Here is a 57,671-nt window from a genome sequence, read left to right as displayed (position 1 = left end):
TCAAGAGAGATGGCACCTTGTAAATACGTTGGCGATACCACCAGGTTGTGCGCCCACACAGTGCGATGGGTAGCATCGGGCAGATCCCACCAGAACGGGGCATCCATGCAGTTAAAAGCAATGTTGTGCGTCATGGTAATACCATGGCTCACATGCGGCACGTAGGCATGGTTGTTTATATCGCGCATTACACAACCATCAACAACCGATCCGTCGCTGCCCTCCTCACAATGATGAAAATGGAGACCATAGCGGCCCTGTACCTGGTCTTTTGCATACGAGCCACCCTGGTCTTTACGCGGACCTAAATACCGAAAGGCCACCTGTTGCACCGATTGCGCCACGGTGGAGCGGATGAAGATATGCGACTTGCCTGCAGCGGTACCCTCGATGCGAACGTTACGCGTAAGGTTACCCACTTCGGCGGTCCATAAATTATTAATTATCGGATGGGCGGTGGCAGCAGCATTCAAAAAGATGGTATTGCCTTTTATGGCGGTGATGGTACGCACGTCTACATTGCGCGCATTGGCCGCAGTGGGCGTAATGATGAGCTCATCGCCGACCTGCCAACCGCTGGCGTTTTTGACGTTTATAACGGTAGCACCGGCAGCTATGGAAGTAGTGGCATTCGTCCAGGCAGTTTTGGTTTGCCCCTGTAAATGCAACTGCCCCGACTCCATCACCCACAGACCAATATCGGTCTTGAGCATATCCATGCCACCGCCAACAAAATTGTCCTCATCAATCCCCGTAAAACGAAGGGTATGTATAACAGCGCTCCGGGCAGGATGCATCTGCAATTGCCCCGTTACTAATATGTTTTGGGAAGAATGGAAAGCAACGGAGTGTGTGGGATCAACGATCAATTTACCCGCGACGTGCATACCGGCAATGGTAGCATCTCTATCAAGGACCACTGTATTACCCTTTGCAATTACGGGCGCATCATTCGCACCCGGTACCCGTCCGCCCCAGGTAGCGGGGTCGCTCCAGTTACCGCTACGCACGCTGGTAATGGTACCGCTGAAGGGTGCTACAGCCGGACCGCAGCTAATAACAGACTGTGGTGCCCGGTAGCTACCGAGGAACATCAAGACCAGGTAAAAGGCTAGTTGTATAGGGGAATGCATGGGGATTTGTCTATTTCAAAATTAAGCAAAAGACATCTGGTAAAGAAGTTAATAAGTTCGTAAGTTATTAAGTTGAGAACCTAATAACCAAGCTCCTTAAAGGTCGTTTCAGCAGCTATTCTTACAGCTTCACCTCTTTTTAGCAAAACTACCGCCCTACCCTCCTCCACCTTTACTCAAAAAATATGCAGAAACAAATTATTCTGTACATGATGCTTTTGTTTAGTTTAACAAATTGCAAAAAGCACTACAACAATCCCCCCAATACCAATTTTCACTTTTATGACTCCCTGCAAACAGCCGGGTATGTACGTTCGTATTTATTGAACCTGCCACCCAATTACAACGATAGCAGTAATTTTCCACTAGTGATTGCCATGCATGGATTGGCAGGCAGTGCCAGTCAGATGGAGCAGGACTATGGGCTGACCACCAAATCGAACAACGCCCATTTTATACTCGTGTATCCGGAAGGCGTGCCAAGTGATGGCATCCTGGGCATCCGAACATGGAATGCCGGTACCTGTTGTGATTTTGCGATGGAGCACAATATCGATGATGTACAATTTATCAGGCAGCTTATACAAAAGCTAACAAGTACCTATAAGATCAATTCTAAAAGGATCTACGTTACAGGCATGAGCAATGGCGCCATGATGACATACCGGCTGGCTTGTGAGTTATCGACCCAGTTGGCAGCCATAGCACCCGTGAGCGGCACTTTATTGACGAAGCAGCCCTGTACACCGGCAAGAGCGGTGCCGGTGCTGCACATCCATTCTGCCATTGACAACAAAGTGCCTTATGCCGGAGGTTACGGATTAGCCAATTATTATTTCCCGCCGGTTGACAGCGCCTTGCGGGTATGGGCCAGCATTGATGGCTGTACTACCGCCCCACCCGTTATTACTGCGGCGAGTCTGTATACACAAACGCAGTACATGAATTGCCATCCAAACACAAGCGTACAATTATACCTTACCAAAGATGGAGGCCATTCCTGGCCGGGCGGTTTGGCGGCAAGAGCTAATGCAGATCAACCGTCTGCAGCTTTTAATGCAACTGATCTGATCTGGAGTTTTTTTAGTCAATTTCAATTGCCTTAGCAGGGTGAAGGAGGAGAGTTGAAGGTTGAAAGTTGAAAGTTGAAAAGTTAAAGATTGAAATGCAGGTTTCCGGGCTGTCCGGAGCCCTGCATTTCTCTCAAACTCACGTCAGACGTGGTATCCAATCAGTGCCCATTGACGTGAGTTTAGTCATTTTGGCAAAATCCTCAAATACACCTGGTTAATTTACAAGAAAATACATAGAGCCAATATAAATATTAAAACCAAGTATTGTAGAAGGGCTACATTTACAACACGAAAAAGCTGATACTTCTATACAACAGCACCACTAACGGTTACATTTAGTTATTACTCTATAAGCGATCAAGGGCACAAGAATACCACATCTGTCTTTACAAACCTTAACCTATATTATGAAAAAACAAACACGTGCGGCTATAGATGAGAAAAAGATAATAAAGGCCAGGGATATCCTTGATAATGAATGTCACAAACCGATAACGTTAGATTACCTCAGCAGGCGCGTAGGAATGACCCCGAAAAAACTAGCCACAGGCTTTAAGCGAAAGTATTATCAAAGCATACAGAAATACCTGATCATGGCGCGTGCGATAACCGGCATGCAATTATTACTGGAAACCGAACTACACATATATGAAATAGCCTGGGAAACCGGCTATGATGTTACCCGTCCGTTCTCCCAAATGTTTAAAAAGGTGACCGGGCGGGCCCCTTCTAAATGGCGAAAGGCGCAGCTCAACAATCCCCCTGGAACAGTGCCTTATATAATGCTCAACCGCTAGCCACTTCCCGAACCAGCTCTAAACAAATTACCTACATACAGTCCCTACCCTACATTGGACAGGAGATTGTATGCATTATCATCATTAAACCTACTTCCAAATGCGTAACAGAAAGAAGTTAAAGAAGCATGTAGTTATTGCCATTACGGCCGCCAAACAAATTTTCGATAACAACCTGGGAGACGAGTACACTGCCTACAGAATGGCACTAACGTACGGCGTAAGCCGCAATGTGCTGCAGAAAGCATTTAAAGATGAATACGGAGCGGGCATCAGGGATTACCGGTTAAGAATACGAATGGAGAAATCGAAAGACCTGTTGGCGTTAGGAAAAGACGCAAAGGAAGTGTCCATTACGTTGCACTATAGTAACCCCAGTGCTTTCAATAATGCGTTCAAGAAGTATTATAAGGTAACACCAAAAGAGATGTTTGACTTTACTGACGGCGACAGTTTATCTGCATAATGTTTTAACAAATTCTCTAATGAACAAACAATCAATGAACAATAATAAAACGTGTGCAAAGTATAAATAACTTGTGCCAAGTATAAACAGAAAACACTTGACTTTTGGTATTGATCAACCGTATATTTGAAATGTAAAACGAATGATCGCTCCGGACATAGTCCACCGGAAGAAACCAACAGCCTGAACTAATCACCATTACATAGTACGACGTTTTTAACCATTAGCCTGGACAGCCATTTATTTATCTAAACAATAAATAACTCATGGAAACCTTATTCAACATTCCGGTTACGCCGGGAGCCAGTCAATTTATGCCTGAGCATGAAGCGAATGACAATTATCCCATCAAGCGATTATCTATTATTATACCCGCATACAACGAAGAGAACACGATTGCCTTAATACTCGATCGCATCAATGAAGTTAAGTTACTACGAAGTATAGAGAAGGAAGTGATCATTATAAATGATTGCAGCAAAGACAATACCGAGGCGGTGCTAAAGAACTATCTCACCAACACCCCTAATCTCTCTATCAATTATCTCAAATATATCAGGCACGATGTAAACCAGGGAAAGGGTGCGGCGATCCACACGGGTATTGCCCAGGCAACTGGTGAATACCTCCTGGTGCAGGATGCTGACCTTGAATATGACCCGGGCGAGTATAATACATTGCTAAAACCCATAGTACTCGGCTCGGCAGATGTGGTATACGGCTCAAGATTTATAGGCGGCAATCCACACCGCATCCTGTTCTTCTGGCACTCTATAGGAAATCGCGTGCTTACCTTTCTTTCAAACATGTTCAGCAATTTGAATCTGACCGACATGGAAACCGGCTACAAGTTATTCCGTACCTCCATCATACAACGTATCTATTTACACGAGAAACGCTTTGGGTTTGAACCCGAGGTAACTCAAAAAGTATCTATGGTCCCCGGAATCCGGATCTATGAGGTAGGAATAAGTTATTACGGTCGAACCTTTGCCGAAGGCAAAAAGATCGGCTGGAGGGACGGATTCCGGGCGATCTATTGTATACTGAAATATGGGTTGTTCAATAACCAACTACTCGTTAAAAAAGAAAAAGAAGCCCCCGTATTATCCGGGCGATAATCTACACACTAGCGTCAACATCTAAGAAAGATCACCATTTTAAACTTGTTCATATGATCAAGCGCACCACGCTCATTGAGATCATTACTGTGCTTAATATTATTCTGTTCCTATACACCGGCATTGCCAAGATAATGGACTATAGTGTTTTCAAAGAGCAACTGGCTATGTCCCCTATTCTTTCATGGGCAGCTACACCAATTGCAGTGCTGTTACCTGTGGTTGAGTTTGCGATAGTACTGATGCTGGTTATTCCCCGGTGGCGCCTGAAAGGATTGTACGCATCGTTCATAATCATGACACTATTCACTGCTTATATTATCACCATGTTTATAGTTGCCCCGGAGATGCCTTGTAGCTGCGGCGGGATCATTGAGCTGTTGTCGTGGAAGGGCCATGTAGTATTTAACAGTGTATTTGTCTTACTCAATGCGTTGGCCATCTATCTGCAAAGAAAGGAAAAAAAAGAATCAGGCAAGGAATGGAATAGCATAATTGAATACAAGGTATTTCACTCCTAACTGCAGCTGAAGGAAGATTTATAGACCTGGAAAATTAATTACTGAATATTAATTCATTCGAAGATGAATCAGGAGACAACTATGCCATCAACAGAGGTTTCGTTTAAGGATTTCCTTTTTAAGAATAAGCGGAACCGGACTATATTAATACTTGCTGCAGTGGCCATAGTAATACAGTTTGCTGTGTTTAAATATTTTTATCCGTTTGCCAGCTTTATCCATGGGGATTCGTTTTCGTATTTGGATGCAGCCAATGATAATCTATCAATCAATACTTACATGATAGGTTACTCAAATTTCCTTAGATTGTTCAGTGTTTTCTCTAAATCTGACACAATACTGGTTGCATTTCAATTCATCTTGGCACAATCAAGTTCTCTATTCTTACTCTTTACGATATTTTATTTTCATACTTCATCGAAATTGTTCCAAGCGATTGTTACAACAATATTCGTGTTGAATCCATTACTTCTACATCTCGCAAATTTAGTTTCTAGCGATTGTTTGTTTCTGGCCCTAAGCCTTGATTGGTTCGCTCTGCTTTTATGGATACTTTGCAGACCATCTTTGCGAGTAATTATCTGGCACACATTGGCATTATCAATCACCTTTACAATACGGTATAACGCCATTATATATCCATTTATATCGACAGCTGTCATATTGTTATCGAAATTTAATTTGAAAACGAAGTTAACAGCCGTAACAACAGGAATATTATTGTGTGGATGGTTTATAGGCTTTACTACATATAAATTTAAAGACCTTACGGGTTACTGGCAGTATTCTCCATTCAGTGGTTGGCAGTGGGCAAATAATGCCATGTATGCGTACCGTTATGTGAATATTTCTGAACGCAAGCCCGTGCCACCGAGATATGCAGCATTAGACAAAATGATCTGTCAATATTTTGACAGCACTAGGGACACAAAAAAATTCCCAGTTGAATCAGCAATGGCAAGCACTTTTTATATGTGGTCAGCTGGAATGCCTTTGATGAAATATAGAGATAGCCTTTTTAAAAACGACACAAGCGCTAGTGAACTTAAAAAGTGGGCAAGCATGGGACCACTATATAACGATTATGGAGTATACATCATAAAACAGTATCCATTACATTTTGCCCGTTATTTTCTATGGCCAAATGCAAATAAATACTATGCACCACCTATTGAATTTTTAGAAACATATAATTCAGGACAGAACACAGTTACAAAACAAGCAAAAAACTGGTTTGCCTACAAAAGTACAAAGGTAAAAACACGGTTCAAGGACAAATATGTTACAGTATTAAACTTTTATCCAATCCTTTCAGGCATTATAAACTTGGTCATGTTAATATTGCTTCTTTATTACTTTACATTAAAAGGGTGGAAACACAATCCAAAGTTCAATAAAATAATACTCCTTTCTGCTACTCTTTGGTTATTGAACGCAGGATTCACAATTGGAGCCTCCTCTCCTGCACTAAGATTTCAAAGTTTTCCAATATTGACAACTACCATATCGACCCTGTTACTTATAGATTGGTTATGGGCAGTAGCTATGAAAGACAGGAAGTATAATATCACGCAAACCAATTTAACAAACGAACTATTCATCTAAGAAACTCATTTCTCCTAAATCGATCTTTTACTTTCAAAAAATTATGATGAAAGGAATCTGCTCTATTATTTTTCTGGCTTTATTAATGGGATGTCATGGAATGACACCCGAGAAAACCCGTCACCAAGGAAAATTATTGCCTGCATTTAAACTTTTGTTATCCGATAGTCTTTCATATAACACCGGGAATATTCAAGAAGGTAAGCCATCAGTCCTTTTTTACTTTAGACCTAATTGCCCCTATTCCAAGGCTCAAATGGCCGAGATCATTGATAACATAGATCGTGTGAAGGATATTCAATTTTACATATTCACATCCATGCCATTTGCAGATATGATCCAGTTCTCAAAACAGTACAATCTTAATAAATACAAAAATATAACTGTTGGTGTCGATGAGTCAAATTATTTTCCGCATTATTTCGAAGTTCCTGGGGTTCCCACTATCGCTATATACAGTAAAGAAAAAAAGCTGAACGCTTTATTTGTCGGACAAACGCCACTGGAACAGATAAAAAGACTAGCTAAATAAAAATAAAATAATTGCGCAATAATGGTCTCGCTTTAGCAGCAGACCACCTGTTTCGAAATGTGCTATTCCTTACTGCTAAAAGGATGTCTGCACAAGTGGGGAAGCCGAAAACCACAAGACCTTTAGAGTAGGCAAATTAACCATTTAGACTTTAGCTTTTTGATTGTAAAAAGCATTTTATTATGAAAAGTGCAAAAATCATGTTGATGTCAGTTGCAATTTTTGCAGCAGTAGGTGGAGCATTAGCCTTCAAAGCAGCAAAATTCAATCAAAAATTTTGTGTTGGTACTGCTAATGGCGTTAATACATTAGTCCCCACATTTTCAGGACAACACGTATCCGCACCAAGTGGAACACCAATTTTACTGTACCGTACCACCAAAGCTAATGGTACTCCAATTAGCGCAGCCGCTGATTGCGTTAACCTGACAACTACCACACAAAATTCTACAACAATTGTAGAAGAATAAGATACCCTACAGAAGGCAATATCTTATACTATTAATTTTATGAGGCTGTATCAAAAGTATGATACAGCCTCTTTAGAAGGTACCTTATGGAGCAAAGTAGTCTTTTAAGTGATTCTCATCCCTTTCGTTTACTTACATACACAATGCTTTTTTCTTACCCATCTCGGTAAGTTACAAACTTTAATCCTTTGATTGTAAAAGTACATTTTTATGAAAATAGCAAAAGTCATGTTGTTATCAGTTGCAATTTTCTCTATTGGTGGCGGACTATTGGCTTCAAAAGCCAAAAGGTTTGGAAAACTTTGTGCAGGAACTGCCAATGGCGCCAATACTTTAGTACCCATTTTCGCCGGAGCGCACATGTCTTCTGTTTTTGGAACACCCGTTCTATTATATCGTACAACTAAGGATGACGGTGCTCCAATAACGGCAGCGTCCGACTGCATTAACCTGACAACTACAACTCAAAATTCCACAACAATTGTAGAAGAATAAGTTAGATATAGACTATAATGAAATAGCTCCGATATGATCTGACAGTTTGGGATTAACTTTAAAGTAACTACACAATTAAGTAATCCCAAAAGCTGTCAAATCATGAACACGCAAGTTAAATTAATTAAGGGTAAAGTAGGCCTGTTAAAGCTGGCCGAAGAGTTAGGCAATGTATCTCAAGCCTGTAAGTTATTCGGCTACTCCAGGGATACATTCTATCGTTACCAGGAACTTTATGAGCAAGGAGGTGAAGCGGCCTTACAGGAAGTAAGCCGTCGTAAACCTAATTTAAAAAATCGAATAGAAGTGCCTGTTGAAGAAGCCGTTCTGGCTATGGCGATAGACAAGCCTGCGTATGGGCAACTCAGAGCGAGCAATGAATTGAAAAAGAAGGGAATATTTATCTCCCCGGCTGGTGTCAGATGTGTCTGGTTACGCCACGACCTGGAAACCTTCCGTAAGCGCCTGAAGGCATTAGAGGTCAAATCAGCCCAGGAAGGCCTGGTGCTGACCGAAGATCAGGTTGTAGCTCTTGAAAGGGCTAAAGACGAAAAACAGGCCCATGGCGAAATAGAAACTCACCACCCAGGATATCTTGGCGCCCAGGACACATACTATGTTGGCACTATTAAAGGCGTTGGACGCATCTATCAGCAGACATTTATTGACACCTATAGTAAAGTAGCCACAGCCAAACTGTACGATCGTAAGAATGCTCTAATTGCAGCGGACACACTCAATGATCGGGTTCTTCCTTTCTTTGAACAGCACGGTATTAACCTGTTACGGGTACTCACTGACAGAGGTACTGAATATTGTGGCGCCAGAGAACACCACGAATATGAACTCTATCTTGCTCTTGAAGATATAGATCACTCCAAAACAAAAGCTAAATCGCCACAAACCAATGGCATTTGCGAAAGACTGCATCGCACCATGCAGGAAGAGTTCTATGCAATTACCTTCCGTAAGAAAATCTACAACACGCTTGATGAACTGCAGGCTGACCTGGATCTGTGGTTAGACGAGTATAACAACCAGCGTACACATTCAGGTAAATACTGCTTCGGCAGAACTCCAATGCAGACATTTTTAGAAACCTTACCTTTAGCTAAACAAAAAATGCTGCAGGATACTCCTCCCATAGCATAAAACAATTAATCCGTTTCCCTAGAATTACTAAAAAAAGAATCCTAACTGTCGGATCATATACTAGCTACTACAACTATAATGTCTTTTTCTACAAATTTACATGTGGGTTTCAACTTTGAAGTCCGCATTTTTTTATAAAATTTAGATTATTAAGTTTGATAAACAAATTGTAATGCTTTATTCTTTTAATTCTCGTATGAGGCATAATAAATTCAGATCTGCTTTTTTACTTATTTTTCCTTCTTGAAAAAGAATTACACACTTTACAATCTGTTCCACATTTACCGTTATAATCTAATTCATAACCGTAATCAATGCCCCTGTGAGAAGCCCTAATACCACTGGTCATCCATCGAGGCGCAGGTTTATCCTTAAGATAATGATCAAAAAATTGATTAACTCTAATAGTAAAATCTTCGGCATCTTTTCCGAAAGCAACATGGCCCGCATCATCATATTGCAACAACCACGTTTTTTTGCTATTTCTACGCAAACTTATAAACATTTCGATGGATTGTTCCCAAGGCAGGCCATCAGTCATACTATGAAACAACAATAACGGCGTCGTTACCATTTGGGCTTTCAAAACAGGGGATTCTGCAATATACAAACTCGGACGTTGCCATAAACTAGCCCCCATCCTGGTTTCAGCATTACTTAAGCGGCTAATTGTTTTCTTTAACCCATATCCACTTAATTGTAACGATGAGCTAATTTCATCACTGGTCCCTGATCCGGCAAGCGCTGCAGCAAAAAAATGGGAATTGGCTACTATATAATTAACCATTAATCCTGAGAAACTATGTCCAACTACCGCCATTTTCGAGGTATCTATATACGAAAGTTTAGCTAACACCTGCGCTCCCGATAAACAAGTAGTCAGGGCGTTTGCTCCTCTTCTTCCTTTTGTAAAATGAATATCCGGTGTAAAGACCAAGTACCCCTGGCTCACAAACCATGGAATATTTATTGGACCTCCTGAATAGTCAGGCAAAGGAAATTCATTTAACCGTTGTGAAAGTTGCATGTAAATAACAAACAATACCGGATACTTTTTTCGCGGATCAAAATTTTCAGGCTTGTATAATATAGCCTGTGTATTATATCCGTCTGGCTGTTTCCAATTCACAAGCTCCGATCTTATCCAATTATATGAAGCCTCTGGCTCCAGATCTGTTAGCGGTTGAAATGTTTGAAAATCCTCTGTTAAGAAAAGATTCGGAGATTGCGTTGAACTTTCCCTTTTCACAATCCATTTATTTGCATAACGTGCTTTTAATGGTATCAAGGCCTGCGAAAGTTCTGGCCCGCCTAAGGTACTGATATTTGAATGATAAAAAGTGTATGGCCCCATTACCAACAATTGAGGGTTGCCATGCCGTTCCCTGTCAATTCTATAAAAACCGTTTTCTTTGTTATCAATATTAAAAGCGGTAATCACCCAATCCTGCTTTTTTCCCAGTTCCATTGCCATTAACCGGAATTTAATATGATGCTTGCGACCGTAGCCATTCGTTATATTTTCCGGATTGCTTTTTCCGTCAACATCCAATGCCCAGATATCATAATCATCGTATACCAACACCTTTTTACCCGAGTCTAACCATCCGGCTATTCCTACCGCATTATGAACTTTGTCAGCATGATCATATCTATCTGTTTCTTCCATGAACATCCTTGGCAAGGAAGCGGTCAGATTTATCTTAGTACTCATTTGTATATCATAGGAAAAATAATTATGACTATCATTATCATAATAGATTAACTTCCGCCCATCAGAGGAGAATAAAAATCTGTTCCCGCCTTTAAAGGGCAGTATTTTTCGTGTACCGTCATTTAATGAAACAAGCCAATTAATATCCTGTTGGTTCAACCAGAAGCGGTCACCCTGAGTATTATTTCCCACAATAAAATATTCTCCCTCCAACACGGGGACCTTTATAAAATCACCGATATCAACACATAATCTTATGACTTTGTCATTGTTAACTGCAATCACAGCCTGGTATTCACCAGGATCAATCATCATACCCTGATTCTTTTGGGAAGATTGAAGAATTGTATCTTTATAATTCCATACGTCCAACTTTCCAGCGATCAAGTTTGGTTTAGGATCGGGCACTTTCTTTAAAAAGGTATAAATGTGCTTGCCATCATTGCTAAATCTAATACTATTTGTCAAAGTTAAGAAAGAGTCCACACCGGCAGACTGGTTGCATACTTTCATTACTGCCTTATCCATTCTCAGGTTGTAATACCATATTTCGTTTGATTCTGACTGCTGAGAAGAAATGTATCGTACCACAAAAGCAAGTTGAGAGCCTTGCCTGTCAAAAGTGAAGTTATTTGCAGAGCCCCCCGTTTTACCCATATCAGTGGCTGACCAAATAGTTTTTGATATTTCTAGTTCTAAATCCACCCATATCAGGCTGTTTGAAACCGTATATAGCAGCAACTTTTTTCCCTGTTCATCAAAACTATATTCTTTAACGTCCTTATAAACACGCCTAGTTTGACGGTTAAAATTTTCCAATATGAGCTCTGTTGGATTATGGCTTAATTGCCATCCCATCCAACCCATGTCATTAAATTTTGGCTGTTTCCATGATTTTATGTCAGAAACATACTTCTGAGCTTCGTTTATTCCTAATGAAATAAACGAAATTGTGTCTCCAATTTGACAAACAAATGTTTTACTATCGCCGGAAAATCCAATAGGTGTAGCGTTTACCATTTCCTTTTTCCACTTATTCTGTGTCGATTGAATAGTAAGTGTGTACCCGTCTTTAGGCTTATTATAAACAATATAAGAAGTATAGTTTCCGTCATTGGAAATTGAAGGTTCATTACCCAAACGTGGCCAATTGTTAACCGCAGCACTATCAATGATAGGTTTAGAAGGTTTTGAAACACCCTGATACAATGTTCCGGCATTTTGAGACACCGGCTGTTGAGAAAAAAGGAAAGGCGAACTTAAAATATAGATCAATAAAAAGAAGTACTTCATATTAGCATATTTCAACATTACATTCTTTATATCATTACCACTAAGCAAAGACATAAGTTACCACATGGACAATTCCTATATAAGGGTAAAACCTATTTAGAAAAATGAACGTTGCATGTTTTTTTATAATACAGCACTATTATTTTGTGGGAATTGTGGTTAGGCCTGTTTATTGTATAATTTTAAAATCCCATTTAATATACGGAAAATAATTGACTTTAACACTAATAGACTTATATTTTAATCGTGTATCCCTGTTCGATACTTGAAAGCCTAATTCACTTGAACATTATCAGATTTCTTCTCATAAACCGATCTACTTTCCCAAATCTCACCATTCAATAAATTTTCATTTTTTCGTATAAAAATAAGATCACCTTCATTGTTCAACGACCAAGTATCGGTAACCTTAATATCAAACTTATTGTTATCAATAGGGTTTTTAAAGAGTACCGTTACAACAAATCCGGTCGAATTATTGAGCCACTTCATGGTGATTACCTTTTTCTTTTTAGAAGGAGATACTGCATTAAAAGGCTTACCATTATAGTAAAGTGTTTCTACAACAGCTTGGTTATAATTGTCGCCTTGTCCAAATGTAGTCTTTTCAACATCCATCTTTTCAGTTTCTTGCCTTACATGTATTTTCTTTGGAACTCCATTCTGATACAGGTTACCTGAAATACTTTTCTGATCACTTAACATCCAAGTTCCTGAAAAATTTTTTCTTTGGGCAAAGCACATGGACGTGACAGATAATAGGATAATTGTAATTATGTATTTAAAGTTTGACATTTCAACATGGAGTTTATTAAATAATCACTTTCAATTTCAATAAATTATTTACTTCGCCAAGTAGGTTCATTCTTTTTCATATTCGCGATCTTGTCCGTAAATTCCTTAACATCTTCTTGCTCATTTAAAGACTTTACAATGTTTAACGCTTTATTTTCCCAAGCGATGGCTTCTTCCTTTCTCCCTCTTTTATAAAGCAACATGGCATAAGTATCAATCGCCATTGCTTGCCATCCCAATGAGTAGTTAGCAGATCTGCGCACGGTCGATTTCATCCAATTTATCGCATTATCAACAATTTCCGTATCATCGATGCCTGCTTCAACAAAAGGATGTCCACCAAAAATGTTATTATAGGCAAAATAGTTTAACCAAGCGTCACTAAAATCCAGGCTAGAAGTATCGAGACCATTAATTTTAACTAAATCAACAAAGCATTTAGTAGATTGAGATATATTGCCCTGATTTTCATACCAGCGCACTTTATTCCATAGAATATTTCGTTCAGCGTATGATGCATCAAAATGAGCTTTTATAATGTCCGATAATGATTGCCAGTCAGGTTCCTGATTTATTTGTTTCACGTTAATTATAGGATTAATATATTGCCTTGCAATTACGCTGTCAGTGATGCGCCTAGCAAAGCCATTTTGCCTCATAACACGATCGACTTTTTCTCCATTGGGATAGAAAAGTTTAAAAAAGATTGAAGAAGTACCCTGCAAAGCTTCAGCTATAACATCAATTTTATCACTTGAATAAAGATCCTTTTCTTTAAGCGTAGACAAGTAACTTAGATAATCGTTTCGAAGACGTTGCTCCAACCCCTTATTGTTTGTTCTTTCTGCTACTTTTATTAAATATGGGATAGCATTATAGTCCACCTTACCTTTTTCATATTCGGCTAATAAAGAGTAATATTGTTCTTTTTGATTCATTGCCTTATTAACGATAGCCAAAAACTCCGCTGGAGGATTGAAGCTACCTGCCCGATGTACTATTTGACCTTCCGGAGAAAAAAATAAGAACGTTGGATAATAGGTCACTTCATACTGCTTTGCAATCTGATCAGCATCCGAATACCAACTTTTGATTTTATCGTAATCGCTTTTTGTTCTATCCATTTGCAACTTAATGCAAACAAAGTGTTGATTCATGTAGTCGCCCACACTGTCAATTTCAAATACTTCCCTGTCCATCTTTTTGCAAGGCCCACACCACGTCGTGAAGCAATCAATAAATATATATTTATTCTCAATCTTCGCTTTAGCTTTGACTGCCTCCCATGAAACTTCATTGCTCCATTGGATTCCTGATACTGATTTTATTTCTGAAGTAGACTGCGCGTGTAAGTACATGGGAACGCTTAATAAGACTAGAAATAGTATACGCATCATCAAATGTTTAAATTATGCTTAAGTAGTTTGCCAACATCTCAACCGTTTAGAACCAGTAATAATTACCAAAAACCTGAATCACTTCCATCTTGCATTCATTCTCGCTTATTAGTAAGCCATCCCTTTCGTATATGTGTAAATTTGCAAGATTACTTTATACATTTACTTTAGGAATTGATCTAGTAGTTCTCTCGTGACCTTGTTTCTTATTAAGGAAACTCAATAGCCATAATTTTGAATGAGATTTTTGTTTTTTTGAATATCAGTGAGCGGCAAGGGATATAATTCTTGAAATTCCTTCCATGTTCCACCTTTCTGGGATGTTATAATTGTCATCACTTTATCAACCTCATTGGTTCTTTTAATATCTAACCAGCGATGGCCCCACTCACTAAAAAATTCGATTCTTCTTTCCTGTAGAATTGCAGCCAAGAGAGAATTTTTATCGCCTGCCGTTGTACTTATTAAACCCGCTCTCGCTCTGATTATATTCAAATCCTCCAGTGCGCCCGAAAAATTATTTTCTTGTGCCCTCGCCTCTGCTCTTATCAAATATTGCTCAGCCAAACGTAGCACCATCAAGTATTCGGTAACAGGCTCATTAAAAGTAGCATTCCTGTATTTGTAAGGGTAATAATAATTAACGTTATTAATTATAGTATCGTGTATCCATTCATTCTTACGAGCGTCACCGTTTTCAAAGGCATCTAGTAATCCCTGGTTCAAATAAACAGGCTTGTCATTGCCTTGATTATTATTAATAACAAATACCTGGGCGTCGCCAGTATTCCAGCCTGAAACACTCGGTTGCAATTGCCAAATCGCTTCTATACTATTTTTTAGAAAGGTATTATCCAATGTGGGTAAACTAAACAAGGTTGAATTATTGATCACTTGCGTTGCATAGGTCTCGGCATTAGCATAATCATTAGTATACAAATAGACCCTGGCCAGCAATGCTGTAGCAGCAGCTTTGTTTGGTCTAACTCTTTCAATTGCTCCTTTGTAAGGCTGCAACTTGCCATCTAAATAATTATCATCGAGCTTTGCTCGAGCATCTAACAAATCATTGAGCACTTGCTGGTAAACCATCTTTTTGGAGGCCCGCCCCATACTTGCGTTAACTTTGTAATCGGACGTTACTGCCAATGGAACGTCACCAAACAAGTTCACTAAGTAGAAGTAACAAAAAGCACGAATGAATTTTGCCTCTCCTGTTAATTGCTGTTTAACTTGGGTTGTAAGCGCAGTTGATGAGCTTAATCCTTCTATTGCTGAGTTACAGAAAAAAATGTTTTTGTAGAGTGGCTCCCACATTTCAGCACCAAGTGATAAATCGTCTGACAAGGAGTTTTGGTAATAGGCTATCAACTTCGTATCCGTTACTTCATTCGATAGTGTAAATTCATCCGCAGATAAACCAGATCGCAAGGATATGCTTTCTTTCCCTGTAAATACTGAAAAAACATCTCCCATGGATATATAAATCCCGGTTAAAGCTGCAGTTGCCGTCGCATCATTTGCATATACATTAGCCTGATTAACGGTTGATACTGGGGCATCAATTTCCACCAACTTATTACAACTAACTGCAGATGTAATTATCGTGAAAGCAAGTCCCCATAAGATTGCGTTCCACTTGTTATATAAAGAGTTCATAATTATTTTCTATTTTATTTACTTAATAGTTATAATCCAACATTAATACCGACAGTAAATATTTTTAGTGGGGGTAAAGATGAAAAGCTCTGATTTTCCGGATCACCTCCTTTATAATTGGTTATTGTTAGAATATTCTGCCCTTGGGCGAATAATCTACAATACTGCAAGTGAGCCTTCCCGGTCCACGAAGTAGGTATTCTCCAAGATAGTGATATGTTTTTTAACCGGATATAAGAAGCGTCTGAAATTAAAACATTACTACCTTGTGCGATTGCGAGCTGGTCAGAAGCATCACCAACTAAAAGAGCTGAATATTTTTGAATCGGTTTATTATCACCTGCTTTTTGCCAACGATCCAATACAGTGACGGGCTGATTACTGCTGCCTCTTACAAATACGCCAGGGGCCACTGAAGTACCATTATTAATCATATTATTGATCCCTTTTTGCTTTACAAATTGGAAGATAAAATCAAGCTCAACCCCTCTATAACTTACCTTGTTTTGCAACCCACCATAATATATGGGCAATGTGTTGAGTATAGCAGTCTTATCTGCGATATAATCAGGAGTACTAGTAGGTTTACCACCCTTATCATACACTCGATAAAGACCAGAACTTGGATCCACGCCAGCAAATGTATATGCCATAATAGGGAATAAGGGTTGGCCAATTATTAGTTGATTAATGTAACTCGAGTTTTCGAGATCAGGGAATGATACAAGTTTGTTTCTTGGTATTGTAAGGTTAATATTACTTGACCACCCAATTTTTTTATTTTTTACGTTAATCGTGTTAATTGAAAACTCCCAACTCATATTTTGAACTGTGGCAGGAAAATTATTTGTAATGCCATTGTTCCCCGTAACAGTCGGAAGTACATAAAAAATTAACTGGTTGGAAGAACGATTTCGTGCAAAGTTGGCAGTTAATAATACCCTATCCTGAATAAACCCAAGATCAACCCCTACTTGTAACTTTTTTGTTTCTTCCCATTGAAGATATGGGTTGGAAAGACCAGCAGGCAAGAGTCCTGAAGTTCCTTGGTAGGGCGTACCATTGTTTATTGGATAATATAAGTTAAGGAATTGGTAATCCCCAATTTGATCATTACCAGAGGTACCATAGCTTCCTCTGACTTTTCCAAAACTTAATAAATCCTTTATTCCATGCAAGAACTTTTCGTTGGTAAATAGCCAAGCGGCTCCTGCGCTTCCAAAATTATGGAACCTGTTATTAGCTCCAAACCTACTACTCCCATCTCTTCGCGCGCTTATATTAATAATATATTTGCTACCCAAATTATAATTAATCCGCCCAAAGATTGCATTGTACTTATAAGCAGAAATAGTTGAGGAACGGGCTGTGACTAAAGTCGCAGCTGTAATACTTTCTAAAACTTGATCACTACTATACCCTTCACCTTTTATTGAACCCGAGTTGCTTTTACTTTGTTGAATGCTGCTTCCGATCAATACTTCGAGGTTTCCCTTTCCAATTAATTTATTATATACAATATGGGGCTCAATTATCCATGACCGCATTAACCTATTTCCATAAATCGCTTCTCTCGACGAAAATGGCCTATCGGCTGGTTTGATTGCAGTCATTGGAAGCGAAATAAAATCAGTACTATAAAGGTTTGTATAGCCAAAATTAGTTTTAACCTGAAATCCTTTGAACAGATTGTAATTAATTTGAAGACTGCTAACCAGGTTATTCGTCTTGTTGTTGTACTTTCTAAATATAATATTAGTCAATGGATGTGTTTGCCATGTAGAAGTTCCATTTGGTGCAAGAGCCCAATTTACACTTCCATCTGGATTATAAAGAGGTGGAGCAACTGGTTCTAAAAAATTTGCATCTTGAGTAAGATCAACTCCGGGTAGACGATTATCTGATGCTAAATAACTTCCCGAAAATTGAAGAGAAACTTTTTGATTGACAGAAACACTATTTAAATTAAAGTGCATGGACGCATTCTGATTTGAAAAATTACCAGGAAATACCGTGGTTTCGCGATGATAAGTTCCTCCAACCCGGTATTGTAGCGTCGGGACTCCTCCGGAAAGGCTAGCATTTACATTGGTATAATGAGCAATCCCTCCAATAAGCTCCTTTTGCCAATCTGTAGAACGCGTGGTATCCCATACTGTTAAGTCGTAGGTCCTAGATCCCGGAGTTAATGTAGACAAATCCTTATTATCATTTTTATAGGCCTCATAACGCATGTCTAAATATTGACGTCTGTTCATCACCTTTAACATTCTTGTTACTTTTCCAGAACCTTGTAGCAAATTAACATCTAGCTTAGCCTTACCCGCTCTGCCTCTCTTTGTGGTAATTAGAATAGCCCCATTGGCCGCCCTGGAGCCATAAATCGAGGTTGCATCCGCATCTTTTAAAATGTCTATACTTTCTATATCCATTGGATTTATATAATTCAGCGGATTTCCCTGACCACTTGAGCCTGTGCCACCTGAGGAACCCAAAACCGCGTCATGATTTCCTACGGTTTGCAGTTGAGAGGCAAAGGGCACTCCATCAATCACATAAAGAGGATCATTTCCATTATTAATGCTATTTTGCCCCTGAATACGTACTGTAACGCCACCACCTGGCACGCCAGTGTTTTGTGTAATAACTAAGCCAGGCACACGTCCTTGTAGCGCTAAAAGAGGATTATTCACCGGCTGTTTCTCAATATCACTAGCTTTGACACTAGCAACATTCCCAGTCGCAAACCTCTTTGTAGTCGTCCCATATGCGATTACAACCGTTTCATCTAAAGAGCCAATCTTTTGCCCTAAAGCGACTGTCAAAAAACCTTTCCCCTTCACCGCCAGCAACTGCGCCTCACGGCCCACATATGAAATCTCTAACATACCATCTCCATCTACGTTAGTGAGGGTAAACTGGCCTTCGTTATCAGTAGTGACTCCCTTATCGGCACCTTTCACTTTCACGGTGGCACCAACCAATGGATTACCCTGCTCATCAGTCACCCGCCCTCTTACCGTCACCGGGTCCCCACTGGGGGGAGCGGCCTGACTACTCTTATCTTCTACGGGTTTCTTCATAACAAATATCGTTCGCCCCTTTATAGCAAAGGTTAAAGACTGGTCCTTTAGCGCCAGGTTCATCACCTGCTCTATAGGCGCATTCTTAACCTCTATGGTTATTTTTGATGCGTTTTGAATAATTGAAGTATTAAAAAAGAAGCGGTAGCTTGTTTGCTTCTTGATAGCAGTGAAAACACTTTCCAGATTTACGTCCTTACCGGAAAATGTGATCGTGTTTTGGGCCAGGCCGTTTGCGCTTGTTTGCAAACAGGCAGCCAATATTATGATAGTAGTCAACTTCATAACGCGCACTAGTTTTACCCCAGGGCTTCCAACCCACACATGGAAATGCCCTAAAGCTGATTTAGCAGTTAATTTCATACCTTTGGTCTGTTGTTGGTTAATAAAAGAATGTTTCGCGCATTTAACAGTTAACCTTCACTACAACCGGGTTCTGCCGCAAACAGAATCCGGTTATTTTGTAAGTGTCAAAGCCTTCACCTGGCTCGCTCCTTAACAATAAATTAAGCTGGTTAACCTTGAATCAGGCTGCTGTACGTTAGTGATTAATGTGGGTTTAATGGTCCAATGGCTGATTGGTAGTGCAAGCAAAAGTGTTGCGCTCCGGTAAGGAGGCATAGATAAGATTCATGTTTTTCATGGCTAGCTCTATTGTACCTTGATGGTCTTTCCTTCTATTTTAAATTTTGTCGTTCCATATTGTTGTAACAATTCCAGCAATTCGTTCAGCGGGATGCTCCTGTCGATATTGCCTTCAAACGTCTGTTCAGGCATCGCTTTGGTGTACTCCACATCTACATTATACCAGCGACTCACCTGTTTCATTACCGTTTTTATTCCGGCATTGTGAAAATCAAAGAACCCTTTCATCCAGGCAACGGCCGATTCTGTATCTATTCCTTTTCGTACAACGATATCCGCTTTATTGTTTATCTGGGCCTCTTCTCCGGGATTAATTACCCTATATGCCCTGGCCGATACAGCCGGATGATTTGGGATTGTAGCTTTGCTGACCACGTCTACTGGTGTGATCTTGATCTTTCCTTCCAATAGGGTCGTAACTATGGTTTGTTCGTCTCCATAGGCATTTATATTAAAATGCGTTCCTAATACTTCCACTTCTCCCCCACGGCCGGTTCCACCGTCTGCCGGGTAGATCATAACTTTAAAGGGCTTTACTGCATTATGAGCTATCTCAAAATATGCTTCGCCGGTGATCTCAACGCGCCGCTCACCTCCACTAAACGCCGTCGGATATTTAATGGAGCTGGCGGCATTTAACCAAACTTTGCTTCCATCGGGTAGTAATAATTGGTACTGTCCGCCGCGCGGGGTTGTTAACAAATTGAACGTTACTTCCGTTGCGTTACTTCCTGTTACCGATTTATATTCCAGTTGTCCGTCCTCTTTCTTATTTACTGTTGTTTTGCCCTCTGTGGCGATGGTGCCGTTTCCGGCCTTATCCAAGTCTATTACCGTGCCGTCGGCTAATGTTAAGGTGGCTTTGTTTCCACCTGCCGGTATCACGGTAGCTACCGGCGTTTGCTGTTGTTCAGCTACAATTGCAGGTTTTGTTTTGCCCTGCCATATAAACCAGCCGATCGATACAACTACCAATACGGCTGCAGCTACTGACATCCATTGCACCCAGCCTCTTTTGGGTGATATTTTTAACGTGGCTTGCATTTCGGGTAATTCATTATATACCCTTTCCTGGATCCGTCTGTCGCTTTCTGCGTGCGCGATCAGCTTTTGTTGCAATGCCTCACTATTAATAAACTGATCAAATAGAAGGCGGTTCTTTTCATTGGCATCAATCCATTGCTGCAGCGCATAAGCTTCCTCTGCAGTGATGGTCTCCTGCAAATGTTTTATGATCAATTCTTCTATATGGCTATTGTGAGGCATCGGCTTGAATGGTATTAATTAGTGGTATAAACTGTTCCATAGACATTTTTTGCTTTCCGGCCTTACTTATTGCCTGCCGGCCAGTGTTTTGTTGATGTGTCAGCTTATACATATATTAAAACGAACGGGTTAAACTTTTATACTAGTGGATTTAAAGAAAAAATCATATTGCGTTAATATTTTTTTCTTATTACGCTTTCAACCGCCCAAAAAAGCAGCATAAAAAACAGGCCGGGCCTGTTCAGCACTTTCATCCGTAATAATTTGAGTGCAGTGGACTTTTGATTGGCTACCGTCTGAATACTGATCTGCATCAGGTTGGCAATATCACTTACCGACTTGCCTTCTAGGTAGAAAAGTTTGAAAACAAGCCTGCTTTTAGGGGGCAGTTTTTCTATTTCGCCATATATATATTGTAGTACGTTAGCTTCAATATCTGTTTCCGCAAAGAGCGGCAGTACGCCTTCCTGTCCCAGTTCTTCATGCGCTTTCAACTCCGCCTTATGCTGTCGTTCCCTTTCGCGCCGTCTTAGATAATCGAGTGAGGCATTGCGCGCGGTAATAAATAAAAAGGCCTGAATATTATTGAAAGTATTGAATTTATCGTGTATGCGATGCAGTTTTACGAATGTGTCTGACGTAATTTCTTCTGCGGAAAGACTATCATCTATTAGGTTCTTTACAAAATAAAAAATTCTCATGCGGAAACTATCAAATACAGCCTGAAAGGCATGGGGTTTGCCCAGGCTAAATTCAATAAGTATCTCGTCAGACAGTTGCTTCATCGGGAACGCCGTTGTACTTTGAGTGTATACTAATCAGTTATTCACGGACGTTGGTGGGTACACAAAAGGGCACCTGTCAACGATCCTGGCGTAAGCCAAGACGTTGCCATAACCAGGTAAGTTGCAGTTTGGTCGGGAATCTCGGTGGTCGTACAACTTACTTATGGCCCCGACATGCGGGAACCAGAGCCTTTTTTCGGGCTTTACCCTATACGTTTTCCGTCCTGCACAGTTGTGCTGGCAAGCAGGATCCCGCATCGGGAAAAGATATATTGATAAACGAAATCTATAGAAAATTGGTGGACAAGGGCGATAAGGTACCAGTTTAACCAAGTGGAGGTGAGTAAGCACTACTCATACCAGCACTCAAATTAATCGAATGTTGTTGAAAATGCAAAATTTAGCTGTCATTTGCTGACAGGTTACATAAAAGGCGCTTTTGGGTGGGATGTAGCGTTAGGTGTACAGAGTAGCAATCTTCACCTATTTAAACAAATAAACCCTGGAAATAACTAAACTTTTGGGGAAAATGATGGGTTTAGGTTCAGCTACGGTCGTCCATACAAGATAAATGCGGATACTCAAAAAAAGGAATAAAAAAAGGTGCTATAGAAGCACCTTCCAATTTATTGTTCTATTTTTTTTACAAAGCGCATGCGCTCGATGATCCTTTTTGCTTCAGCCGTTCTTTTGGGAAACAAATCTCTTCCCATTATTTGTCTAGCCACAAGGGCCAGAAGACCGGCTTTCGAAACTCTTACTAATTCGGTTGATTTGTTACTGTCAGGTCTCATATATTATTCAGTTTTCTATTTTTTTACAAAACGTGCACGCTCGAGAATCCTTTTTGCTTCTTCAACTTTTTTGGGAAAAAGGCTTCTCCCTTTAATATCTCTGGCAATAAGAGCAATAAAACTTGACTTTGAAATTGTCACCAGCTCCTCCGGCTTTTCTTCATTTTCTGTAAACTCTTTTGGCAAAGGATGCTTTTTCAAAAAAGCAGCTGCTCTTTCGTCTGCTTTTACAAAAGCAGGTTCTTTACTATAATCCCTCATGTTCTTATCTATCAAAATATGAGGTTGTTTTGTAGACGATATTTTTTTCGGCATATGCTTCTTTTTAGATTAATCAAGTTTCCGCCAAATATCACATTTCAACTTTAACAATTGGAGGTTTATTATTGTACCATCTTCAGTACACTCTTTTCCCCACTTTCCAAAAATGATCCTATCGTAAAAGTTTGAATCTTCTGCATCAGATACAACTGATACGCCGCTTCTACCAGGCACAGGACATCGTTATAGGTCATCCAGGCCTGCCAGGGCGTAAAGCCATCAGGATATTTGCCATCATGACCAATACCAGCCTCTAGAAAATCGGCCAGCTCGCGCCGGATATACTCGATAGAGAACTGCTGAAAAAAGCCAGTCACCACTGTAGTAAGCTTATCAAAGGAGGCATTTCCTGCCATTCCATGTAGCGCCTCTATAAACGGTAACAATTGCTCATAAAACTCGTATAGCACCTCCCGGCCATTTCCATCATTATACCGGCACTCCGCATTGATAAGCGCCACCCGCAGCCAGGTAGGCAGCAGGTATTCCAGCAGGTCTTTTAAAAGCACCTGCGAGAATACCTCCTTGATTACTTCTGCTGCGCTTGTAGCAACCTTTTCAATCAACCGCTCAGGTTTTGAATAGCGGCCGTTCTCTTTATTGGTTGAACCACTTGCTTTACTGGAAACCGGCGGATTTTGCGTGGGAATAGCCGGGTTACCGCGGCTCATTATCCAGGCAGCCTCTACCAGCACCTCCATTTTTTCATAAAAGAAAAGATGATTATTCCTTTCATGTGGGTCATTTGAAATACTACCAGGACTGGAAATAACTTCCGTTACCCATTGCCATAGTATTTGGCGCACTTCATGCAAATGGTACCACTCAAAGAAATTATCAAGGGCCAGATCAGGATTATTCAATTCATCTTCCGTCAACCGCAGCGGTTGATTATACCATTGAGGGTGTTTATTATAGGTTTTCATAAAAATGATTTGTGGTGAGGTAACAATACCGCTTCAAAGGTGCCTGAGAATTTTGAAATACCCATTATGCGATCACACAAAAACTGAAAATAAATTTGTAAACTAAATGCACAAACGAATTGTTTCAAATATTTGACCCCGATCAAGAACTCTAACAAGTCATATAATTATTTTATCAATTCGTTTCTATTGTGTAACTTAGTACTACAACGCTATTGAATAACCGCATAGAGGCGATTTCGATTCGTTGGAAATACCATTTCACCATTATAACCTTATAATATGAATTTTTACACGAGACTGCTAACGGCTGCTATAAGCCATGTAAGGGTTATGTTTATAAATTCCTTTCCCTCCGGGATCTCCCAAAGAGAAACTACCCCGGGTTATTCAAACAATGGAAAATCTTCTTCGCGCCCAGGCCTTATTAAAGCACCTAAGTGATTCTTTATGTGATCATTCAGGAATGCCGAGCAATTAGAAGTAAAAACAACAAGAACTTATACTCAAGTAATCTAAATCTATTAATAAAAGTTTACGCCAAATGGCTAATTCGGTGGTTCCTTGTATTCTGTTTATTATGTTGTTCATTTAAAAATTTACGTTTTGTTCAATTATGGATAATGGCAAAATTGCCCACCCCCACTCATCGGCTAATAGTCGATGTAAAAGCCGTATCACGACTCACTCATCTGTCGATACGTGCTTCCCGCGACTTCCTAACGGATATTCGTAAGAAGTTAGGTAAAGCCAAACGTGAGTGGGTTACATTGCGGGAGTTCTGCGAGATGACACCTTTCAAAATGGAAGATGTTATCCCGTACTTAGAGTGCTAAAGGAGGTCGTAACGACCTCCTTTTTTGTTTCCAATATTGAAAAAGAAAGACTCAATAGTTCCCCCCATTAATCCTTTTACAATCCAACCTCGCTCCAGTCTTGCGCCGGTATTACAGTCGACTTTGTTCGGACTCTCTTCGCATTTCCCCTGAGTACACCCGAACATTCCCCCGTAAAGTCCGAACAACATCCAAACAACGTCCGGCAAAATCCTCCGTTTGCCCCGGCACAACCCCAAACAATACCACGTTTTTCCCCATGACCATTCAAGACACCTATAGACCATTGTAGACATACTCATGGCACTGTAGACGTACATAGGACAATCTGGAACATCATAGAACAATATAAAACACTCTAGTATAGTGTAGTCATGTCAGTTACTTTTTCAATATAAAACCATCTTACCTTTGTATCGCACAAGGCAATTGAACAAATACCGGTTATGTACATGCGTCTGGTGCTGGTCATTATTTTCATTAACACTTAAAATCGATTAATTATGGGTAAAATGAAGAACGGTATCCTGGATGCATTTTCAGGTACCATCGGAAGAGTGGTTGGCACATCCTGGCGTGGCCTTGCAGTAATGCGCAGCAAAGCGCACTCCCGCAGAAATGCCAACACCCCAAAACAGGAAGAGCAAAAAGCAAAATTTAAAGTGGCGTCTTCCTTTGTACAAAGCATGCACGATCTGTTGGTGCTCGGTTTTAGGGATCAGGCGGTTCGAATGACGGGTGCCAATTATGCGTTGTCACTGATCATTAAAGAAGCCCTTGACGGCGCCAATCCCGATTTCAAAATTGCCTACGATCGGGTTAAGATCAGTAAAGGATTATTATTTAACGTAGAAGGGTTAGCAGTGGCATCCACCAAACCCGGTGCCATCCAGTTTACCTGGACTGGCTCTGATAGTAATACAAAGGAAAAGCCAACTGACGTAGCCATCCTCGTTGCTCACTGCCCAGATCTGAACAGAACAGTGTTTAAATCGATCGGCAGTCGGGATTCGCTGTCTGGTGAACTGGCTGTACCCAAATTCGCAGGTAAAGTGGCGCACACCTGGATCACTTTTGTGTCGGCCAATGGCAAGTTCATTGCCAACAGCGAGTACATCGGTACTGTAAACGTCAGCTAACGCGAAACGTTCCCGTATCACCATGAAATCCAATAGCTGGCTGACACCCGGCAATTAAGCCCGATTCGTATCGGGAAGGGCAACAGCCCACCTACCTTAAAATGCTACCCCCAGGGCCCGGGGGCGCATTTTAAAAAGCAATCAATGAATCAATTAACCTTTAATCATTAATACCTTTTTTATGACACTCACTATTAAAAATTCATCATCAGATATAACAACATGCAATAAAGAGAATATCCACCTGGCGTACACTCAAAACATGGCTACAGCAAGCGGCAACTTATCTGCGCTCCATTTTGTACAGTGGGAGATACTTGAAAGGCTGGCATACATCCTGCAATCCTTTATTCCCTTTTTCATTGAGAGCAATCGAAATATTAAAAACATCACCGATGTGAACTATGCTATATCGCGCAACCTAAATTCCGCTCTTTCCATTATCGACAGGGAATTTAAAATAGATTATAGCAAACTATTATTAACCCATGGAAGGTTGCAAACGGGAATGGTTGCCCTGACAAAAGCCGTCTCTGGTGGTATAGAATTCAGCTGGGCAAGATATGGTTGTACAGGCGAACTAAAAACCCATAAAGCAATCCTGGTAGTTTATTGTGAAACATTGAATGAATGTGTATACAACATTGGCAGTGCAAGACGCTGTGATTTTAAAGCCACGCTGGAAATCCCTCAACTATCCGGGCATGAAGTACATACCTGGTTGAGTTTTCTTTCGGATGACGAATGTGAAATTGCAACCAGTGTTTATACAGGGACCTGTATTATTCCATAAACCGTTAGATCCTGCTTTTCCGCCGCTTTGATGTTTGTTTTTGATTATTATCAAGGGACTGCGTTCGTGCAGTCCCTTCAATTTATTAGATTTCCTCTGGCATATCAGGCACAAGCGGACGCTTGCGCCATCAGAGAAAAACTTTATTTGCTTTTTTTTGATTCGGGTGGCCAGGGCCAGTCATCTGGCCAAAATAGCGGCTTGGGTACTACTTGGGTATACTTTTTTTCCAACTGATCAAAGCCATCAAATATTTCAACATTTTGCTCAAGCAATCTACTTATCAAAAGCTCGACAACATCGTCATCATCAATTAAAAAAGCAGATTGTCTAAACTTATTGGTGACTGTATAGGAGCTCTCATTATCTCCTCTAAACTTCTCTTTCACCAACACCAGGTTGCCCTGGTTTTCTCTTATTATTTCCTCCACTTCTTTTATTACTGATTCTGAATAGGATTTCATTGACTTTTCCCTCAAATTTTCTCAATTATTAATTCAGTTGAACCTTCTTGCAAAGAATTGGATACATCAAAATGTAAATGATATCTTGCAGGAATGATATCCTGCGCAAGATTTAATAAATGATTTGCTAAGGAAGTCAAGCCCTCCTTATTTGCAGTTATTATTATAGCCCCATTATCAGACACCGCTTTTATTTCAAAGCCGTCCTCCCATTTATATTCGACACCTCTTTCCGGTTTATAATCAGGTATTTCAATGGTTATTTTCATAATTATAACAATTACTTTTTACCTTTTTTCTTTGCTCTCTCTTATAGGGAGGTATAAGAATTGTTTTAAAAACCACCGGTATATTCAATACTTATTTAACAACTCTATTAATGGAATATGCTTTATCTGATTTAAAAAATCTAACGGGCTTCTACCTGCATTATTTTTATGATTTTTATTTCCACCATGGATTAGAAATAGCTCAACTAATGGCAACCGTTCAATTTTACCCCTTACATTAAATACGGCTGTCCATAAAGGCTCATTACCATAATCATCGTGAATATCAAGCCGGCCACCATTGGCTACAATCAAATTTGCAATTTCAAAATGATTATAAACCGCACAATAGTGAAGAGCTGTAGCTCCAGTTTGTTTATCTTTTAAGTTGACATCTATTCTATTTTCAATTAAAAAAGCAGCCGCTTCACTAGCATTTGTAACGCAAGTGGCATGCAAGGCACTTTTATCATATGCTAATTCATTAATATTCATTCCTGCACCTAATAACTCACGTAATTTTTCCACATTATTTTTTTCTGCATAATCTATAAACATACTCTTATTCATTATAGGGTCCCCTGGCAATTCAAAAATATATTTATTTGTCACTTTATCATAATTAACTTCAATTGGCTCAATTTTCAGATCATAATACTTAACTACCCATTCCCTAACAGCGCAAAAAAGGCCTTCTATTTGAAAATCCGTATAGCTAAAATCTAAAAGTTTTAAGTCGTAACACACGACACCATTGACCTTGTCATATATTTCAACAGCCAGACCTTTTAAAGCTGCTCCCACCCATAAAGTAATTTCATCACTGGATAATTTCCGGGTATCACTTATTCGTAAATAGATCCTGTCGGTTATTTTTATATCAGGTTTGGAGATATCAGGATCTAACATTTCCTCTATATCTAAAAAAATTGCAACTCCCCAACTTGTTTTCAATACAGAATATTTATGCAGCATATTATTTTAAGTCCTTCATTATTCTTCCAAAACTCATTCATTTTAAATTAATGCGCAAATCATACACATGAATAAACAAATTAATACTTCTGGATCCCACAATTTTGCAGCAGGCTGCTGCAAAATTGATTACTGCTTATTTGTCAACCCATTATAATTCCGCAAGAGGCTCTTGCGTAAATGGAGTCTTATCACGCTGACCTGCCATGTCCAATTCCGCAATCGTTGATTGCGGAATTGACCAGCATCAATTTGTCCTTCTTTTGAAATTCCGCAGTCAGTGACTGCGGAATTACGATCCCGTCTTAGATAAGCCAGTATGCCCTGCGTTAGTCCCTATTTTTACTAAACGAATTCCCTACATTTACCCAACCCTCCTCTCATGAAAACAAAAACCCTCAAAAACACCTGTCTGATCCTGGGCATACTATGCGGCCTCCTTAATTTAATAATGCTCGGTGGCTTCCTGATTGAGTATACACTGTCGCCCTTTGCAAGAGGTAGCAAAATTGTATATATGATCCCCTATCTACTACCGGCTCCCCTGTTTCTGATGGCTGCCTACCGGCTGCATAAAAAGATCAAGCATACAAACAGCGACGCAGTGGCAAATTCAATTAACTGATCCATCACCACCAATAAAAAAATCCGCCAATTGGCGGATCGGAACGTTATAATTATATTAATCACCTCTATTGAATCGTAAACACCAGCGATGCCGGCATCTTCCGCGCTCTGCCATCCGGACCGGCAGCTGCTATCTCATCGATAATGATCCGCTGGTCTTTCCCCAACGACTGGATCAATTTTATTTGTTCTGGTGAAAAACGGCCATTGGAAGTCATGCTTTGCTCATACTCGTTGGTTATCACACTCATAGTAAAAGATACCACTTTGAGCGGGATATCAACTTCCCCATTTTCAACGACACAAACAATACCACCGGCCGACAACAAGGTTTCCTTACTAATGCGGCCACCTTTTATCAGTCTGCCCGTACCCGGTGTTGCTACTGCGACTTCAGGGTCCGACAAAAACTTTGCAGTAAAGGTTGTTTCTTTTACTACTTTACCTGCCGCCTTTACGGTGATCACCGCCTTGCCGGGTTTCGCTGGTTTGATCACATATTGTCCATTGTCGCCGGTAATAGTACCATTATCTATCGCCACCGCAATTTCGTTGGATTTGTAACCGGCTACTGCAATGTTCACCGGATTCTCTATACCGATGTATACCATGTTTGCCTTTGTTAGCGCCACCGCTACATTCGGTGTTTCTGATACCGTTTGTCCGTTTACAAAGGCAACCCCTAATAACATCAGGGCTGTGGCCGGCGCCATTAATAAGATCCGGTAGCGGCTCGCCGGTGCTGCTTTTTTTGTTGACATCATAAGAAAGCGTTTTTTTATTAAGGAATGTTTGAAGGTGGAGGTAATGGCAATTCGCTTTGATTCTATGATATGGTCCAACAACAACTGCTGGTACTGTACTTTGTCAATTCCGTTGTTTAATACTCCTTCATCTGCCAGGTACTCATGGACCAACTGTAGCTCATTTCGCAACATATACATGAATGGATTGAACCATACAATCGCTGTCAGGAGCTGGGCCAGCAATCGGTCGATGGAATGATATTGTTCCGCGTGTATTTTTTCATGCAACAAGATATTATCCTGCCCTTCCTGCAGATATTCCTTATTCACAAACACCAGGTAGAAGAATGAAAAGGAGTCTTTATACTGCTTATTCCATGCTATACACAAGCGGCCCCTTTTTTCTTTGGTAGCTCTTTTATAACAGGCAAATATCATCACCAATTCTCTTACTATTCCTATTATGAAAATGATCAGCACAGAAAGATAAATATAGAACACCCCGGATATGCCTTTCTTCCAATCTATTGCTGTTGTTGTTTGTGTTGCTATATAGCCTGAATCGTTCGTTCTTATTACTGGTGCATTCTTTACGGTCGTGTTATCCGGAGTGTCCTCTGCAACTGCCTGACGGATCGCCCACGGACTCAAAGGCGCCAGCATCGCCACCATCATACCAATAAGAAAATACCAGCGAAGTGTCTTTACTGGCATCCTGTTTTCCAGTAACGCTTTATACACCAGCCATACCACACTCGTACAGCCGGCACTCAACAAAACGTAAATAAGAATGGCTTGCATACTCATGATTTTTGTTTTTTGATCTCCTGGTCTATCAGCTTTTTCAATTCTTCCAGCTCACTTACCGGCACGTCCTTTTCTTTTACAAAGAAGGATACCAGCTGGTTAAGGGAATTATTGAAAAGCCCTTTGTACGCATCTTTCAATACATGTTTTGCATAGGCTTTTTTTGTCACCACCGGATAATACACATGTATATTGCCAAACTTCTTGTGCCCCACATACCCCTTTTTCTCCAGCACCTTTATCACAGTGGCTACCGTGGTGTACGCGGGTTTGGGCTCAGGTAATTTCTCTACTACATCAGCTACGGCACCTTCCTGTATGTCCCATAACACCAGCAGGATCTCCTCCTGGGCTTTGGTTAATTCTTCCATCGTCTACTATATTTTAATGCAATCTACTACAATTATAGTAGATTGGCCAAATCTTTTTTCCATAAAAAAAATCCCCCCGATGCATCGGAGGGACTACCTATTTTAATTATCAGCTTTTCTTATTTCGCATCCACACCTACATCCTTGGGATCGAGGATCCGGGCTGTTGCGGGTGCTGTGCTTACTTCATCGGCGCCAGCATCGAGTGGGGCCGTTCTCGGCTGGCCATCCATGTCAGTGGTAATGGCCGCATATGGATTTACTGCTTTCTTTCCTTTGGGCGCTGGTACGGCATCAATGGCCGGACTGCCAGCCAGTAAATGGATGGTTGGATAAGTACTACGGCCCAGTTTAGGATCGGTAGTAGTGAACGTGCCATCCGGCATATCGCCTTTGCTCTCCGCATTGAATACAATATTGCCTTCCCATACCGGATTTACATAAGGGCCGGTAATAGTGGTTGCGGGTCCACCGCCTCTGATGATATTGCGGGCAACCGTGATAGCTGTAGCGCCTAATCCTTTCTCACGAGTGCTCATAGAAATACTGCTGCTCTTGCAACTGATGATGGTATTGAATGCGATCAGCACGCGGTCGGGCCGGTCGTGACAGGTCAGTTGCGCACCTTCTGCTACTTCGCCATCGCCATTGCCTATCTCAATTCCTTTAGCGCATGTCTCAAAGTAGTTGCTATAAATTATATGATCATCCCCAAAGATGCGCAGTCCGGGGGTATTGTGAAAATAGTTACCATACACCTGGCAAAAGTTACCATGACGCAGCGTGAACTGTGCTTTACAATTGCGGATGGTATTATAGCGCAGCGTCACAGCCGATGCTTTTACCGAGATCAACTCATTCTCGCCTTCACATTCTTCAAACAGGTTATATTCTACAATGCTGTTGCTTTTAGACATGCTGAATCCGCTTAGTCCAAACTGAAATGCTTCAGCGCCATTCTTTCCACCCTGGCTGGCAAAATTGTAGAAATAGTTATGGTGGATCCATAAGCGCTCGGCAATCTGGCTGCCTTCGCCGCGGATGGCCAGGAAACGGCCCATGGAATTCTTATTTTGGAAAGTATTGTAATCGATCTGGTGATCGCTGCCGGCAATGGTCAGTTCCTCCCCTTCTCCTTCGTTCTCAAAAATGTTGTGTGTCCAGCGGCAAAAGCTGGTACCAGTACCCGTACGGGCTGTCTTGGCACCATGCGTGAATTTAAATCCACTGATCACAATATATTTGGAAGGACTCATAATAGCGAATCCGCCTGCGCCGGTTATCTCTGCCTGTCCGGTCGTTTGGGCCATAATTACAATGGGTTGCTCTTTTGTTCCCTCCCTTGAAATGGTAAGGGGATTGCTGGTTGCATACAGTCCATTCTGTACCAGCAAGGTGTCGCCTGGTTTGGCTTCATTGACTGCTTTTTGTAAATGCCCAATGGTTTTTATTACGATAGTGCCAGCTTTAGTTGGAGCGCTGGCCGTCATTAAAAAGATACAAGCTGAAAGCGTACGTACAATATTTTTCATGCAGGATATTTTACCCGTATTATAACAGTTTTGGCAAATATAATATTGTGTAATTAACCTGGTTATAGGGGTTTTTACTAAGGATTGAGCTATTTTGGCGGGGGGGGATTGACCTGTAAGGTGCGCCATTTGAGCCTGTACTTTCGGTGAGTTTACGCGCTCCTGACAGGTCAAATCCGGGAATGACACTATCGCATTAAATATTTTAATATATTTAATAATGTCATCAAATATCCAACCATTAGTGCCAGGCTGCATTTATCACGTATTCAATCGGGCTACAGGAAATGAAAATCTTTTTATAAAGGAAGAAGATCATTATAAGTGGATAGAACTTTTTAAAAAATACGTGCTGCCATTTTGTGAGCTATACTAATATTGCCTATTGCCTAATCATTATCATTTACTTCTTAGACTTAAATTTGATACTGCAGGTGATGATTTTTCAAAGGCTATGTCAGATTCTGCTAACAGTTTTTCGAAATGGCATAATAAAGAATATAAAAGAAAAGGTTCCTTGTTCATTCGACCATTTAAAAGGAAACTTATTGAAGATGATCATCAACTTGCCTGGACAACTTGGTATATTCATCGGAACCCGCTACATCATGGTTATACGATTGATTGGAAATCATGGAAATTTTCTTCTTTCCAAATTTTTTTTACTGAAAAGCCCACTGCTTTGACCAGAAATTTCATTCTGGATTTTTTTGGCAATAAAGAAGAATTATTAAAACAGCATAATCTAAACGCAAATGACACTATGCTTAATTTAATTGCAATTGAATAATTCGGTCAAGAAAGAAGACCTGTAAGGTTCGCCATTGGGTTCTGAATAATTAGAATGATGATGCGATCCTGACAGGTCGGATTAATAAAGCGAGGCGACCTGTCAGGTCCAATTTAACCTAATAATTGTTCAAGCTAAAATGATGGACCTTACAGGTCTACTAACAGGACGGTACAGGATTATCCCTATAGCTTCCATCCGTAATTTCCTGCATCTGTTTAACGATTTAAATGTGCCATTGTGATGCGTGTTCCCACTTTCCTTTTTAGTTCATTACTCCTGTTGATGCAAACCGGCTTCGCACAAAAGAAACTTTATGTTCTACCGCCAATGCCGGTTACTGAAGATAAACAGTTGGGATTTATTGTGAACCCGGCCGATTTCCCGGAAGTAAAAATGGACTTCCCCATGGCTACCGGTCCTTTTGAACCTACCTGGAGTTCTATAGATAAAAATTATCCGGGTGAACCTGCCTGGTGGCGCGATGCCAAATTCGGCATCTTCATCCATTGGGGACCGCAAGCCGCTGGCAAAAGTGGCGATTGGTACGCACGACGTCTGTATGAACCCGATCTGCCAGCTTATAAAAATCATGTGAAAGCGTATGGTCATCCCAGTGAATCTGGTTATAAGGAGGTATTACATCAATGGAACCCTTCGAAATGGGACCCGGCGAAATTGGTGCAGGCTTATTATGATGCCGGTTTTCGTTATGCACTGGTGGTGGGTGTTCACCACGACAATTACGACTTGTGGAATTCGCAGTATCAACCCTGGAATTCGGTAAAGGTGGGCCCTAAAATAGACTTCCTGGCTAAATGGAAAGCGGAACTGACCAAACATAAGATGCGTTTTGGGGTGGCCTTTCACCATGAATATACCTGGTGGTGGTATCAAACCGCCTTTGGAAGCGACAGCAGCGGTGCTAAAGCGGGAGTACCCTATGATGGCAAGCTGACCCTGGCCGATGGTAAAGGTAAATGGTGGCAGGGTCTGGACCCCAAACGGCTGTATACAATCCCCCTGCATTACAACACTGTTGACACCAATGGAAAACCATTTAAGATCTGGGAGATCGCGCATGGCTACCAGGGCATCTTTGGCAACAACCTGAACTACGCACACTGGTATGCCACCCAATGGGCTATGCGAATGGAAGATGTGGTGGACCATTACGACCCTGATTTTATTTATACCGATGGCAACAGCACCCAACCTTTCAGCGGCGCTAAAAGCGGTTCAGGTTATAAATGTGATGCGGGTGCCCGCGTAGTGGCTGATTTCTATAACAAGGCCATGGCCCGAAAGGACAAACCTTTCGATAAGGTCAGCATAATAAAATTCCTGCCTGTTAACCGGGGTGCCGGCAGAACGTTTGAGGGTTCCTACCCTAAAGACATAAAAAGCGATCAGCTCTGGATGGCCGACATGGCCGTTGGTGACTGGTTCTATGAACCTGGGTTTTACTACGATGCCAATATGGTGATCCATGCCCTCTTAGAATATGTGAGCCGCGATGGCAACCTTACCTTGTGTGTTTCTCTTACTCCCGATGGCGCTATGGACAGCGGCAGCGCCGCCATGCTCAAAGACATCGGCGCCTGGATGAAAATAAATGGAGAAGGTATTTATGGCAGCCACGCCTGGAAAAAACTGGGTGAGGGCGAAATGATCATCGATAGTAAAACAAAAGAAGCCAAACTGAAAACATTGCCTGGGGGCAAACTCAGTAAACGCCATGCAGACTTTACTTTCTCGACCAAAGACTTTCGCTTTACGGTTGGTAAGAACGGCGCCTTGTATGCTTATTGTCTCACGGTGCCGAAACCCGGTGAAGTGTTAACTATTCAATCACTTGGGGCGGATACGAAGATTAAATCAGTGAGTATGTTAGGAAGTAATAGTCCTTTGAAATGGGAGCAGAAAGCGGAGGGACTTCAGATTGTGTATCCGGCAAATGAGCATGGGAAATTTGCAGTGGCGTTTAAAATAGACCTGTAAGAGCTTGTCCACCTATAGAAGAAAGGTGGGTCACTCTTTCAGAGTGGCTCACCTTTTTATTTTATGCCGGCACTCCGACTCGTCGGAGCGCCATTCTAAGAGGGATGCATTTAAAATAGTCTTCGAAAAATAGGAACGACCTGTAAGGTCTGCCTTAATATCTTGCCAGGCCAGGCTGATGGGCAGACCTGACAGGTCGCTCGCTTTTTAACCGACATGTCAGATCCAAAACATCACACTGATTTTGCAAGACCCGATGATGGATCCGCCAAAGGCGGACAAGCTCTTACAGGTCTTTACTTAACTACAGGAAATGAACTTATTCGTAACCTCGCCCCGCCCATAGGAACAAGCCTTATTTGTTGAGATGGGCCACTTATACTAACCGGGCTCTGTGGTAAAACGGCACACAATCCATATTGATCTACCGTCCAGTTGGGGATCTGTTTACCAGTGGCGATCAGTTCAATGGGCGCGGTAGTATTGGTAAATGGATTGTTGTCTTTTGGCCAGGGTTTCCTTTTTATGATGAATGATCTACTCAACTGTCTCGGGTCAACCAGCAATCCAAAATTCCAGGGAGAGGCGGCAAAGATCTCATAGGAAGGCCAGGCCGATACATCGGCATGCTCCTGCCAACGGGAATCCCAGATGGCCGTTGCTTTGCTGTCCTGCTTTTTATATTCTTCTTTTATCAATAAGGAGAAAGTGAGTGGCCCGTAATTGATACTCACACTGTTCTTGTTCCGCTCCCACTGACGTAACTGTAATTGCATCGGTAACGTCAATTGTATCTTATCGCCATTCTTCCACTTTTTGTTTACCTGTACATAGGTACCGGCTGTCGTTTTCGTCGCTATTCGTTTGCCATTAACGCTTATTGACGCATTTGTGCACCAGCGGGGAATACGCAGGTAGAGTGGAAATTGTACAGCTTGAAGTGTTTGCACAGTGAAACTGATCCCATCTTCAAAAGGGTAATGTGTTTCGGTTGACAAGGTCACATCGGTCCCATCTCCTACTTTGGCGGTCACGTCGCCGGCCACATACAGTTGCGCGGCCAGTCCGTTATCGGGTGTGGCCATCCAACTATTGGCAGCATAATAAGCCCAACCAGCCGAATGGTTGTGCTGGCAACAACGGCTACTGAAAGGATTCATCATTAGAAAAGGGCCTTCATTGGCAATACCCGGTGCATGGTTCTTGCTGTCGCTCACGATCATATTGGGCGCCGTCAAATACCGCAGACTGCGATAGTCGGGCATAAAAGCGGCAGGAAAAGTATTAAAGGCAACGTCTTCGCAGTTGTCGGCCCAGAAGGCATCACCTGTAAATTGTAACAACATTTGGTCACTGGTCATTTGCTCAACCATGCCACAGGTCTCCACGGCCTGTCGCGGATCATCGTACCCCTTGCGGGCATTTTCATCGGCGCCAAACAGTCCGCCAGGTACCTGTCCATAAAGATCGCGCACCAGCTTGAAATCGTTGTACGTGGCATCCAGATCGGCCCGGTTATTACTTTGCATGTAATAGGTGGCCGGTTCCCGATAACTTTGGGCCACATTCACATTGTGCCAATTTGGTAAATTGTCTTTTTGACGCCAGTTGGCGGTATTGCGGTCAATCTTCGTGGCAAAGTCCAGCAACCAGTTTTCACCGGTGCGGTTGTACAACCAGTATACGCTGGACATATTATCGCCACCGCGACTGTTCTCCCAGTAATCTTCCAGGAACATACTATCGGGCAACGCATTTTCCCATTTGAAATAATTGCTCATGAAGGTCAATACCCGCGGGTCATTGGCATATTCATAATACGACTGCAAACACCATAACATAGGCATGTTGGTCCACAGGTCGCGTTTGCCATTACGCAATACTACCGGACCGAAATCGCCATCGGGCCGCTGATTGGTGAGCACTGCATTGATCCAGTAGTTGCTTTCATTGATCATTTGCTGATCGTGCAACAGATAACCGATGTGCGCATAGCCTTTTAACCAGTAGGGCACTTCTTCCCAGCCCCATTTGCCTTTTCCATCTTTTGTAAGCCACGCGTTGTCGGTCTTGGCCAGCCAGGCGCTGATCTGTCCCAGGTGACCGGTAAGGCCATCGCGTTGCAATTGCAGGAAATGTAGTACCCAGCCCTTTGGCTTGAATGCTTGAACAGGTAGTTTGATAAAAGGAGAAGGTTGTAATGGTTGTTTGTTACTTACATAGTAACTGTTTATTTGATTAATGGCAAAGGAAGGTCTCGATTGCTGTGCTTGTATAGTAAACCAGCAACTGATTAATAAGAGCAATATTTTGAAGTGTTTCATTGAGGTTTTATTTAGCTGGCTAAAGAGCAGCAGGCAATCAATGTCGTTTAGTTAAAGCTTGTTTATTAAAATCCCCTCCTGGGAGGGGTGGGGGGTGGGTTTATGAGTTTCATTCGACGTCATCAAAAAATACCCACCCCTATCATCAGTGTTTATGTGCTACACGCTGCGGCCCCTCCGATGGAGGGGATTTAGCTCTCCGTTTTTCTTATCTAATCGACATTGATTGCCCGTCCCATTGTCTATTCACTTTTTCATAGCCACCGAAGTGGGTTCATATAACTTACTATGTACTTTATTCAACGTAGCAACCGGTATTTTGGTAACCTTGCGGTCGTATGTCATCAAGCCATTCGTTTCTACTTCTACATCGGTAGTTTGCGTATACACAGCGGCTGACAACCCGGCTTTGATGAGGGCGGGAATACGGCCCACAAATTCTTCATAGCGTTTCAACAACTCATCGTTGTTCTTGAAACTCTGATAACCCCAGTTGTTTTTTTGCTGCCAGGTATGATTTTCTACCGGCAAGCCCAGGCCGCCAAATTCTCCTAATACCAACACCTGTTTCGTGCCAAACAGGGATGGATCGGGCATCAACGGCTCGGGATAATTATGCAGATCGATGATATGCCCTACCGGTTCAAAATTACCGCCGCTGGCGCTGTTCACCAGACGCGAGGGGTCCTGCTGCTGCGTTACCTGTACAATGTCTTTTGTTTTGAATTGTCCCCAGCCTTCATTGAAAGGCACCCATACTACAATAGAAGGGAAGTTGTAGAGTTTGTCCATAATAGCGCGCCATTCGTTGCGGTAGCTATTTTCTGATTCGGTAGAGCGGTCTTTATCACTGGCGCGTCCGTATACACCAGGGCGTGGTTCCCAATGATTGCCTAAATCGCCACTGGGCATGTCCTGCCATACCAGCATTCCCAGCTTATCGCAGTAATTATACCAGCGGGCGGGTTCTACCTTTACGTGTTTGCGGATCATATTAAAACCCATGGCCTTTGTTTGTTCGATGTCGTATTTCAGCGCCTCATCGGTAGGAGCAGTATACAATCCATCGGGCCACCAGCCCTGATCGAGCGGACCGTATTGAAACACAAATTCATTATTTAACAACATGCGTTGGATGCCATTGTTATCGGTGCCTACCGAGATCTTACGCATGGCGAAATAACTGCTGATATCATCGGTCTTTTTATTTTTTTGCACCAGCGATACTTTCAGATCGTACAGAAAAGGATGGCTGGGCGACCAAAATTCCGCATTGGGTATTGCGAGTGAAATTTCTGTTCCGGGCGTAGTGGTTTGTTCGGTGATCTTTTCTGAACCTTTATAAGCAGCGATCAGTACCTGGTCGCCGGGTTGTGCATTCTCTACCTGGGCAGCAACGCGAACGATGCCTTTGTCGATATCCGGCGTTTGTTTAATGCTCCTGAGATATGATTGAGGAACGGCTTCCAGCCAAACGGTTTGCCAGATGCCGGTCACCGGCGTATACCAAATGCCATTGGGTTTGTTTACCTGTTTCCCCCGGGGTTGCGGACCTTCATCGCTTGGATCCCATACCCGCACGGCCAATTGTTGATTGCCCGATTTGTTCAGCGCAGTAGTAATATCTATAGAGAATGGATCGTAGCCACCCTGATGGGTCCCTACTCTCTTTCCATTTATAAATACATCGCACAGCCAGTCTACCGCACCAAAGTGCAGCAGCACGCGTTTGTTTTTAAAAGTGGCAGGTATAGTCACTGTTCTTTGGTACCACAGGGCGCTGTCTTTCCCTACAGTTTTGGCCACGCCACTGAGCGCGCTTTCGATAGCAAAGGGCACCAGGATCTTACCAGCATAAGCAGTCGGGATGTTTTGCTCACCAGCAGGTAACACTGAATATTGCCATTGTCCGTTCAGGTTAAGCCAGGTGCTGCGCACCAGTTGCGGTCGCGGATAATCGGGCAACGGTTGTTGCGGATCTACTTTGTCGGCCCAACTACTCATAATATGGTCACCAGCTGGTTTCCATTGAGACTGGGCACACGAAGCCATCGTTATCATACTGGCAGCGAAGAATGCAAGCGGTCTCTTCATATACTAAGTTGTTTTATATCATTTAAACAAGACCTGTAAGGTCCATCATTGGGTCTTGCACAATCATCCTGATGTCTTGGACCTGACAGGTCTTGGTGAATTGAATCAAATGAATGCAGCACTCTTAAGTGGCTTGCATTCGACCTGTCAGGTCTGTTCATCTCCCTTGTTAGGCAAGCTCAAAAGGCAGACCTTACAGGTCTATTTTCACCACAGGCGAGAAGATCCTATCCTCCATCCCGGCTATCTTCAACCCAATTCGTGCATACACATACCCCTGCGCCGGCGTAAGTGTGGGCACGGCTACACTTAAATTTACGTTATTCGGATCGGTAATATCGTTTCCATTCACTGTTTTCACCGCCACATTATTAGCGCCTGACACAAAAGTTGTCTTGTTTATATACAGACTTACACTCTCCACATCCCGGGCCGAAGCATCGCTGATGATCTTTTCTATTTTAAATGTGCCCGAGATGTTTCCACCCGATTTGTTCATCTGTGGATTCCGGATCATATAATAGGGCGTTACGTCTATATCCAGTTGTTGATTGCCCTGCATGGTGATAAGCATGGTATCGGGTGCTCCTGCTGCTGTTTGTTTCCATTTAAATGGTCCCTGTCCATTGGGGATAATGAATTTGTAATTGCCATTGAACAGGAGCATGGAATAAGATCCATCTGGAGCAAACGTGGCACCAATAGGGCCCGTCTTTCCAAATCCATCCTGATATAATTCAAACCGTACCTGGTCGTATTCTGTGCCAATGGCTTCCCCTTTGTAAACCACCCGACCGGTGAGTTTGCTGGTAGGGGGATCGTAATTGTCTTTTTTACAAGATGCTGTTGCTATTGTTAGGAGCAACGCGATATAATTGATGTATGATTTCATAATTGTTAATTTATCTTTTTCAAGAATCCCGAGGTAAGAAGTAGGAGGTATGAAATTCGCGCACTTCTTACATCTTACTTCATACTTCAGATTCATAAAACCACTACACGCTCACTATTTTCCGTCTACCCGTTTTTATTGATTTGGTTGTTTAACAATCTTCGGATTATTCGCCCGCACATTATCATCGATCCAGGAGTAATAATTACCCAGACGGAATCGATTGGCGCCGGTGACAAGCGCAGGTAGTGAAACCTTGTACAGCCATTTGCCATTGTTGGCACTGGCCGGATCGTAGTACTTGTATGGCAATAATCCGTAAGGTTGTGTACTGCGTTTGGCTGCGGTACCGATGTTACTGAGCAGATCGGCTACCGTCATTTTATTACCATCCCACACTACATGTGCCAGTCGCCAGCGTTTCATATCATATAAGATGTGTCCTTCAAAGGCCAGTTCTACGCGACGCTCATGTACAATGCGATCGAAACTCATATCAGCGGCTGTTAAGGGAATGGTGAAACCTGCGCGGGTACGAACCTGGTTCATATAACCAGCAGCTATACCTGGTTGTCCCAATTCAAAGGCGGCTTCTGCCGCATTCAATAATACTTCGGCAAAGCGATAACGAATGAACGGGATCTCGCTGTTGGTACCGCGTGAGCCAGCCCCTGGTGTGGGATCAACATATTTGCGTAAGTAAAAACCGGTTTGGGCGGTAAACTCTTTATTGCTTACTGGTCCATCGAAACCCACCACCTGTACAGAGGAGGATTGCCCCGGTAATATTTTCTGAGCGCCGCGGTCGTCACCGGTGACGATGGTACCGTTTGCCAATTGGTAACCGGCCCAGATGTCAACCAGGCGTCCTTTAAAAGCCGAACCGGGCAGTATAACTGTTCCCCCTAACCGGGCATCCCGGCCGGCGAATATATCGAGTAGATTAGTGTAGTAAAGCGGGTTGCCAGCACCATCCGATGTAGGAATGGGCGCAAAACTGTTATCCAGCTTTTCAAATGATTCTACGAGGTTCAGCGAGGGATTGATGCGGCCGCCCTCTTCTTCTTCGGCACCATAGCGGGGTTGTGTACTAACAGTAAAACCATTCACCCTACCACTTTTCAGCTTGAAATCTTCTACCCAAATACTTTCGGCGTTATTGCTTTTGTCGAGAAAGATACTGGCAAAGTTCTCTGACAGATCGGGTTTCTTATTGTATAAGGCATAGGTACCGGCACTGCCGCTGATGATCTCTTTGGCAGCATTGAGGGCCTTGTTATAATAGCCAGAAGCCATGGAGGCCGGAATGCTTACTTCCAATCCTGACAGGGTTACCTGTGGAGTGGTGGCGCCATATTTGGCAATGGAACCGGCATATAATGCCGCACGGCATTCCATAGCCAGCGCCGCTGCTTTGGTGGCGCGGCTTTTTTCATTGGCATTTACCGGCAGGTCGTTCTTGATGGCTTCAGCTTCGCTGATCACAAAATCATACACTTCACTTTCCTTTGCCCTTGGATATTGCAGGTAGGTAGGGTCACCGCTAAAATCGTACAAAAGCGACTGGGTGATCAAAGGCACTCCGCCCATCCGTTTTACCATTTCAAAGTAATAGTTAGCACGAAGAAAACGAGCTTCGGCCAGAAAGCGGGCCTTATCAACATCGAATAATGCTTTTGCGGCCGTTGCGCGTTCAATGAATAAATTCAGATCGCGGATATAGCCATAGTCCCACGTGCCCCACTCGTTAAAACCCCATTCGTTGCGTTGCACAATACCAGCGCTGCCGTTCTCGGAGGGAAAGCTTTCGCTAAAATCTGCAAAGGACGACCAGCCATTGTCCAGGCCTGAGAAATCGAGCTGTCGGTTATACAGATCGGCGAGGATAGACAACACTTGTGCGGGGTCGCTGAACGCCTGCTCGTTGGTAAGGATGGAAGTGGGCTGAACATCAAGAAATTCACTGTCTTTTTTACAACCGGCTGCTAACAACAGCGCGGTACTAAATATGAAGAGGGATATCTTTTTCATAGTCAATTTTTAAAAGGAAAGGTTAAGTCCTACGTTTATAAATCTGCTTTGCGGGAACTGCAACCCATTGTCATCATTGATCTCAGGATCGATGCCGTAATCTTTTACATTGTCGAGCGAGAACAGGTTGTAAGCATTTATATAGAACCGGGCCCTTTCCATTTTTACCCTGCTGATGATATTTTTGGGCAGTGAATACCCTAATTCCAGCGTACGGGCGCGTAAATATTTTATGTTATGCGCCCAGAAGGTGGATGGGCGGTTAGTATTGCTGTGACCACTTTCATTAAAACGCAGCGCTGGGTATTTGCCGGGGATCCAGCCACTCTTGGTATCGAATGGATTTTCCCGGTGCCAGCGATCAAGGAAAATAGTATTCAGGTTTCCATCATTCTGGAAAGGGTTTCTGGTTTCCCAATTCTGAAACCAGGTATAACCAGAGGCGCCGGAGAAATCGGCCCGGAAATCGAAGTTGTTATATTGCAGCGTAAGGCTGATGCCATAATTGATATTAGGCGGGTTGTTGTCGCTGCCATACCCGATAGGTCGTTCATCGTAACCATCGATCTTGTTATCGCCATTCACATCTCTGTATATAAGGTCACCAGGTAACAAAGTTTTATTGCCCTGTCCATCTATGTTCACGGGATAATTATTGATCTGCTCCTGCGTAGTGAACTGGCCAACTACATCGTATCCCCAGTTGATCCGGGTAAGACGGTGTTCACCTGAGTTGCGGTATTGGTCCCAGGAATTAAAGAACACGGGATTGTAAGATGCCAGGAATTTTGAGCGGGAATACGACAGGTTACCGCTTACACTGAAACGTACTTTCTTATAGGACCCATTGTATGTCAATGCGCCTTCCTGACCATACTGTGCATCGGTGTTGATGTTCTCATCAGGCAGTGTATAGCCAATTTCTGAAGGCACTAATACATCTGATTTACGGCCACGCAAACCAGAACGTTTGCGATAGAAGTAATCGAAGGTACCGCTCAGCTTTCCATTCCATAAAGCGAAGTCGAGCCCTACATCGGTCATTTTACTTTTCAACCAGGAAATATTGGTGATGGGCACCCCGCGGTCTCTCGAACCTACAACAGGTACACCGCTTAAAATAGCTATGCCCTGGTTATAGTTGTAGCCCTGTACATAAGAGAATGGGTCCAGACCAAGTTGTTTGCCATCATCTCCCAGGATCCCATACGATCCGCGAAATTTCAAATCAGTTAATGGGTTGTTGCCACCCAGGAGTTTTTGCATAAAGGGCTCCTCTGTAATTCGCCAGCCGCCAAATACCGAGGGGAAATACCCCACCCGGTTGCCGGGCGCAAACAAATACGAGGCATCGCGACGGGCCGACATTTCCAGGAAATACTTGTTATCGTAATTATAGGTAAAACGGCCGATGTACCCGATACGTGCTTCTTTATCATCGCTGTCTTCATATGTATCAGCCGTATTGAAATAAATAAGCGTGAGCGCATTGGTACTGGGCACAGAATGGATCCTGTTACGCAGGCGCTGGTTCTTAATGCGTTCATTCACGAACAGCGCCCCGATGGTATGTAAACCAAATGTGCGGTTGTAGTTCAGTTTCAGTTGCTGGGTAATATTGATCTGTTTGATCTGTTCCCGTTCCCGCCAGGGATTGGTACTACCACCAGTTGGCTTATAGGTATCATCAAGCGGATTATAGGTATACGTTACATAGGTATACTCATGGTTATTATAATAATTATCCGCAAAATAATACGAATAAACGCCACTTACGGTGAGCCCTTTTACATAGGGGACTTCATAATCGGCATTAAAATTAGTTTGCAGCACCCGCCACTCATTGTGGTATTTACCGCTCCATTTCGTATTCAGGTAGGCCCAATTGGTCTCATTGTGTTTTATGTCATTGAGATAATTCGGGTTGTCATTGGCATAAGGCCGTTCCAGCGGGGTATTGCGCAGAATGGCAAAACGGGCCAGCCAGTAATCATCACCATAGGGCACACCGGGGTTGTCGCGTGTTTCAATGCGGCCATTGATATTCACCCCTACTTTTAGCCGGTTGGCAATTTTGGCGCTTACATTCGATTGGATGTTGGTACGGTTGAATTTATATTCACGTCCCAGTACAGAGTTCTGGTACAGGTGGGTGGCTGATAAATAATAGTTGATCTTATCAGATCCGCCGCTAACATTCACATTTACGGAGTGCTGAGGCGCATTCTTTTTTACGATAAAATCTTTCCAGTTAAAGCTCTGGTACCCGCGTTCTGTACCGGCTTTGTATTTCTCCAGTTCCTCCTGCGTTATGGTAGTGCTGCCATAGCGGTTGATCTCCGCTTCGGCGCGATACCGCATATAATCGTAGGAATTGGTCACTACATCGGGAAATCGTGTCCAGTTCTGGTAACCGGTATAGGCTTCTACATTAATTGTGTTGCGGGTGCCGAGTTTGCCCCGTTTGGTGGTAACGACAATTACACCATTTGCGGCGCGCACGCCATATACCGCTGCGGAAGCATCTTTTAATACGGTAACACTTTCAATATCATTTGGCGCCAGGTTATTGAACTGCCCGGCATCCTGTTGAATACCATCGATCACGTATAATACATCGCCCATATTGCGCACCTGCAGGTTGGCACTGGCGCCTGGCCGGCCATCCTGCATCCGGAAAGACACACCGGGTAATTTACCGGCTAAACTGGTACTTACGGTAGAACCGCCATGCACCATACCAATGTCTTTATCAGTAACAGCGACAACGGCGCCAATAACAGAGGCTTTCTTGGTGGTACCATAACCCACTACGATCACTTCCCCCAGGTCCTGCCGAAGTTTTTGTAACAGAACGGATAGATAAGCCTGGCTGTTGATGGGCGTTTCCTGGTTTATAAAACCCACCGATGAAATAATAAGTACCGCCGATTCACTGGAAACTTTAATATTAAAGGCACCATCGTTGTTGGTGGTTACCGCATTTTTGGTGCCCTTTTCAAGCACGGTAGCATTGGCAACAGCCGCACCGGTACTGTCTTTGATCAGTCCGGAAACGGTAAATACCGGTTTGTTTTGGGCCCAGCCGTTTAAAGAATTGAAAATAAAAAGGAGCAGAAAAACAAGGGACATGGTTTTTGGAGGAGGCAATACATGCCTGTTCAATTTTTTCATAAAGCAATCAATGTTTGGTTAAAAATGGCAGCTAAAGAGTATGCACTCTTTAATAAAATTTCAAACAATGAAATAAAATCTTTAGCACCACAGCGTTTATTCCCTGCGTTTCAGAATTAAATCATTTTGTTACATACTGTATTTTTATGATCCATTCTTGCTTATATTACCGTTCACTTCCCTTATAAATAAAGTATAAGACCGGGATGAACTGCTTACTACCACAACGATTGTTGCTATTACTATTATTATGGCTGTCCGTTAATACGGCTGCTGGTCAGCCCTATTATTTCAAACATTACCAGGTAGAGAATGGATTGTCGAACAATACGGTGTATTGCAGCATCCAGGATAACAAAGGCTTTTTATGGTTTGGCACCAAGGAGGGGCTGAACCGGTTCGATGGATACCGGTTTAAACTGTTCCGGTCAGACAGCGAAGGCAAACAATTGAAAAAGGATTTTATCTTTTGTTTGTTTGCCGACGAAAAAGACAACCTGTGGGTGGGCACGCAAAACGGGTTGTATCGTTTTGATTATGCGAAAGAACGACTGGTTCGTTTTATTGATTCGCTGCCGGAGGTCAATGATATCCAGATGGACCGCCAGGGGCAACTGTGGTTCCGCTCCTACGCAAAGGTTTGCCGGTACAATTTTACTACCCGCCGGTTAACAACATTTCCACCAGAAAAAACGGATTATGCTACTGCGCTTTGTATGAGTGGAGCCGGTGACATCTGGATAGGGTCTACAGATGGCCGCCTGAAACGCTTTGATACCGTGACGCAAACATTTGCCGGACCAGATGTGTTTGCGCATTCCCCTCAAATGCCTACCTGTTTTGTAAAAAAGATCTATCCGGCCGGTAAGGACGCGATCTTTATTGGCACTACCTGCCAGGGCATCAAACTCTATAATATTGCTACCGGCAGTTATACCGATCTGCTGATCTACAGCGCCGACAAAACCACCATTTATGTTCGCGACATCATTCAATACACCGACAATGAATACTGGTTTGCCACCGAGTCGGGCATTTTCATTTATAATCTTAAAACACGTGAGTTCACCAACCTGAAAAAACAGTTTTCAGACCCGTATTCATTATCGGATAATGCAGTTTATACGTTGTGTAAAGACCGCGAAGGCGGCGTTTGGGCCGGGACTTATTTTGGCGGCGTGAACTATTACCCCCAACCTTATACTCCCTTTACTAAATACTTTCCCGATTGTACCAATAAAACCATCAGTGGCAGCGCGGTGCGCGAAATATGTGAAGACCCGGATGGTAATATATGGATCGGCACGGAGGACGCAGGACTGAACAAGCTTGACCCACGTACCGAAACCTTTACGCATTATAAACCAACAGGCACACCCACCGGTATTGCCTATCACAATATTCATGGTTTGCTGGTGCTGGGCAACGAAGTTTGGGTGGGCACGCTTGATCATGGGCTCGACATTATTGACCGCAAAACAGGCCAGGTGGTCAAACACTATGGCAGCAATGTGCATGACAATACTTTCAGAAACAATTTCATAGTAACCATGCTGCAAACCAGGCGGGGTGAGATCTATGTTGGCAGTGGCGGCGGTCTGTACCAGTACCACAAGGCTACAAAAGCTTTTGAGTGGCTGCATGAAACCGAGTATGGGGAATTTATCAGTTGTTTAACGGAAGACCATGCCGGCATTATCTGGACTGGCACGCATAACCAGGGGGTGCTGTATTACGACCCGCTCACCCACCATTGGGGCCGGCTGCGAAACAATCCGAATGATACCAATAGTTTATCTATCAACGATATCAATGCCATTGGGGAAGACAGTCACCATAATATCTGGATCGCCACGGAAGGCGGCGGACTTTGTAAACTGGACGCCCAGCGACAACGTTTTACCCGCTACACCCTGCAAAACGGGTTGCCCAGTAATTTTGTGTTCAAGATAGTGGAAGACGATCACCAGCAGCTCTGGATCACTACCTCCAAAGGGTTGGTAAAACTGGACCCTGTTTCACAGACCATGACCGTTTACACGAAGGCCAACGGGTTATTGTATGATCAGTTCAATTACAACAGCGGGTATAAGGACCCGAGTGGGAAATTATATTTCGGGTCAATAAAAGGAATGATCGCTTTTCGCCCCGAAACCTTTACGGCTTCTTCTCTGGCCCCTCCGGTGTATATCACCGGGTTTCAGGTCCATAATAAAGAACTGTTGATTGAAAAAGACCATTCCCCATTGCAGCAGTCCATTCTATATACCAATGCCCTCACGCTGCCATATGATGAATCTTCCATCAGCATTGATTTTGCAGCATTAAGTTATACCAGTCCGGAGATCACCGAATACAAATACCGAATGGAGGGTCTGGATAAAAACTGGACATACCTTTCCACCAATCGCAAGGTGTACTTTACCAACCTGGCGCCGGGCCGCTATACTTTTCGATTGATGGCTGCCACCAATGGCCACTGGAGCCAGGAGAAACAATTGCAGCTCATCATTACCCCACCCTTTTATAACACCTGGTGGGCATGGCTGATATACGCGGCCATAGTGATCGCCATTGCCTGGTCGTTTATTCAAAGCTATCACAAGCGATCACTGGAAAAAAAGGAGAAGGAAATTTATGAAGCCAAGTTCGAGTTCTTTACCAATGTAGCACATGAGATCAGGACCCCGCTTACTTTAATAAAAGGCCCTGTAGAAAATCTGATGGAAAAAGTGGAAGAACTACCAGCCATTAAAGAAGATGTGACGATGATGGAAAGAAATACCAACCGGCTGATGACGCTGATCACGCAGATCCTCGACTTCCGCCAAACGGAAGCAAAGGGGTTTAGTCTTGATTTTACAAAGGTGAATATCACCAACCTGTTACAGGAAGTGTATACAAGCTTTCAACCACTGGCCAAAAAACGGAACCTGCAGTTTATGCTATTTTTACCCGACACCCCGGTAATTGGATGGGTAGATGAAGATGCGTTGAATAAGATCCTCTACAACCTGTTCAGCAATGCGGTGAAGTATGCGGAACAGGTAATCACCGTGCAATTGTTACCCGTACAAAAAGAAGACACCGCATTTGTAGTAGAGTTTTCCAATGATGGCGTGTTGATACCGGTATCCATGCGGGAGCGGATCTTTGAACCCTTCTATCGAATAAAAGAGAATATAAAACAAAAAGGAACAGGCATTGGTTTAACCCTTGCCCGTTCGCTCACGCTGTTGCACCAGGGTAAACTGTATGTAAAAGAGAACACCGGGGCGCTGAATACATTTGTGCTTTGCTTACCATTACAACCACCTATAAAAAAGAAATAAACCTTATGAATCAATTGCCGCTGATCTTGCTGGTAGATGATGAAGAGGAAATCCTGGATTTCCTGGAAAGGATCTTGCAACCAAAATACGCAGTACTGAAAACATCGAATGGACAGGAAGCCTTGCAGGCGCTGGCTTCGAACGTGGTACAACTGATCATCAGTGATGTGATGATGCCGGATATGGATGGGTTTGCATTGTGTTCATTGATCAAATCGAATGTGGAGTACTCACATATTCCCATCATTCTGCTTACGGCCAAGAATACCATTCAGGCCAAAGTGCAGGGGTTGGAGCTGGGTGCCGATGCCTATATAGAAAAACCTTTTTCAAAGGAGCACCTGCTGGCGCAGATGGCCAGTTTGCTCACCAATCGCAATATGATCCGGGAGTATTTTGCCAATTCCCCGCTGGTGCACATTAATAGTATGGCGCATACCAAAGCCGATGAACAGTTTCTGGCTACGCTGCATGCCATTATCATTGAGCATATGGAAGAAGTGGAGCTGGATGTGGAACAACTGGCACGGTACATGAATATGAGCCGGGTGACCTTATACCGCAAGATCACCGCCATCAGCGACCATACACCGCTCGAACTGATTCATATTACCCGGCTGAAAAAAGCCGCCGAACTGCTGGTCTCCGGTGATTATAAAATGTATGAGATTGCCGCCATGACGGGATTTAGTTCGCAGAGTAATTTCACCAGGAATTTTCATAAACAGTTTGGGGTCGCTCCTACTGATTATGCATTGCGGAAGAATAAGGATGCTTGAGAATGAAGACCTGTAAGGTCCATCATTGAGTCTTGCACTATCAGCCTGACACCTTGGACCTGACAGGTCTTGTTCATTTATCAAGACCTGTCAGGAGCGCTTAAGCCATCTACGTACACTGACTCAAATGGCGCTCCTTACAGGTCTTGCCTATCCCCTTTTCCATTAATGAGTACATTCATGAAACGAATCCCCCGCCGGATAACTGAATGAATTGACGAGTTTCCAACGCACCTTGTACATTCCAAAGCTGGTGTTCTTGAAAACAGTAGCGCCATTCAGGTCGGTGATCACATCAGTGCGCCAGGTCTCTCCGCCATTGCCATTGGCAACATCCAGGATGGTTTCATAGCCATCAGGGCCATTGCACACCGATTTTGCCCCACTGATAGTTTTTATCAAAGTAAATACACCAGTAGATACATTGAATTTATAGACATGTCCACTGTTTGTTAGCCACAGATCGGTAGTGCTGCCATACACTGGGAACAGGTCATGTGCATTGCCTTGTGGCATGGTATAGGTCTTTTTTAAAGTGAGGACCGGGCTGCCGCAGCTGTTGTTATAACTGAAGGCCTTCAGCTTGTCTTTACCGGCTGCCCATAACAGGTTGTTGGCTTTATCCCATACCACATTGTGCACATCTTCAAAGGTTACCTTTCCTCCTTGTTTGCTGTCGTCATTAATATAGGAATCTACGGTGAAAATAAGCAGGTAGCCACCAGTGGTAGAAGCGGTAACCACATTACCATTGGGAAGTACTTCTGCGGAGTGGGTATTTCCACCGGCATAATCGTACCAGATGGCTTTTTTGGTTGATACATTGATGATGGCCACCCCACCGCCCGATGCAGTAGCCAGAATATATTTACCACTGTATATCGGTTTGGCCTCGCTGAGGTTGGAGAACCAGCCTTGCGCACCAGAACGGATCATGGCATAGGAGGCAGTGGGTTTCCATTCCCACGTAATTGTATTACTGTTGGCCACATCGACCATTACGATACGGGCATTCTTTTGATCGCAGATAACTATCTCTTTGGCAGTAGCTTCTTCAGCGGCCTGTGTCGTTACCAACTCCGAGGCGTCATCAGTTACAGGTATTTGAGAGACATTTTTTTTACATCCCAGTGCAAATACCAGGGAAAAGAAGAGGGAAACGGAAAAGATCTTTTTCATGAATAAGTGTTTTAATAAGTAATAAGGTTGTACACTGCATTCTATAAAAAAAGCCTTTACCCGTTTTAAAATACATGACAAAGATATGCACATCCGGCAGGTGGTTATAGTTGCCGGTTTTATGCAATAGGAAATAATCTAATAATAATAGATTATGAATATATAGTAAATAATCACCAGCCGCAAAAGTTGGCACCTTATTCTTTAATAGCCGGTAACCCATCAGAATAAAAGAGGGGCGGGAAAGTGAACGCCTTTCCTAAGATTTTTCGGTAATTGACAGGTTTTGCCTGGGTTTGTAATTCGTAGGTATACGTTCCGGCCCCCAGGTATTCAGTATATGAATTGATCAATGGCATTCTGAGTTGACCGTTCTTAAAAAGCTTTTGATTTCTTGATACACTCAATTGAAGTGTTGCTTTGGCACCAGGTGGTACAACAACGGTATAAGATATTTTACTACCGTTTCGTTTCCAGGACGATACAATAGTACCATAGGGCGACCGGTGGGTAGCATCCAACTGGTTCAGTCCGTTTACAAAATTCGGCTTCAATAAGAACCATTTAAAGCCTGGTAATTCTGCTGCTGGTTTTATTCCGCCCAATCCCTTGTAGAACCAGGCGCCTATTTCGCCAAACATAATATGATTGAGTGAAATGTCATTGGCGGCATCGATCTTCCAGTTCTCATATAAAGTAGTGGCGCCATTTACGATCCACCAACCCCAGGCGGGAAAGCTTTCCCTTGAAGCCAGTTTATAAGCCAGGTCAGCATAGCCGTTTTCACTCAATGCATTCAGGATGGATTTGGTGCCCAATAGTCCCACATCAAGTCTGATGCTGTCGGCCTCTACCCGTTTAGCGAGGTTAGCAGCGACTTTCGTTACCAGGGAATCAGGTACCACGTTCCAGTATAAGGGAAAACTTAATTCGGTTTGCGTTCCGCTGCCATAGATGCCGGTTACCGGGTTCAGGTATTTGTCGTTTATGGCGCTTTTGATCCTGGTGGCCAGCGAATCATACTTTTCTCCATCAGCTGAATGGCCCAGGATGTGTGCGGCTTTGGCAAGAATATAAGCATCAGTATAATAGTAGATGGACGAAGTAAGCTCAACCGGTGATTTTGATTTTACCGGCACCCAGTCGCCCAATCCCCAGGTGGTTAAACCGGAAGGATATAACTGGTCAATGTGATCAACATAGCGTTGGATGTTATCGTAACAACGCGCTAACAAAAGGGTATCACCATAGAATAAATAAATGTTCCAGGGAATGATGGCGATGGTGCTCGTCCAGTCGGGACCGTTGGCCCATTCATACCCCCAGCCACTGGTAGGAACGATGGCTGGCAACACGCCATTGGGCTGTTGTTCATCCCGATGATCGGCCAGCCATTTTTCATAAATGGTAATACCATCAAAATTGTACAGCCCCGTCTCTATGTTGATATGTGCATCGCCCGTCCAGCCGTTCTTTTCCCGTTGGGGGCAATCGGTGGGATAACCATAAAGGTTTGACAGATAGGAATTATTGGTCGCCTGCCAGATCTTGTTGATGACAGGGTTGGAAGTTGTTACCGTACCAAGCGCGGGCACATCACTATGCATGAAGTAACCGGTTAGTGCTTCTTTTGCCAGTTTCACGGGTACACTGCTGGTCACTTCTATGTATTGAAATCCTTTGTAGTTGAAGCGGGGCATAAAACTTTCGTTGCCCTTGCCACTGGCAATAAAGATGTCGGTACCAAAAGGATCGGCAGTACCAACCGGCCGGTAGTGTACATCGATGTTCGATTGATCAACATGGCCATCTGGTCGCAGCCGTTCGCCATGCTTTAACCGGAACAGGGTACCAGCCGGCGCATTGACTGTCAGGCGGCTTACACCTGCGATGTTCCGGCCAAGGTCAAACACAAAGGTGGTATCGTTAAAAGCATGTACAGATTTAGTGGGTATAGTATCTGTGATGCGGATAGGCTGCATAATCTGAGCTACAATATTCGTTGATGGGGCCGCGCGATAGATCACTTCTTTCCATTTTGAATCATCAAAAGCAGCTTCACTCCAGCCGGGTTGTTCCAGGCGGGCATCATAGTGTTCACCAGTATAAATGCTATTGAAGATGACCGGACTTCCGGTTGTTTTCCAATCTTTACCTGAGGTGATCGTTTCCACGCTTCCATCCTCATATGTAATGCGCAGGTCCATACAGAACGCGGGCCGGTTGCGCCAGGGAGCTTCATGAAAATACCACACGGCTGTTGATTGGTGATTGTACCAGCCATTACCCAACAGAACGCCAATGGCGTTTTTTCCGCTTTGCAGCTGGGCAGTCACATCATGGGTAAGGTACAGGGTGCGCCGGTCGAACCGGGTATACATAGGATCGAGGCGATGATCGCCGATCCTGTTGCCATTGAGATATAGTTCATACAACCCGGCGACTGCAATGTATGCGCGGGCGGACCGTATTTTCTTATTAAGAGAGAATGCCTTTCTGAAATAAGGCGCCGGTTTAGTATTGATGTCCCGGCTGTCACTGATCCAGGCGCCTTGCCAATTGACGCTGTTCATCATACCTGTTTCAAAACAACCAACTGAAGATAACGGTGATACCTGTTTATCTTTATCCCATACCTGAACCGCATAAAAATACCGGGTGAATGGCTGCAGGGGTTTGCCCTGGTAAACCACCAGTTGCTGGGCAGATGGCATGGAATCCGTTTTCCAAAAATTTCCATTACCCTGGCTTACAGCCAGTGAGTCGGTCCCAACAATAACCTGAAACGCTGTTTGCCATGCTCCTTTGCGGGTATCCTTTAATTGCCAGGTAAAACGCGGTTGTGCAGCATCTATCCCTAAGGGATTGGTCAGATACTCACAGCGCAACTCCACGGGTAAACATACCGATTGCGCCATTGTATTAATAGCAAAGACCATTAATACAATGGCGCAAATTGCTTTCTTATGTAACATGCTTAGCTCTTTAATAATGCAGGCTGTTCTTTATATGTCTTCCACAAGAACTCACCGAACAAGGTATTTGCCCAGGCGAACCAGCTACGGCTGAATTTTTTGGGATCGTCTTTATGAAAAGATTCGTGCATAAAACCAGTATCGGCATGAGTTTTTCGCAACATGTCAATACAGGCTTTGATCTCGGTAATGTTGGTGCTGGTAAGTCCGCGCATAATGATTCCCATGGGCCAGATCATATCCTGTCCAACGTGTGGACCGCCAATACCTTCACCCGCTTTGCCCTTATAGAAGAAAGGGTTGTCAGCTGACAACACCAGCTTGCGGGTATTTTGATATACAGGATCTGATGTTTTTACGGCACCCAGATAAGGCATACCGAGCAGACTGGGTACATTGGCATCGTCCATTAAATTGAAACTGCCAAAGCCATTCACTTCATAGGCGTATACCTTTCCATAGCCTTTGTGCTCTACTATGGCATATTGTAGTAATGCCTTCTCCACTTCACTGGCCAGTGCATTTAACTGGGCAGCAGTAGCGGAATCTTTTACGATGACAGTGAACATTTCTGCAGCTTGCCGTAAGCTCACTACCGCAAAGAAATTAGAAGGTATCAGGAAAGAAAACAGCGTAGCATCATCACTTGGGCGGAAAGCCGAGCAGATCAATCCCACTGGTCTTACCGGGTAGCCATAACCGCGCATAGGCTGCGTATCGGTGGCATGCGGTGTAGTACGCTGAAATTTATAGGAACCATTGCCACTCTTACGTTGTTGATCGCGGAAGGTAGCCAGGATGGTCTTGATCGCTTGTTGCCATTGTGCATCGAAAGGCGTTGTATCACCGCTGAGTTTCCAGTAGCGATAAGCCAGGCGGATAGGATAGCATAACGAATCGATCTCCCATTTGCGTTCATGCACACCGGCCTTCATATCGGTATGGTCTTTTTCCCATTCACTTTTCTTCTCGGGATCATTATAGAATGCGTTGGCATATGGATCTTTCAGAATACAGGCGGTTTGTTTATTGATAACGCCGGCGATCAACTGTTGCAGGGGTTTATCCTGCAACATAAATGCCAGATAAGGCCATACCTGGGCGCTGCTGTCTCGCAACCACATAGCATCGATGTCACCGGTGATCACATAAGTTTCGGGGCGCCCGCTTTGCGTAGTATGAAACACAGTAGTATCCAGTGTATTAGGGAAGCAGTTTTCAAACAGCCAGGCCAGTTCAGGCTGTTTAACATTGGCCTGGAATTCTTTTATGGCATTTTCCACTGCGGTACTGGTGAAGTTCCGTTTATCGGCCGGGGTACGAACTACGGGGTATTGAAGGGGGGCTGTCAGGCCACGCATATTGCCTAGTAATAAACCAGCGCCTGCCAGAGTAGATTGTTGAATAAAGCTTCGCCTTTTCATATGTGACATGTTTATTGCAAAATTTGCTGGTAAATCTACATGTTTAATTCGTTTAGCAGCATTTGATTGGCAATAAACCCCCAAAGTCACCTCTTCTCCTAAAACGCAAATCCCCGGCTTTTCAGTCAGGGATTTGCAACAAACATGCTGGGGTATCTGCAGGTATATCGAATGAAAGTAATTAGATCTATAATCCGGCTAATGCTTCCAGTAACATACAGGCACTCAGTTGTATGGAGCCATCTGTTTTAGGTCCTTTTGGCTGGGCACTCCAGTCAGAATTGAAGATATAATCGGGTCGGTAAGTAGCTTTGGTAAGTAAGCTTTCTCCATTTGTTTTCAGGAATTGAATATACTCGTTACGGGTTGAACGGCTGATCTCCTTCAATCGGATCAATTCATTTAAATAGCTGATGAAGATGCCTTTGAACAATCCGCCGTCGCCTGCGCCTTCATCTTTCAGGATACCATTGGGCGCAAATTTTTGTTGGTCCTTTATGATGTAATTGGCAGTTTTCAGCGCATCCTGTAAGTATTTATTGTCTTTAGTGATGGTATAGAGTTCGAGCGCTGCGCCCAGCCAGGTACCCTGGTTGTAGGTATAGAGGCCAGTTTCCTTATAATTGCCAAAGGCGTCCCATACTACACCACGACTTGTATCAACAAGGTATGCTTCCTGCCACTGATAAATTTTCTTTGCCCAACTCAGGTCCTCCCCTGCTTTATTGAGTTTGTACAGTTTTGCAGCAATGATAATGGCCGGACCGTTACTGCAGGCATTTTTTGAATCAGGCATACCGCTTTGCCACATGATCCCACCGCCATGGATGTTTGTCCAGCCAGCATTAATATTGTCCCACAGTATTTCGGCCACTTCTTTGTATTTGCTGTCATTGGTAACATCGTAGGCATGCAAACAGGCGAGGGCCAGCCATTCCATATCATCATAGAACTTATTGGCCCAATGACTACCGTTCATGTTATAGATCCCGGTAAGCAGATTGCTCATACGGGCAGTATAAGCAGGGTCTTTGGTACGGGTAAATCCATTGGCCAGTACATCAAGGGCATGGGCATTCCACCAATAGTCGAAGGTGTCGTTTCCGTTGTTGTTGTGCAGGAAATAGTTTTGACTTTTTGACCAGAACTGGGTGGTGAGAGCTTGCTGGGCGCTGTCGGCAGCCTTTGACCAGTTGATCTTTACTGATTGTGAAAAGGCGGTGGTTACTGATAAAATTGAAAGGGCTAAAAGAGTCAGGAACTGGTTCATAATAGGGCGTTTTAATTTCTAATATTAATTAATCAACCGCTTTTCATATGGACCATTGGGCTTTAAATGAATTTATCTTGAATATACTGAACCAAATTCACTTTTACTAGCCCCCAGCACTCCTAACTCACATATATATTATTCTATAATGAATATCTAATTAATGGCTATTTGATTTGCATATCAATTACACAGTTCAAAGCTTGAAGTTTCGGGCTGCTGGTTGCTGGTTCCAGGTTCGGGGAGGTCCCAGGTTGGCTCCGTTCCCGCCATGAGGAGAGGCGTCAGCCGAATTTTCTTGTAATAGATATGAAGGAAGTGAATCACTACAGTTTCGAAAATATGAGGCGCAGCCGAATTCAGTAATCCTTATTCCGGCTATGAGGCGTCAGCCGAATGTTGTTGTAGTAGAGATGAAGGAGGTAAATCACTACAGTTTCGAAAATGTGAGGCGTAAGTCGAATATCATAATCCTTGTTTCGGGCATGAGGCGGCAGCTGAATGCAATAGTCGATGATGGAAGTAAATCAGCTTTAGGTTTCAGCCATGAGGGACCCAGCCGAATGTTGTAATAGAGATAAAGAGGAATCAATCCAGGTTCGGAAATATGAGGCATAAGCCGAATATCGTAATCCTTATTCCGGGCATAAGGCGCAGCCGAATCCCGCATTTCCATTGCCGATTCACGATTGCCGATTGACGGACCTGAGCGCAGCGAAGGCCGGTTTGCCGTATCATGTTTAACCTTTCACGTTTCACGTCTTGCCAATCAGTAAGATGCTGCAGCTTAATTGGAGAGGCGGT

At 43.0% G+C, this 57,671-nt stretch carries 43 protein-coding genes (1 of these 43 running past the window's edge); 17 read left to right on the top strand and 26 right to left on the bottom strand.

The window, feature by feature from the left end; translation table 11 throughout:
* On the bottom strand, positions 1-1,133 hold the 5' end (the start) of the coding sequence (locus J7I42_RS23570; RefSeq protein WP_209141343.1) for a PA14 domain-containing protein. It extends 1,138 nt beyond the left edge of the window; the window shows 1,133 of its 2,271 coding nt (coding positions 1-1,133); it begins with the start codon at positions 1,131-1,133; its stop codon lies off the left edge, out of view.
* 185 nt (positions 1,134-1,318) lie between these two features.
* On the opposite strand from J7I42_RS23570, the gene J7I42_RS23565 reads away from it, so the two are divergent.
* The 10 genes from J7I42_RS23565 to J7I42_RS23520 all read left to right on the top strand — a co-directional run bounded on the left by J7I42_RS23565 (position 1,319) and on the right by J7I42_RS23520 (position 9,365).
* Positions 1,319-2,239, top strand: a complete 921-nt coding sequence (locus tag J7I42_RS23565; RefSeq protein WP_209141342.1) for an extracellular catalytic domain type 1 short-chain-length polyhydroxyalkanoate depolymerase — start codon at positions 1,319-1,321, stop codon at positions 2,237-2,239.
* Between the two features lie 374 nt (positions 2,240-2,613).
* On the top strand, positions 2,614-3,003 hold the full coding sequence (locus J7I42_RS23560; RefSeq protein WP_209141341.1) for a helix-turn-helix domain-containing protein: 390 nt from the start codon (positions 2,614-2,616) through the stop codon (positions 3,001-3,003).
* A 100-nt stretch (positions 3,004-3,103) separates the two neighbouring features.
* Complete coding sequence (locus J7I42_RS23555; RefSeq protein WP_209141340.1) at positions 3,104-3,469, top strand: helix-turn-helix transcriptional regulator; 366 nt, start codon at positions 3,104-3,106, stop codon at positions 3,467-3,469.
* A 266-nt stretch (positions 3,470-3,735) separates the two neighbouring features.
* On the top strand, positions 3,736-4,590 hold the full coding sequence (locus J7I42_RS23550; protein ID WP_209141339.1) for a glycosyltransferase family 2 protein: 855 nt from the start codon (positions 3,736-3,738) through the stop codon (positions 4,588-4,590).
* A 53-nt stretch (positions 4,591-4,643) separates the two neighbouring features.
* Positions 4,644-5,111, top strand: coding sequence for a MauE/DoxX family redox-associated membrane protein (locus J7I42_RS23545; protein ID WP_209141338.1), 468 nt, complete (start codon positions 4,644-4,646; stop codon positions 5,109-5,111).
* A 681-nt stretch (positions 5,112-5,792) separates the two neighbouring features.
* Entirely contained in the window at positions 5,793-6,716 is a 924-nt protein-coding gene (locus tag J7I42_RS23540; protein ID WP_209141337.1) for a hypothetical protein, read from the top strand.
* Between the two features lie 43 nt (positions 6,717-6,759).
* Positions 6,760-7,248, top strand: coding sequence for a TlpA family protein disulfide reductase (locus J7I42_RS23535; protein ID WP_209141336.1), 489 nt, complete (start codon positions 6,760-6,762; stop codon positions 7,246-7,248).
* A 182-nt stretch (positions 7,249-7,430) separates the two neighbouring features.
* Positions 7,431-7,718: a hypothetical protein gene (locus J7I42_RS23530; protein WP_209141335.1), complete on the top strand. Its 288-nt coding sequence runs from the start codon at positions 7,431-7,433 to the stop codon at positions 7,716-7,718.
* Positions 7,719-7,928: 210 nt separating this feature from the next.
* Positions 7,929-8,213: a hypothetical protein gene (locus J7I42_RS23525; protein ID WP_209141334.1), complete on the top strand. Its 285-nt coding sequence runs from the start codon at positions 7,929-7,931 to the stop codon at positions 8,211-8,213.
* A gap of 99 nt (positions 8,214-8,312) precedes the next feature.
* Positions 8,313-9,365, top strand: a complete 1,053-nt coding sequence (locus J7I42_RS23520; protein WP_209141470.1) for an IS481 family transposase — start codon at positions 8,313-8,315, stop codon at positions 9,363-9,365.
* A 226-nt stretch (positions 9,366-9,591) separates the two neighbouring features.
* Here J7I42_RS23520 and J7I42_RS23515 read toward each other — a convergent pair whose 3' ends face one another.
* The 10 genes from J7I42_RS23515 to J7I42_RS23470 all read right to left on the bottom strand — a co-directional run bounded on the left by J7I42_RS23515 (position 9,592) and on the right by J7I42_RS23470 (position 24,043).
* Positions 9,592-12,372, bottom strand: a complete 2,781-nt coding sequence (locus tag J7I42_RS23515) for an alpha/beta hydrolase family protein (RefSeq protein WP_209141333.1) — start codon at positions 12,370-12,372, stop codon at positions 9,592-9,594.
* Positions 12,373-12,645: 273 nt separating this feature from the next.
* A complete protein-coding gene (locus tag J7I42_RS23510; RefSeq protein ID WP_209141332.1) occupies positions 12,646-13,167 on the bottom strand; it encodes a hypothetical protein in 522 nt (173 codons plus the stop codon).
* A 44-nt stretch (positions 13,168-13,211) separates the two neighbouring features.
* Complete coding sequence (locus tag J7I42_RS23505; RefSeq protein WP_209141331.1) at positions 13,212-14,525, bottom strand: thioredoxin family protein; 1,314 nt, start codon at positions 14,523-14,525, stop codon at positions 13,212-13,214.
* Positions 14,526-14,783: 258 nt separating this feature from the next.
* The gene (locus tag J7I42_RS23500) at positions 14,784-16,223 is read right to left on the bottom strand and encodes a RagB/SusD family nutrient uptake outer membrane protein (protein WP_209141330.1); all 1,440 of its coding nucleotides are present in this window, start codon (positions 16,221-16,223) and stop codon (positions 14,784-14,786) included.
* 29 nt (positions 16,224-16,252) lie between these two features.
* Entirely contained in the window at positions 16,253-19,669 is a 3,417-nt protein-coding gene (locus J7I42_RS23495; RefSeq protein WP_209141329.1) for a SusC/RagA family TonB-linked outer membrane protein, read from the bottom strand.
* A gap of 288 nt (positions 19,670-19,957) precedes the next feature.
* The gene (locus J7I42_RS23490) at positions 19,958-21,217 is read right to left on the bottom strand and encodes a FecR family protein (protein ID WP_209141328.1); all 1,260 of its coding nucleotides are present in this window, start codon (positions 21,215-21,217) and stop codon (positions 19,958-19,960) included.
* 173 nt (positions 21,218-21,390) lie between these two features.
* Positions 21,391-22,002, bottom strand: coding sequence for an RNA polymerase sigma factor (locus J7I42_RS23485; RefSeq protein ID WP_209141327.1), 612 nt, complete (start codon positions 22,000-22,002; stop codon positions 21,391-21,393).
* Between the two features lie 626 nt (positions 22,003-22,628).
* Positions 22,629-22,796 (bottom strand): hypothetical protein, encoded by a 168-nt coding sequence (locus tag J7I42_RS23480; RefSeq protein ID WP_209141326.1) that lies wholly within the window; start codon positions 22,794-22,796, stop codon positions 22,629-22,631.
* A gap of 15 nt (positions 22,797-22,811) precedes the next feature.
* Positions 22,812-23,111: a hypothetical protein gene (locus tag J7I42_RS23475; RefSeq protein ID WP_209141325.1), complete on the bottom strand. Its 300-nt coding sequence runs from the start codon at positions 23,109-23,111 to the stop codon at positions 22,812-22,814.
* Positions 23,112-23,179: 68 nt separating this feature from the next.
* Positions 23,180-24,043 (bottom strand): hypothetical protein, encoded by an 864-nt coding sequence (locus tag J7I42_RS23470; RefSeq protein WP_209141324.1) that lies wholly within the window; start codon positions 24,041-24,043, stop codon positions 23,180-23,182.
* 1,339 nt (positions 24,044-25,382) lie between these two features.
* Here J7I42_RS23470 and J7I42_RS23465 point away from each other — a divergent pair.
* Entirely contained in the window at positions 25,383-26,018 is a 636-nt protein-coding gene (locus J7I42_RS23465; RefSeq protein ID WP_209141323.1) for a DUF6266 family protein, read from the top strand.
* 181 nt (positions 26,019-26,199) lie between these two features.
* Positions 26,200-26,811, top strand: a complete 612-nt coding sequence (locus J7I42_RS23460) for a DUF6266 family protein (RefSeq protein WP_209141322.1) — start codon at positions 26,200-26,202, stop codon at positions 26,809-26,811.
* Positions 26,812-26,954: 143 nt separating this feature from the next.
* On the opposite strand, the gene J7I42_RS23455 is transcribed toward J7I42_RS23460, so the two are convergent.
* The 3 genes from J7I42_RS23455 to J7I42_RS23445 all read right to left on the bottom strand — a co-directional run bounded on the left by J7I42_RS23455 (position 26,955) and on the right by J7I42_RS23445 (position 28,498).
* A complete protein-coding gene (locus J7I42_RS23455) occupies positions 26,955-27,275 on the bottom strand; it encodes a hypothetical protein (protein ID WP_209141321.1) in 321 nt (106 codons plus the stop codon).
* An 11-nt stretch (positions 27,276-27,286) separates the two neighbouring features.
* A complete protein-coding gene (locus J7I42_RS23450) occupies positions 27,287-27,544 on the bottom strand; it encodes an Imm32 family immunity protein (protein ID WP_209141320.1) in 258 nt (85 codons plus the stop codon).
* Between the two features lie 84 nt (positions 27,545-27,628).
* On the bottom strand, positions 27,629-28,498 hold the full coding sequence (locus J7I42_RS23445) for an ankyrin repeat domain-containing protein (protein ID WP_209141319.1): 870 nt from the start codon (positions 28,496-28,498) through the stop codon (positions 27,629-27,631).
* 403 nt (positions 28,499-28,901) lie between these two features.
* Here J7I42_RS23445 and J7I42_RS23440 point away from each other — a divergent pair, with 403 nt between their 5' ends.
* A complete protein-coding gene (locus J7I42_RS23440) occupies positions 28,902-29,144 on the top strand; it encodes a hypothetical protein (RefSeq protein WP_209141318.1) in 243 nt (80 codons plus the stop codon).
* Between the two features lie 67 nt (positions 29,145-29,211).
* On the opposite strand, the gene J7I42_RS23435 is transcribed toward J7I42_RS23440, so the two are convergent.
* The 3 genes from J7I42_RS23435 to J7I42_RS23425 all read right to left on the bottom strand — a co-directional run bounded on the left by J7I42_RS23435 (position 29,212) and on the right by J7I42_RS23425 (position 32,602).
* Positions 29,212-30,693, bottom strand: a complete 1,482-nt coding sequence (locus J7I42_RS23435; RefSeq protein WP_209141317.1) for a GldM family protein — start codon at positions 30,691-30,693, stop codon at positions 29,212-29,214.
* Positions 30,694-30,695: 2 nt separating this feature from the next.
* Positions 30,696-31,070, bottom strand: coding sequence for a BlaI/MecI/CopY family transcriptional regulator (locus J7I42_RS23430; RefSeq protein ID WP_209141316.1), 375 nt, complete (start codon positions 31,068-31,070; stop codon positions 30,696-30,698).
* Positions 31,071-31,189: 119 nt separating this feature from the next.
* On the bottom strand, positions 31,190-32,602 hold the full coding sequence (locus J7I42_RS23425; protein ID WP_209141315.1) for a polysaccharide lyase 6 family protein: 1,413 nt from the start codon (positions 32,600-32,602) through the stop codon (positions 31,190-31,192).
* Between the two features lie 385 nt (positions 32,603-32,987).
* Here J7I42_RS23425 and J7I42_RS23420 point away from each other — a divergent pair, with 385 nt between their 5' ends.
* Both J7I42_RS23420 and J7I42_RS23415 read left to right on the top strand, forming a co-directional pair.
* Positions 32,988-33,392: a hypothetical protein gene (locus tag J7I42_RS23420; RefSeq protein WP_209141314.1), complete on the top strand. Its 405-nt coding sequence runs from the start codon at positions 32,988-32,990 to the stop codon at positions 33,390-33,392.
* Between the two features lie 243 nt (positions 33,393-33,635).
* The gene (locus J7I42_RS23415; RefSeq protein WP_236065574.1) at positions 33,636-35,393 is read left to right on the top strand and encodes an alpha-L-fucosidase; all 1,758 of its coding nucleotides are present in this window, start codon (positions 33,636-33,638) and stop codon (positions 35,391-35,393) included.
* Between the two features lie 296 nt (positions 35,394-35,689).
* On the opposite strand, the gene J7I42_RS23410 is transcribed toward J7I42_RS23415, so the two are convergent.
* The 5 genes from J7I42_RS23410 to J7I42_RS23390 form a co-directional block, all read right to left on the bottom strand.
* A complete protein-coding gene (locus J7I42_RS23410; protein WP_209141312.1) occupies positions 35,690-37,717 on the bottom strand; it encodes a beta-L-arabinofuranosidase domain-containing protein in 2,028 nt (675 codons plus the stop codon).
* A 246-nt stretch (positions 37,718-37,963) separates the two neighbouring features.
* On the bottom strand, positions 37,964-39,811 hold the full coding sequence (locus J7I42_RS23405) for a glycoside hydrolase family 2 protein (RefSeq protein WP_209141311.1): 1,848 nt from the start codon (positions 39,809-39,811) through the stop codon (positions 37,964-37,966).
* Positions 39,812-40,004: 193 nt separating this feature from the next.
* Positions 40,005-40,703, bottom strand: a complete 699-nt coding sequence (locus J7I42_RS23400) for a DUF3823 domain-containing protein (RefSeq protein ID WP_209141310.1) — start codon at positions 40,701-40,703, stop codon at positions 40,005-40,007.
* A gap of 135 nt (positions 40,704-40,838) precedes the next feature.
* Positions 40,839-42,734: a RagB/SusD family nutrient uptake outer membrane protein gene (locus tag J7I42_RS23395; RefSeq protein ID WP_209141309.1), complete on the bottom strand. Its 1,896-nt coding sequence runs from the start codon at positions 42,732-42,734 to the stop codon at positions 40,839-40,841.
* A 9-nt stretch (positions 42,735-42,743) separates the two neighbouring features.
* Entirely contained in the window at positions 42,744-45,908 is a 3,165-nt protein-coding gene (locus tag J7I42_RS23390) for a SusC/RagA family TonB-linked outer membrane protein (protein ID WP_209141308.1), read from the bottom strand.
* 206 nt (positions 45,909-46,114) lie between these two features.
* Between J7I42_RS23390 and J7I42_RS23385 the strand changes: the two genes are divergently transcribed.
* Both J7I42_RS23385 and J7I42_RS23380 read left to right on the top strand, forming a co-directional pair.
* Positions 46,115-49,240, top strand: a complete 3,126-nt coding sequence (locus J7I42_RS23385) for a ligand-binding sensor domain-containing protein (protein ID WP_209141307.1) — start codon at positions 46,115-46,117, stop codon at positions 49,238-49,240.
* Positions 49,241-49,245: 5 nt separating this feature from the next.
* On the top strand, positions 49,246-50,019 hold the full coding sequence (locus J7I42_RS23380; RefSeq protein WP_209141306.1) for a response regulator transcription factor: 774 nt from the start codon (positions 49,246-49,248) through the stop codon (positions 50,017-50,019).
* A 165-nt stretch (positions 50,020-50,184) separates the two neighbouring features.
* On the opposite strand, the gene J7I42_RS23375 is transcribed toward J7I42_RS23380, so the two are convergent.
* The 4 genes from J7I42_RS23375 to J7I42_RS23360 all read right to left on the bottom strand — a co-directional run bounded on the left by J7I42_RS23375 (position 50,185) and on the right by J7I42_RS23360 (position 56,867).
* Entirely contained in the window at positions 50,185-51,198 is a 1,014-nt protein-coding gene (locus J7I42_RS23375; protein ID WP_209141305.1) for a DUF6528 family protein, read from the bottom strand.
* A 197-nt stretch (positions 51,199-51,395) separates the two neighbouring features.
* Positions 51,396-54,173 carry an alpha-L-rhamnosidase gene (locus J7I42_RS23370; RefSeq protein WP_209141304.1) on the bottom strand — a complete coding sequence of 926 codons (2,778 nt, stop codon included), beginning with the start codon at positions 54,171-54,173 and terminating at the stop codon, positions 51,396-51,398.
* 2 nt (positions 54,174-54,175) lie between these two features.
* Complete coding sequence (locus J7I42_RS23365; protein ID WP_209141303.1) at positions 54,176-55,597, bottom strand: glycoside hydrolase family 125 protein; 1,422 nt, start codon at positions 55,595-55,597, stop codon at positions 54,176-54,178.
* A 187-nt stretch (positions 55,598-55,784) separates the two neighbouring features.
* Positions 55,785-56,867 carry a glycoside hydrolase family 76 protein gene (locus tag J7I42_RS23360; protein ID WP_209141302.1) on the bottom strand — a complete coding sequence of 361 codons (1,083 nt, stop codon included), beginning with the start codon at positions 56,865-56,867 and terminating at the stop codon, positions 55,785-55,787.
* Positions 56,868-57,671 lie beyond the last annotated feature (804 nt).

The sequence above is a fragment of the Niastella soli genome (genome assembly GCF_017742245.1).
Taxonomy (GTDB): Bacteria; Bacteroidota; Bacteroidia; order Chitinophagales; family Chitinophagaceae; genus Niastella; species Niastella soli.
The sequence above is the reverse complement of the archived record's forward strand: the minus strand, read 5'-3'. Positions and strand labels throughout refer to the sequence as shown.

What these genes read in the sequence shown, in the direction of transcription:
- J7I42_RS23495 (WP_209141329.1), bottom strand. Translation starts at nt 19,669, where the DNA reads ATGAAATTAACTGCTAAATCAGCTTTAGGGCATTTCCATGTGTGGGTT.
- J7I42_RS23510 (WP_209141332.1), bottom strand. Translation starts at nt 13,167, where the DNA reads ATGTCAAACTTTAAATACATAATTACAATTATCCTATTATCTGTCACG.
- J7I42_RS23505 (WP_209141331.1), bottom strand. Translation starts at nt 14,525, where the DNA reads ATGTACTTACACGCGCAGTCTACTTCAGAAATAAAATCAGTATCAGGA.
- J7I42_RS23390 (WP_209141308.1), bottom strand. Translation starts at nt 45,908, where the DNA reads ATGAAAAAATTGAACAGGCATGTATTGCCTCCTCCAAAAACCATGTCC.
- J7I42_RS23565 (WP_209141342.1), top strand. Translation starts at nt 1,319, where the DNA reads ATGCAGAAACAAATTATTCTGTACATGATGCTTTTGTTTAGTTTAACA.
- J7I42_RS23410 (WP_209141312.1), bottom strand. Translation starts at nt 37,717, where the DNA reads ATGAAACACTTCAAAATATTGCTCTTATTAATCAGTTGCTGGTTTACT.
- J7I42_RS23435 (WP_209141317.1), bottom strand. Translation starts at nt 30,693, where the DNA reads ATGCAAGCCATTCTTATTTACGTTTTGTTGAGTGCCGGCTGTACGAGT.
- J7I42_RS23375 (WP_209141305.1), bottom strand. Translation starts at nt 51,198, where the DNA reads ATGAAAAAGATCTTTTCCGTTTCCCTCTTCTTTTCCCTGGTATTTGCA.
- J7I42_RS23400 (WP_209141310.1), bottom strand. Translation starts at nt 40,703, where the DNA reads ATGAAATCATACATCAATTATATCGCGTTGCTCCTAACAATAGCAACA.
- J7I42_RS23470 (WP_209141324.1), bottom strand. Translation starts at nt 24,043, where the DNA reads ATGAAAACCTATAATAAACACCCTCAATGGTATAATCAACCGCTGCGG.
- J7I42_RS23480 (WP_209141326.1), bottom strand. Translation starts at nt 22,796, where the DNA reads ATGAGACCTGACAGTAACAAATCAACCGAATTAGTAAGAGTTTCGAAA.
- J7I42_RS23395 (WP_209141309.1), bottom strand. Translation starts at nt 42,734, where the DNA reads ATGAAAAAGATATCCCTCTTCATATTTAGTACCGCGCTGTTGTTAGCA.
- J7I42_RS23365 (WP_209141303.1), bottom strand. Translation starts at nt 55,597, where the DNA reads ATGAAAAGGCGAAGCTTTATTCAACAATCTACTCTGGCAGGCGCTGGT.
- J7I42_RS23530 (WP_209141335.1), top strand. Translation starts at nt 7,431, where the DNA reads ATGAAAAGTGCAAAAATCATGTTGATGTCAGTTGCAATTTTTGCAGCA.
- J7I42_RS23535 (WP_209141336.1), top strand. Translation starts at nt 6,760, where the DNA reads ATGATGAAAGGAATCTGCTCTATTATTTTTCTGGCTTTATTAATGGGA.
- J7I42_RS23425 (WP_209141315.1), bottom strand. Translation starts at nt 32,602, where the DNA reads ATGAAAAATATTGTACGTACGCTTTCAGCTTGTATCTTTTTAATGACG.
- J7I42_RS23555 (WP_209141340.1), top strand. Translation starts at nt 3,104, where the DNA reads ATGCGTAACAGAAAGAAGTTAAAGAAGCATGTAGTTATTGCCATTACG.
- J7I42_RS23440 (WP_209141318.1), top strand. Translation starts at nt 28,902, where the DNA reads ATGAAAACAAAAACCCTCAAAAACACCTGTCTGATCCTGGGCATACTA.
- J7I42_RS23525 (WP_209141334.1), top strand. Translation starts at nt 7,929, where the DNA reads ATGAAAATAGCAAAAGTCATGTTGTTATCAGTTGCAATTTTCTCTATT.
- J7I42_RS23515 (WP_209141333.1), bottom strand. Translation starts at nt 12,372, where the DNA reads ATGAAGTACTTCTTTTTATTGATCTATATTTTAAGTTCGCCTTTCCTT.
- J7I42_RS23405 (WP_209141311.1), bottom strand. Translation starts at nt 39,811, where the DNA reads ATGAAGAGACCGCTTGCATTCTTCGCTGCCAGTATGATAACGATGGCT.
- J7I42_RS23550 (WP_209141339.1), top strand. Translation starts at nt 3,736, where the DNA reads ATGGAAACCTTATTCAACATTCCGGTTACGCCGGGAGCCAGTCAATTT.
- J7I42_RS23490 (WP_209141328.1), bottom strand. Translation starts at nt 21,217, where the DNA reads ATGCCTCACAATAGCCATATAGAAGAATTGATCATAAAACATTTGCAG.
- J7I42_RS23430 (WP_209141316.1), bottom strand. Translation starts at nt 31,070, where the DNA reads ATGGAAGAATTAACCAAAGCCCAGGAGGAGATCCTGCTGGTGTTATGG.
- J7I42_RS23500 (WP_209141330.1), bottom strand. Translation starts at nt 16,223, where the DNA reads ATGAACTCTTTATATAACAAGTGGAACGCAATCTTATGGGGACTTGCT.
- J7I42_RS23385 (WP_209141307.1), top strand. Translation starts at nt 46,115, where the DNA reads ATGAACTGCTTACTACCACAACGATTGTTGCTATTACTATTATTATGG.
- J7I42_RS23475 (WP_209141325.1), bottom strand. Translation starts at nt 23,111, where the DNA reads ATGCCGAAAAAAATATCGTCTACAAAACAACCTCATATTTTGATAGAT.
- J7I42_RS23465 (WP_209141323.1), top strand. Translation starts at nt 25,383, where the DNA reads ATGGGTAAAATGAAGAACGGTATCCTGGATGCATTTTCAGGTACCATC.
- J7I42_RS23415 (WP_236065574.1), top strand. Translation starts at nt 33,636, where the DNA reads ATGCGTGTTCCCACTTTCCTTTTTAGTTCATTACTCCTGTTGATGCAA.
- J7I42_RS23545 (WP_209141338.1), top strand. Translation starts at nt 4,644, where the DNA reads ATGATCAAGCGCACCACGCTCATTGAGATCATTACTGTGCTTAATATT.
- J7I42_RS23560 (WP_209141341.1), top strand. Translation starts at nt 2,614, where the DNA reads ATGAAAAAACAAACACGTGCGGCTATAGATGAGAAAAAGATAATAAAG.
- J7I42_RS23460 (WP_209141322.1), top strand. Translation starts at nt 26,200, where the DNA reads ATGACACTCACTATTAAAAATTCATCATCAGATATAACAACATGCAAT.
- J7I42_RS23450 (WP_209141320.1), bottom strand. Translation starts at nt 27,544, where the DNA reads ATGAAAATAACCATTGAAATACCTGATTATAAACCGGAAAGAGGTGTC.
- J7I42_RS23485 (WP_209141327.1), bottom strand. Translation starts at nt 22,002, where the DNA reads ATGAAGCAACTGTCTGACGAGATACTTATTGAATTTAGCCTGGGCAAA.
- J7I42_RS23370 (WP_209141304.1), bottom strand. Translation starts at nt 54,173, where the DNA reads ATGTTACATAAGAAAGCAATTTGCGCCATTGTATTAATGGTCTTTGCT.
- J7I42_RS23455 (WP_209141321.1), bottom strand. Translation starts at nt 27,275, where the DNA reads ATGAAATCCTATTCAGAATCAGTAATAAAAGAAGTGGAGGAAATAATA.
- J7I42_RS23360 (WP_209141302.1), bottom strand. Translation starts at nt 56,867, where the DNA reads ATGAACCAGTTCCTGACTCTTTTAGCCCTTTCAATTTTATCAGTAACC.
- J7I42_RS23380 (WP_209141306.1), top strand. Translation starts at nt 49,246, where the DNA reads ATGAATCAATTGCCGCTGATCTTGCTGGTAGATGATGAAGAGGAAATC.